Origin of the sequence: Paenibacillus lutrae, from assembly GCF_009757775.1 — a bacterium.
Lineage (GTDB): Bacteria > Bacillota > Bacilli > Paenibacillales > NBRC-103111 > Paenibacillus_F > Paenibacillus_F lutrae.
In genome coordinates, this window is the sequence record NZ_RHLK01000023.1 from 1 (window position 1) to 46,893 (window position 46,893).

General features: G+C 49.2%; 43 protein-coding genes, 1 pseudogene and 1 riboswitch. Of the genes and pseudogenes, 33 read left to right on the forward strand and 11 right to left on the reverse strand.

Going from position 1 to position 46,893, the window contains the following annotated elements:
- The first annotated feature begins 382 nt into the window (after positions 1–382).
- From EDM21_RS23125 to EDM21_RS23140, 4 genes are all read left to right on the forward strand, one after another.
- On the forward strand, positions 383–1,111 hold the full coding sequence (locus EDM21_RS23125) for an amino acid ABC transporter ATP-binding protein (protein WP_157338745.1): 729 nt from the start codon (positions 383–385) through the stop codon (positions 1,109–1,111).
- Between the two features lie 46 nt (positions 1,112–1,157).
- On the forward strand, positions 1,158–2,006 hold the full coding sequence (locus tag EDM21_RS23130) for an ABC transporter substrate-binding protein (RefSeq protein ID WP_157338746.1): 849 nt from the start codon (positions 1,158–1,160) through the stop codon (positions 2,004–2,006).
- A 77-nt stretch (positions 2,007–2,083) separates the two neighbouring features.
- Positions 2,084–2,740, forward strand: coding sequence for an ABC transporter permease subunit (locus EDM21_RS23135; protein ID WP_166542149.1), 657 nt, complete (start codon positions 2,084–2,086; stop codon positions 2,738–2,740).
- Positions 2,741–2,798: 58 nt separating this feature from the next.
- Complete coding sequence (locus tag EDM21_RS23140) at positions 2,799–3,452, forward strand: amino acid ABC transporter permease (protein ID WP_068774733.1); 654 nt, start codon at positions 2,799–2,801, stop codon at positions 3,450–3,452.
- A gap of 117 nt (positions 3,453–3,569) precedes the next feature.
- On the opposite strand, the gene EDM21_RS23145 is transcribed toward EDM21_RS23140, so the two are convergent.
- The gene (locus tag EDM21_RS23145; RefSeq protein WP_157338747.1) at positions 3,570–4,748 is read right to left on the reverse strand and encodes a M20 family metallopeptidase; all 1,179 of its coding nucleotides are present in this window, start codon (positions 4,746–4,748) and stop codon (positions 3,570–3,572) included.
- Between the two features lie 201 nt (positions 4,749–4,949).
- Between EDM21_RS23145 and EDM21_RS23150 the strand changes: the two genes are divergently transcribed.
- Both EDM21_RS23150 and EDM21_RS23155 read left to right on the forward strand, forming a co-directional pair.
- Positions 4,950–5,261 (forward strand): hypothetical protein, encoded by a 312-nt coding sequence (locus tag EDM21_RS23150; RefSeq protein WP_157338748.1) that lies wholly within the window; start codon positions 4,950–4,952, stop codon positions 5,259–5,261.
- A gap of 68 nt (positions 5,262–5,329) precedes the next feature.
- The gene (locus EDM21_RS23155) at positions 5,330–5,983 is read left to right on the forward strand and encodes a GDSL-type esterase/lipase family protein (protein ID WP_157338749.1); all 654 of its coding nucleotides are present in this window, start codon (positions 5,330–5,332) and stop codon (positions 5,981–5,983) included.
- 44 nt (positions 5,984–6,027) lie between these two features.
- Here the strand turns inward: EDM21_RS23155 and trhA are convergent, their stop codons facing one another.
- Entirely contained in the window at positions 6,028–6,663 is a 636-nt protein-coding gene (gene trhA, locus EDM21_RS23160; protein WP_157338750.1) for a PAQR family membrane homeostasis protein TrhA, read from the reverse strand.
- A 368-nt stretch (positions 6,664–7,031) separates the two neighbouring features.
- On the opposite strand from trhA, the gene EDM21_RS23165 reads away from it, so the two are divergent.
- From EDM21_RS23165 to EDM21_RS23185, 5 genes are all read left to right on the forward strand, one after another.
- Positions 7,032–7,841 carry a transporter substrate-binding domain-containing protein gene (locus EDM21_RS23165; RefSeq protein WP_157338751.1) on the forward strand — a complete coding sequence of 270 codons (810 nt, stop codon included), beginning with the start codon at positions 7,032–7,034 and terminating at the stop codon, positions 7,839–7,841.
- Positions 7,842–7,986: 145 nt separating this feature from the next.
- Positions 7,987–8,676, forward strand: a complete 690-nt coding sequence (locus tag EDM21_RS23170; RefSeq protein ID WP_068774739.1) for an amino acid ABC transporter permease — start codon at positions 7,987–7,989, stop codon at positions 8,674–8,676.
- Positions 8,669–9,391 (forward strand): amino acid ABC transporter ATP-binding protein, encoded by a 723-nt coding sequence (locus EDM21_RS23175; RefSeq protein WP_157338752.1) that lies wholly within the window; start codon positions 8,669–8,671, stop codon positions 9,389–9,391. The genes EDM21_RS23170 and EDM21_RS23175 overlap by 8 nt, the downstream gene beginning before the upstream one ends.
- Positions 9,392–9,447: 56 nt before the next feature.
- On the forward strand, positions 9,448–10,296 hold the full coding sequence (locus EDM21_RS23180) for a DegV family protein (RefSeq protein WP_166542150.1): 849 nt from the start codon (positions 9,448–9,450) through the stop codon (positions 10,294–10,296).
- A 15-nt stretch (positions 10,297–10,311) separates the two neighbouring features.
- A complete protein-coding gene (locus EDM21_RS23185) occupies positions 10,312–11,157 on the forward strand; it encodes a DegV family protein (RefSeq protein WP_157338753.1) in 846 nt (281 codons plus the stop codon).
- 165 nt (positions 11,158–11,322) lie between these two features.
- Here EDM21_RS23185 and EDM21_RS23190 read toward each other — a convergent pair whose 3' ends face one another.
- Positions 11,323–13,500 carry a HelD family protein gene (locus EDM21_RS23190; RefSeq protein WP_157338754.1) on the reverse strand — a complete coding sequence of 726 codons (2,178 nt, stop codon included), beginning with the start codon at positions 13,498–13,500 and terminating at the stop codon, positions 11,323–11,325.
- Positions 13,501–13,828: 328 nt separating this feature from the next.
- Here EDM21_RS23190 and EDM21_RS23195 point away from each other — a divergent pair, with 328 nt between their 5' ends.
- The 3 genes from EDM21_RS23195 (at position 13,829) to EDM21_RS23205 (ending at position 19,646) form a co-directional block, all read left to right on the forward strand.
- On the forward strand, positions 13,829–18,349 hold the full coding sequence (locus EDM21_RS23195) for an S-layer homology domain-containing protein (RefSeq protein ID WP_157338755.1): 4,521 nt from the start codon (positions 13,829–13,831) through the stop codon (positions 18,347–18,349).
- A gap of 182 nt (positions 18,350–18,531) precedes the next feature.
- Positions 18,532–19,092 carry an MOSC domain-containing protein gene (locus EDM21_RS23200; RefSeq protein ID WP_157338756.1) on the forward strand — a complete coding sequence of 187 codons (561 nt, stop codon included), beginning with the start codon at positions 18,532–18,534 and terminating at the stop codon, positions 19,090–19,092.
- 50 nt (positions 19,093–19,142) lie between these two features.
- A complete protein-coding gene (locus EDM21_RS23205) occupies positions 19,143–19,646 on the forward strand; it encodes a metallophosphoesterase family protein (protein WP_157338757.1) in 504 nt (167 codons plus the stop codon).
- Positions 19,647–19,731: 85 nt separating this feature from the next.
- On the opposite strand, the gene EDM21_RS23210 is transcribed toward EDM21_RS23205, so the two are convergent.
- Positions 19,732–20,079, reverse strand: coding sequence for a hypothetical protein (locus EDM21_RS23210; RefSeq protein WP_157338758.1), 348 nt, complete (start codon positions 20,077–20,079; stop codon positions 19,732–19,734).
- 410 nt (positions 20,080–20,489) lie between these two features.
- Here EDM21_RS23210 and EDM21_RS23215 point away from each other — a divergent pair, with 410 nt between their 5' ends.
- Positions 20,490–22,970 (forward strand): DNA topoisomerase 3, encoded by a 2,481-nt coding sequence (locus EDM21_RS23215; protein WP_166542151.1) that lies wholly within the window; start codon positions 20,490–20,492, stop codon positions 22,968–22,970.
- Positions 22,971–22,981: 11 nt separating this feature from the next.
- Positions 22,982–23,650: a uracil-DNA glycosylase gene (locus EDM21_RS23220; RefSeq protein ID WP_157338759.1), complete on the forward strand. Its 669-nt coding sequence runs from the start codon at positions 22,982–22,984 to the stop codon at positions 23,648–23,650.
- Between the two features lie 265 nt (positions 23,651–23,915).
- Here the strand turns inward: EDM21_RS23220 and EDM21_RS23225 are convergent, their stop codons facing one another.
- Together EDM21_RS23225 and EDM21_RS23230 are read right to left on the reverse strand one after the other, a co-directional pair.
- The gene (locus EDM21_RS23225) at positions 23,916–25,322 is read right to left on the reverse strand and encodes a hypothetical protein (protein ID WP_166542152.1); all 1,407 of its coding nucleotides are present in this window, start codon (positions 25,320–25,322) and stop codon (positions 23,916–23,918) included.
- 252 nt (positions 25,323–25,574) lie between these two features.
- Positions 25,575–25,826, reverse strand: coding sequence for a hypothetical protein (locus EDM21_RS23230; RefSeq protein ID WP_157338760.1), 252 nt, complete (start codon positions 25,824–25,826; stop codon positions 25,575–25,577).
- A 195-nt stretch (positions 25,827–26,021) separates the two neighbouring features.
- Here EDM21_RS23230 and EDM21_RS23235 point away from each other — a divergent pair, with 195 nt between their 5' ends.
- Together EDM21_RS23235 and EDM21_RS23240 are read left to right on the forward strand one after the other, a co-directional pair.
- Positions 26,022–27,083 carry a DUF3900 domain-containing protein gene (locus EDM21_RS23235; RefSeq protein WP_157338761.1) on the forward strand — a complete coding sequence of 354 codons (1,062 nt, stop codon included), beginning with the start codon at positions 26,022–26,024 and terminating at the stop codon, positions 27,081–27,083.
- Between the two features lie 88 nt (positions 27,084–27,171).
- The gene (locus tag EDM21_RS23240) at positions 27,172–27,549 is read left to right on the forward strand and encodes a PH domain-containing protein (protein ID WP_157338762.1); all 378 of its coding nucleotides are present in this window, start codon (positions 27,172–27,174) and stop codon (positions 27,547–27,549) included.
- Between the two features lie 133 nt (positions 27,550–27,682).
- Here the strand turns inward: EDM21_RS23240 and EDM21_RS25285 are convergent, their stop codons facing one another.
- Complete coding sequence (locus EDM21_RS25285; protein WP_268893105.1) at positions 27,683–27,814, reverse strand: hypothetical protein; 132 nt, start codon at positions 27,812–27,814, stop codon at positions 27,683–27,685.
- A 265-nt stretch (positions 27,815–28,079) separates the two neighbouring features.
- Between EDM21_RS25285 and EDM21_RS23245 the strand changes: the two genes are divergently transcribed.
- The 3 genes from EDM21_RS23245 (at position 28,080) to EDM21_RS23255 (ending at position 31,922) form a co-directional block, all read left to right on the forward strand.
- On the forward strand, positions 28,080–29,795 hold the full coding sequence (locus EDM21_RS23245) for a L,D-transpeptidase (RefSeq protein WP_157338763.1): 1,716 nt from the start codon (positions 28,080–28,082) through the stop codon (positions 29,793–29,795).
- Between the two features lie 384 nt (positions 29,796–30,179).
- Positions 30,180–30,671 (forward strand): translation initiation factor IF-3, encoded by a 492-nt coding sequence (gene infC / locus EDM21_RS23250; RefSeq protein WP_157338779.1) that lies wholly within the window; start codon positions 30,180–30,182, stop codon positions 30,669–30,671.
- Between the two features lie 186 nt (positions 30,672–30,857).
- Positions 30,858–31,922, forward strand: coding sequence for a hypothetical protein (locus tag EDM21_RS23255; protein WP_157338764.1), 1,065 nt, complete (start codon positions 30,858–30,860; stop codon positions 31,920–31,922).
- A gap of 259 nt (positions 31,923–32,181) precedes the next feature.
- Here EDM21_RS23255 and EDM21_RS23260 read toward each other — a convergent pair whose 3' ends face one another.
- Positions 32,182–33,297, reverse strand: coding sequence for an aminopeptidase (locus tag EDM21_RS23260; RefSeq protein ID WP_157338765.1), 1,116 nt, complete (start codon positions 33,295–33,297; stop codon positions 32,182–32,184).
- A 229-nt stretch (positions 33,298–33,526) separates the two neighbouring features.
- Here EDM21_RS23260 and EDM21_RS23265 point away from each other — a divergent pair, with 229 nt between their 5' ends.
- Positions 33,527–34,093 (forward strand): hypothetical protein, encoded by a 567-nt coding sequence (locus tag EDM21_RS23265; RefSeq protein WP_157338766.1) that lies wholly within the window; start codon positions 33,527–33,529, stop codon positions 34,091–34,093.
- 82 nt (positions 34,094–34,175) lie between these two features.
- On the forward strand, positions 34,176–35,378 hold the full coding sequence (locus EDM21_RS23270; protein ID WP_157338767.1) for an MFS transporter: 1,203 nt from the start codon (positions 34,176–34,178) through the stop codon (positions 35,376–35,378).
- A 139-nt stretch (positions 35,379–35,517) separates the two neighbouring features.
- On the opposite strand, the gene udk is transcribed toward EDM21_RS23270, so the two are convergent.
- Together udk and EDM21_RS23280 are read right to left on the reverse strand one after the other, a co-directional pair.
- The gene (udk, locus tag EDM21_RS23275) at positions 35,518–36,147 is read right to left on the reverse strand and encodes a uridine kinase (RefSeq protein WP_068774759.1); all 630 of its coding nucleotides are present in this window, start codon (positions 36,145–36,147) and stop codon (positions 35,518–35,520) included.
- 98 nt (positions 36,148–36,245) lie between these two features.
- A complete protein-coding gene (locus tag EDM21_RS23280) occupies positions 36,246–36,563 on the reverse strand; it encodes a hypothetical protein (protein ID WP_157338768.1) in 318 nt (105 codons plus the stop codon).
- Positions 36,564–36,806: 243 nt separating this feature from the next.
- Here EDM21_RS23280 and EDM21_RS24680 point away from each other — a divergent pair, with 243 nt between their 5' ends.
- The 8 genes from EDM21_RS24680 to EDM21_RS23315 all read left to right on the forward strand — a co-directional run bounded on the left by EDM21_RS24680 (position 36,807) and on the right by EDM21_RS23315 (position 42,719).
- Entirely contained in the window at positions 36,807–36,947 is a 141-nt protein-coding gene (locus EDM21_RS24680) for a hypothetical protein (protein WP_166542153.1), read from the forward strand.
- 219 nt (positions 36,948–37,166) lie between these two features.
- On the forward strand, positions 37,167–38,015 hold the full coding sequence (locus tag EDM21_RS23285; RefSeq protein WP_157338769.1) for a patatin-like phospholipase family protein: 849 nt from the start codon (positions 37,167–37,169) through the stop codon (positions 38,013–38,015).
- 97 nt (positions 38,016–38,112) lie between these two features.
- A riboswitch (TPP riboswitch) is annotated at positions 38,113–38,225 on the forward strand.
- Between the two features lie 71 nt (positions 38,226–38,296).
- Positions 38,297–39,316, forward strand: a complete 1,020-nt coding sequence (locus tag EDM21_RS23290) for an ABC transporter substrate-binding protein (protein ID WP_157338770.1) — start codon at positions 38,297–38,299, stop codon at positions 39,314–39,316.
- 46 nt (positions 39,317–39,362) lie between these two features.
- The gene (locus EDM21_RS23295; protein WP_166542154.1) at positions 39,363–39,656 is read left to right on the forward strand and encodes a thiamine-binding protein; all 294 of its coding nucleotides are present in this window, start codon (positions 39,363–39,365) and stop codon (positions 39,654–39,656) included.
- On the forward strand, positions 39,653–40,414 hold the full coding sequence (locus tag EDM21_RS23300; RefSeq protein ID WP_157338771.1) for an ABC transporter permease: 762 nt from the start codon (positions 39,653–39,655) through the stop codon (positions 40,412–40,414). The genes EDM21_RS23295 and EDM21_RS23300 overlap by 4 nt, the downstream gene beginning before the upstream one ends.
- A 15-nt stretch (positions 40,415–40,429) precedes the next feature.
- A complete protein-coding gene (locus EDM21_RS23305; RefSeq protein ID WP_157338772.1) occupies positions 40,430–41,200 on the forward strand; it encodes an ABC transporter ATP-binding protein in 771 nt (256 codons plus the stop codon).
- 76 nt (positions 41,201–41,276) lie between these two features.
- Positions 41,277–42,125: a TatD family hydrolase gene (locus EDM21_RS23310; protein WP_235918339.1), complete on the forward strand. Its 849-nt coding sequence runs from the start codon at positions 41,277–41,279 to the stop codon at positions 42,123–42,125.
- A 39-nt stretch (positions 42,126–42,164) separates the two neighbouring features.
- Complete coding sequence (locus tag EDM21_RS23315; RefSeq protein ID WP_201280826.1) at positions 42,165–42,719, forward strand: DNA-3-methyladenine glycosylase I; 555 nt, start codon at positions 42,165–42,167, stop codon at positions 42,717–42,719.
- 127 nt (positions 42,720–42,846) lie between these two features.
- Here the strand turns inward: EDM21_RS23315 and EDM21_RS23320 are convergent, their stop codons facing one another.
- Positions 42,847–43,146, reverse strand: a complete 300-nt coding sequence (locus tag EDM21_RS23320) for a hypothetical protein (RefSeq protein ID WP_157338774.1) — start codon at positions 43,144–43,146, stop codon at positions 42,847–42,849.
- Positions 43,147–43,642: 496 nt separating this feature from the next.
- Here EDM21_RS23320 and EDM21_RS23325 point away from each other — a divergent pair.
- Both EDM21_RS23325 and EDM21_RS23330 read left to right on the forward strand, forming a co-directional pair.
- Positions 43,643–44,345, forward strand: a pseudogene (locus EDM21_RS23325) (ABC transporter ATP-binding protein).
- A complete protein-coding gene (locus EDM21_RS23330) occupies positions 44,345–46,672 on the forward strand; it encodes an ABC transporter permease (protein ID WP_157338775.1) in 2,328 nt (775 codons plus the stop codon). Before EDM21_RS23325 ends, EDM21_RS23330 begins: the two are co-directional and overlap by 1 nt.
- The last annotated feature ends 221 nt before the right edge of the window (positions 46,673–46,893 follow it).

Consider the following 46,893-nt stretch of genomic DNA (forward strand, 5'->3'; position numbering starts at 1 on the left):
CTTGAAAGCGACCTTCGTTATTGCTCTTACTCAGCATTTTTTACACCTCGGCTCACCGTTTTACTTACTAATTCGATAAAAAAGCCTGTAGACCCTGCTCCTTGCGGAACTTTGTCTACAGGCTGAGGCCAAACTCCAAAGTTCGGTCTTTTTTTATACCTATGGAATGTACACCTGATATCCACGTAAAGATTTACCATTTTATAAAAGGGGAGATATATGTTAAAATTTATAAAGAAAACGATTACATTGGTTATGGGAGTGATTGTGTTTCAAGTCTGTAAGTACCGTGTAATTATTTAACAAACTAACCATATACATAAAAGCGGTCAGAAGGTTCTTTACTGATTGTAGCCGCATTGTTGCCAAAGAGGGGGATGCCATGATTAATTTTCGGGAAGTTAACAAGTACTACGGCTCTTTTCACGTACTCCAGAATATTAATCTCGAAGTTAAGCAGGGCGAGGTAGTGGTCGTAATCGGGCCTTCCGGATCGGGGAAAAGCACGATGCTGCGCTGCATAAACCGCCTGGAAACGATTCAGAATGGCGAGCTGACGGTTGAAGGTCTGGCTGTGAATGACAAGAAAACCGATATCAATAAGCTCCGCCGGGAAATCGGAATGGTGTTCCAGCACTTTAATCTGTATCCTCACAAAAAAGTAATCGACAACATTACCCTGGCTCCTATCAAAGTCCTCGGGTTGTCCAAGAAAGAAGCGGAAGAACGTGCGATGTTCTTTCTGGAGAAGGTCGGAATTCCAGACAAGGCCCAGACTTATCCGTCTAACCTGTCCGGAGGTCAGCAGCAGCGTGTGGCGATAGCCAGAGGGCTTGCGATGAAGCCAAAGATCATGCTGTTCGACGAGCCTACCTCGGCCTTGGATCCCGAAATGATCGGCGAAGTTCTGGACGTTATGAAAGCCCTTGCACGTGAGGGGATGACTATGGTCGTCGTCACGCATGAGATGGGGTTTGCCAGAGAAGTCGCGGACCGGGTCGTCTTTATGGATCAGGGACAAATTGTGGAAGAAGCACTGCCGGAACAATTTTTCGCAAATCCGAGGGAAGAAAGAGCAAAATTGTTCTTGAGCCGCCTGTTTGCGCATTAATTGGGTAGTGGGCGATTATAAATAGGAGATTGAAAGGGGTCTTGATATGAAAAGTCGGAAATTATTTAAACTGGGGTTCATTATGCTGTCTCTGATGCTGGTTCTTGCTGCATGCGGCAAAGCAAAGGAGCCGGAAGGCGGCGGGAACGCATCGGACGCACCCGGCGGAGAGGCCAAGACCCTGGAAGCTATTAAGAAGCGCGATAAACTGGTGGTCGGTGTCAAATACGATACGAACTTATTCGGTCTGAAAGACCCGGGTACCGGTCAGGTTAACGGCTTCGATATCGATATCGCCAAAGCCATCGCCAAAAAACTGCTGGGCGACGAGAACAAAATCGAGTTGAAAGAAGTGACTTCCAAGACCCGTATTCCGATGCTGAATAAGGGAGATATCGATGCGATTATCGCGACGATGACCATCTCCGAAGAGCGCAAGAAGGAAGTGGATTTCACGGATGTTTACTTCAAGGCAGGCCAGTCTCTGCTGGTGAAGAAAGGAAGCCCGATCAAATCCATCGACGATGTGAAGGGCAAGAAGGGAATCAAAGTATTGGCGGTTAAAGGCTCCACTTCCGCGAAGAACATCCGCGAGAAAGCGCCTGATGCGCAAGTTCTTGAATTCGAGAACTACCAGGAAGCCTTCACCGCACTCAAATCCGGTAAGGGAGAAGCTTTGACGACGGATAACGCTATCCTGTTCGGGATGATGAAGCAGGACGCCAACTATGAAGTCGTTGGAGGCACGTTCACCGATGAGCCTTATGGCATCGCGATTCGCAAAGGCGATGCGGAATTCGTCAAAGCCGTCAACGATACACTGAAAGAAATGAAGGACAGCGGCGAATACGCTAAAATACACGAAAAGTGGATCGGCGAGAAACCAGCGCAGTAATCAAGGCGGGATAAGCGGTCATCCGCTTGTCCCGTTTTATTCCCTAAACAAGGGTCACATAGACGGATAGAATTGAGGTGCTGCCGGTGGACTTGAGCGTAATCGTTGAACATTGGGACAGATACATAGAAGGATTCGGCAATACCGTCTTGGTCAGCTTACTTTCACTCGTGCTCAGTTTTCTGCTCGGGTCGCTGATTGCCGTTCTCCGCATTTCGCCTATTAAGATTCTGCGGATTGTAAGTGCGGCTTATGTGGAATTCGTCAAGAACATTCCGCTGCTGTTAATCATCTTTTTCTTTTATTACGGATCATCCGAATTGGGGCTGTCGCTGGATGGGTTTACAGCAGGTACGATCGGACTCACCATTTATACATCGGCTTTTATCGCCGAAGCGATCCGTGCCGGTATCCTTGCCGTGCCCAAGGGCCAGACAGAAGCCGCGCGTTCATCAGGCCTTACCTATGGGCAGACAATGATCCATATCGTATTGCCGCAGGCGATCAAGATTGTTGTTCCCCCGCTCGGCAACCAGTTTCTGAATCTCATTAAGAATTCTTCCATTCTTGGCGTAATTGCGGGTATGGACCTGATGTATTTCGGCGATCTGATTAACTCCGATACACTCGATACCGTCAACGTATATATCGGGGTAGCGCTCTTCTACCTGGTGCTTACCGTGCCGCTCAGTTTTGGTGTGAGATATCTGGAGATACGGATGGCGCGTACTTAATGGAAGCGGGCCTATGAACAGGAACACGATTCGGTGAATGTAAAAGTGGGGTGTCGGAATGGACTTTGCTGGAGCTTATACAAGCGACCATCTTATTTATTTGCTTAAAGGCTTTCTGGTCACACTTGAAATGGCGGCCATTGCCATTGTCCTCAGTTTTGTGATCGGCAGCTTGATCGGTGTGATCCGGTATTCCAAAATCCCGGTGCTGAGTCAGCTTATGGGTGTGTGGGTCGAATTAATCCGCAATCTGCCGCTGCTGCTAATTATTTTCTTCGTTTATTTCGCGGTTCCCGAGATCACAGGCTGGAACATGAGCATCCTTACCTCGGCTATTATTTCTCTGACGATTTTCGAGTCAGCCATGATTGCGGAAATTATACGAGGGGGGCTCAATTCAATCGATAAAGGTCAAATTGAGGCTTCGCGCTCTTCAGGCTTGTCCTACGTGCAAACCTTGTGGCATATCGTCTTCCCTCAGGCTCTGCGGCGTATGGTTCCACCGATGGTCAGCCAGTTTATTTCCCTGCTCAAAGACACATCGCTTACGGTTATTATCGCGGCTCCGGAGCTGGTGCATAACGCGCAGATCATTAACGGAGCTTCACAGCAATATGTCATTCCAATATTCCTGCTTGTCGCGCTTATGTACTTCACGGTGAACTACTGTATCGCCTTATTCGCGCAGCGGTTTGAGCTTAAGCGTACCTGAGTTAATCGTAGGGATGAACCCTGCCGGATAGGCGGCTGCGGCAACTTATTGTCATTGGCGGCGCGCAAAAAAAACCGCTTCAAACGGAGGATGAAACCTCGTTTGAAGCGGTTTTTATTATGACTTCGCATTCGTAATGGAACGCTGAAATTCCTCTTTGATTTCCAAGAGAAGCTCAGGATGCGTCATGACATCATAAGCGGTAACGGCCAGCATTTTGGCCGTGAAGATCATCGCATCCAGAGCCTGCTGCCGCATAGCCCCGTCCCGGAACTCAGGCGTATGAAGCAGATGCCGTTCATCAATCACCTTCATATAAGGGTGGATGGTGGGACAATGCAGGGATACGTTGCCCAGATCCAGGGAACCGTGGTCCTTGCCGGACTGGATCTGATCTTCGGTGATTCCGAAAGCTTCCAAATTGCGGTTGAAGACGGCCGACAAAGTTTCATTCGTGTTCAGTTCATCGTAGGAATACTCATAGTTAGACGTTTGCAGCGTGCAGCCTGTCTGCAGCGCAGCTCCTTCGGCACACTTGAGCACCTTGGTGACGACTTCATCCGTATACGCCCGCGTCGAGGAGCGCACATAGAATTGTGCGACGGCATAGTCGGGAATGATATTCGCGGCCTTGCCTCCCTCGGTGATCACGCCATGAATGCGCACGTCGCTGCGCAGCTGCTGTCTAAGCGCGTTAATGGAGCTGAACAGCAGGAGTACGGCGTCCAGCGCGTTCACGCCTTCATAGGGAGAAGCGGCGGCGTGCGCGGCTTTGCCGAAGTATTCGAACTGAATCGCATCCAGCGCCAGCGATTCGCCTGAACGCTCATACGTGTAATACGGATGAGCCATTAGAGCAAAGTCCACGTCATCGAACAATCCCGCCTTGGACATCGGGACTTTGGCTCCTTTGGTCTCCTCGGCGGGCGTCCCGTACACGCGGATTACGCCTCCAATCTCATCGAGTACCGATTTGAGGCCGACGGCGGCGCCTATACTCATCATGCAGATGAGATGATGGCCGCAGGCATGGCCAAGCTCCGGCAGGGCGTCATACTCGGCCAGAAATGCCACAGTAGGGCCGGGCTTGCCCGAGTCGTATACGGCGATAAAACTCGTCGGAATATCGAGAACGCCCCGTTCGACTTGAAAACCGTGACTTTCGAGTTCCTTGGTCAGCCGGTCCGCGGCCAAATATTCTTCATGGCCAAGCTCAGGGTTCTGGCCGATATAGGTTGAAATGGACTGGAAGTCGGAAGCGTGTCCATCGATCGTTGTATAAATGAGTTCTTTCATAGTGCAGCTCCTCCGGATTTATGCGATAAAGTCTGTTGGGGTCCAGCATGGGGTAGGGAAAGCATCACATTTATTGTAATACAAACAGGCTTCAGCTACCACTCCAGCACCCTTTCGGTTACAATAAACCGGCAGGGCGGTTTTTATACATGCCTCTTCACGATTCCAATCACATAAGAAACACATATAGGGGGAACGGATATGAACAAATATGGCGCGGAACATTTGCAGGACCACCGTTTTACACTGGAATTGGGGGAAATAGAGCGCAGAGGGCTTTGGATTGACGTGCGCCTTAACCTGCAGGCGGAGCCGGGTCAAGTGCTGCCCGAGGATCTGAGCGATCCCAGCGTGTATGTCATTTGCAATCTGGAAGGAACGATCGTTCAATATATTCTTCTCGATGAAGGCTGCGATAGTGAATTTATGTTTACCCCTGCGGAAAAAGAGCAGATTGCCGCCTTTATTCGGCAACACTGCGGCGCCTCTATTAAATCTTTAAGCGGAGCTTAAAAGCTGAGACCTTTCGGGATGGAATTTAATATACTGGAGTAAACAACGCCAAGACAGGGGGAGTTCCTATGGGTGAAGCGATTCGTTACTGCGCTTTCGGAGATTCGCTCACGGTAGGCACCGGTGATAATACAGGCCGGGGCTTTACCGGACGCTATCGTGATTATGCCGAAGAGGTGCTGAAACGCCCCGTTACGCTGCGCAACGCCGGTACCAAGGGAGCCACTTCCGGCGAGCTGCTCCAGTTTCTCCGCAACGAAGGTGAGCTCAGACGCGGGCTGGGAAGCGCCGGCATCGTCACTCTTACCGCGGGCGGCAATGATCTGATCCGGGCGGCTCAGCCTTACATTGCGGGCCGCGATACGGCCGTTCTCAAGAACAGCCTGCGCGCGTACGGTTCTAATCTGCGGCAGATGGTCCGCTGGATTCAGCATTCGGCCCCTGCGGGCTCGGCGGGTCCGTTAATCATTGTGATTGGCCTGTACAATCCGATCCCGATGCTGCCCGAGGCAGAATTCTGGATTAAGCGCTTTAATTCCGCGACAGCCAAGCTGCAATCGGATTCAGTATGCTACGTCGATATTTATGACGCTTTTAAAGGGTCGGAAAACCGCCTCATCTCATCCGACTTGTTTCACCCGAATACAGAGGGGTATAAGGTCATTGGCGCACAGGTCGCCCGTTCGGTAAAGCTTCCCTCCTACTCGAATAAATGGGATTAAAAAACAGTGAAGCCTAATCGCCTCACTGTTTTTGTTTGGAATCCTTAATGGGGGACAGGCAGTACTTGAAGGACGGCAAAGAAATGACAGACACTGCCTCCGATAACAAAGGAATGCCAGATAGCATGGTGGTATGGAATACGTCTCCACAAATAGAAGACCGTCCCGATCGTGTACACGACACCGCCGGCAACCAGCCACGCAACTCCTCCTATAGAAAGGTTCTCCGCCAGAGGCTTGATGGCCAGTACAATAATCCAGCCCATGCCGATGTAGCAAATGGTAGAGAGCACGATGAATTTTTTGACGAAGAAGATCTTCAAGATAATTCCCAGGATAGCAAGTCCCCAGACGATTCCGAAAATCGTCCATCCGAGCGCTCCGCGGAGAGTGACCAGCATAAACGGGGTGTATGATCCCGCTATTAACAAATAAATCGCCGAGTGATCCATGATTTCAAAAATATCTTTCAAGCGGCCTCCCGGCGCACTATGTACAAGAGTCGAACAGAGATAGAGAACGATCAGGGAAATACCAAAAATACTGAAGCTGACGATGTGCCAGGCGTCTCCGTATCTCGTTGCTTGAATGAGCAGAAGCACAAAGGCGGCTATGCTGAGCAGGGTGCCGATACCATGTGAGACTGCGTTTGCGACTTCCTCGCGCGGTGAATATTCCATTCTAATCCTCCTTGCCTATTGAGGGGTCCTTGACCCGTACAGGTTCTTTGTTTACAAAGTTTGTTTTGAGTTGATATAGTCTTAGACGCTGCTTTGAACCGATACCCTTCAAATAAATAATCCCCACTATGATTTACCCCGTTTGCAGGAATTAAATTCGGGAATGTTAGCTCTAAAACGAAAGAGGAGGAAAACCCCCGAATACAAATCCTGTATATTTATGCACCAAAAGCGTGAAATCATTACCATACAGAGCATGAACGCAAATATCCTTGCATAAAATGTGAGTATTCGGTATACTAATTCATGTTCTTCACATTATTGACCCTACGTTAATTAAAAAAATGATCATAAAAGGAGCTTTTATCATGAAAAAATGGGGACTAACACTCATCGCACTTGTCCTTTCCCTGAGCCTCATTGCTGCTTGCGGCCAAAAGCCTGAAGCACAGCCTGGAGAAAGCGGCGGCGCCGACGCTCAGAAGAAAACAATCACACTCGGAACGAGCGCAGATTATCCGCCATATGAATTTCATAAATCCATTGACGGCAAGGATCAGATTATCGGATTTGACATTATGATTGCGCAAGAAATCGCGAAAGACATGGGCGCGGAGCTGGTTGTCCGCGATATGAAATTCGACGGTCTTCTTCCAGCCCTTCAAACCGGTAATGTGGATATGATTCTATCCGGTATGACACCGACGGAGGAACGTAAAAAGAGTGTGGATTTCTCCAAAACTTACTACACCGCAAAGCAGATGATCGTAGTTCGTGCGGAAGATAAAGAGCAGTACAAGACCATGGAAAGCTTGACCGGCAAAAGAATCGTCGTTCAGAAAGCTTCTATTCAAGAAACCGTAGCTAAAGAACAAATTAAAGATGCCAAGATTAAAACATTAAGCAAAATTACGGATATCGTTCTGGAGCTGAAGAATAAAAATGCCGACGCGGCTATTATTGAACTTCCGGTAGCGACTTCTCATGTGAACAAAGACAAGACGATCGTAATCGCTGAAGCCACTCCTTCTGTGGAAGAAGCAGGTTCCGCGGTGGCCTTTAAGAAAGGCAGCCAGGAGATGGTCGATCAGGCCAATAAAACGATTGACCGCCTCATCGCCGAGAAGAAAATCGAACAATTCGTTACGGAAGCGTCGAATCAGGTCGAAGCCGAATAACACGGTATGAAATGCAGGATCTTGCATGAGATCGGGATAGCGGAGAAACCTCCGCTATTTTCTTTTTTCAAGGGATGGTCACGGGGGTACTAGGAAGGTATAATAATCGTTGTCCATCCGCATCTAAAGGAGGAACAGGCAGCCCATGAATTTTGAATTTTTAGGTGAATATTGGCATTATTTTGTGGATGGCACGAAGGTGACGCTTCTGCTTTCTATTTTTACAGTGGTCCTGGGGGCTATTTTCGGTACCTTACTAAGCTTGATGAGACTCTCCGGCCTCACTCCCGTCCGGTTGCTGGCAACCGCATATATTGAGTTTTTTCGCGGAACTCCGATTATTATTCAAGTGTTCCTTGTTTACTATTCTTTGCCGCAGTTAATAGAAGGATTCCGTTTTCCCCCTTTTCCATTCCTGGAACAATACGGCGGGGAATTTACGGCAGCGGTCATTACACTGGCCCTGAACAGTACGGCTTATGTGGCCGAGATTATGCGTGCGGGTATCCAGTCTGTTGACAAAGGCCAGATGGAGGCGGCACGCTCCCTGGGTATGAAGCCTTGGATGTCTCTGCGCCTCATTATTATCCCGCAGGCGTTCCGTACCGTTCTTCCCGCACTCGGGAATGAGCTGATTGTGATCATCAAAGAGACTTCCATCGTATCGGTTATCGGTCTGGGTGAGCTCATGTTCAACGCGGATACGGTAAAAGGAAGTCTAAGCAAGCCGTTTGAACCTCTTATTATCGCCGCTCTAATTTACCTGGTTATCACCTTTACCCTGTCCAAGCTGGTTGGCAGACTTGAGAGGAGGTTGAAGAGATCCCATGCTTAACATCAAGAATCTACACAAACACTTCGGCAAACTGAATGTCTTGAACGGTATCGACATGGAGGTAGACAAAGGTGAAGTGGTCGTAGTCATCGGCCCGTCCGGTTCTGGCAAAAGCACGTTTCTCCGCTGCTTAAACCTGCTGGAAGTGCCGACCGACGGGGAAATTATGTTCGAAGGCATCTCGATCACGGATAAGAAAACCGACATCAATGCCGTACGCCAAAAAATGGGCATGGTGTTCCAGCAGTTTAATCTGTTCCCGCACCTGTCTGTGCAGGACAATATTACACTGGCGCCGCGCAAACTTAAAAATTATTCGGCCCAGCAGGCAAATGAAACCGCGGCCGATCTCTTGCGTAAAGTAGGTTTGTCCGAGAAGGCCAAATCGTATCCGGATCAGCTGTCCGGCGGACAGAAGCAGCGTATCGCCATAGCGCGTGCTCTGGCGATGTCTCCGGACGTGATGTTGTTCGATGAACCGACATCCGCACTCGATCCCGAAATGGTCGGGGAAGTGCTGGATGTCATGAAGAAACTTGCCAAGGACGGAATGACTATGGTTGTGGTTACGCATGAGATGGGCTTTGCCCGGGAGGTAGGCGACCGAGTTGTCTTTATGGACGGCGGGGTTATCGTTGAACAAGGTCCTCCGGCCGAAGTCTTTACGAATCCTAAGCATGAGCGCACCAGGGAGTTCTTAGGTAAAGTTTTGTAGTGTACATTTGCACGTGAGCGCAAGAAATTGTTGCAAAGAGACCAGGAGGTTGTCTAGTGGCACCCATCAAAATCTTTACTGACAGCACAAACGATTTAAATCAGAAGTATCTCGATGAGAATGAAATCGGCGTGGTCCCTTTATACGTAATTTTTGGTGAGGATTCCTACCGGGATGGTGTCGATATTACGACAGAAGAGCTTTACCGTAAGGTGGAGCAGACAGGCAAGCTGCCGAAGACGGCAGCGCCTTCACCTGCTGATTTCGACCGTGCTTTCCGTCCTTTTATCGAACAAGGTTATGATATCGTGTATATCGGCCTCTCATCTGAAATGTCTTCGACCTACCAGAATGCGAAACTGGCCGCTGAATTACTGGAAGAAGACCGCATTACGATTATTGACTCCCGGAATCTGGCAACAGGCATCGGCATACTCGTCTGCAAAGCTGTAGAAGCTGTCAAACAGGGACAATCACCGGCTGAGATCGAAGCCCTTATCTATTCATGCATTCCGCGTGTGAGTACCGAATTTATTATCGACACGCTTGATTACTTGCATAAGGGCGGCCGCTGTTCCGGGGTGCAAGCTTTTTTCGGCAGTCTGCTCAAGATCCGGCCTGTTGTACAGGTCAAGGAAGGCAAGATGATCCTGACTTCCAAAGTACGCGGCAAAAGGGAAAAAGCGCTGGAGCAATTGATTAACAATACGCTGGATTTCAAACACGCGATGGATCCGGATGTTCTGTTCGTGACGCATTCCATGGCTAGAGAAGAAGCTGAGCTTGTCCGGAAACAGCTGCTGGAACAGACGGGTGTCAAGCGGGTGGAAATCACGGAAACCGGTTGTGTGGTCTCCAGTCATTGCGGTCCTCAAACCGTCGGAATCGTATATATTAAATCTTAGAAATGAGGGTCCTCGTTGACAATCAAGATTATAACAGACGGCACTTCCGATTTGCCTAAAGAGCTGGCACAGGAACTGGACATCACGGTGGTCCCTCTGCTTGTCAGGTTCGGAGAGAAAGAAATGACATCGGATATGAGCAACAGCTTGTTCTATGAGATGATGCGCAGTGAGCCGAAGCTGCCTCAGACAGCGAGTCCTTCCCCCCATACATTTATGGAGGAATACAGCAAGGCTGGGGGAGATATTCTCGTGGTTTGTGTTTCTTCCAACTTGAGCAGCACCTATCACCACGCCACTATGGCCAAAGAGCAAATGCTTGAAGAAGGCTATACAGGAAGAATCGAAGTGCTGGATTCCCGCTCGGCTTCGCTTGGTCAGGGCATTCTGGCTGTTAAGGCTGCCAAGCTCGCGCAAGAAGGCGTACCTTTCGAAGAACTGGTCGTACAGATGCAGCATACGATAAAGAATCATCATACGTACTTCTTCCTGGATACGCTTGAGAATGTCATTAAGGGAGGACGGCTGGACCGTGTCCGCGGAGCGGTGGCATCCGTACTTAATATCAAGCTGCTTATGAAAGCAAGCGAAGAAGGCACGCTGGAGCCGTTCGAGAAAGTCCGTGGAACGCAGAACGCTCTCAAACGGCTGCTTGAAAGAGTAGGCGAGAAGGTGAGCGAGACACGCAGCGATTTCGAGAAAATCATTCTCGGCATAGCACACAGCAATTGTGAGGAACGTGCGCGTGATGTTAAGGATCAGATGCTGAAATTGTTTCCTTTCGGCACTGTCGTTATTTCGGAGATGGGTCCGGTCATCGGTACTTATGCCGGTGAAGGCGGTATTCTGATTACGTGCTGAAGCGGTGTGATTCAAATAAACAGGACATCTCAGGAGCTTCATGCTGCCGGAACTATACAGTCTGAAGCTCCGGAGATGTCCACACATAAGCCCCCGCGCTTATGTGCGAACAAAAGAAGGGAAGTCATGCCGCCGGGCAGGAACTTCCCTTCTTTTGCTGCTCAATCAGGTCTGGAGCGGAGCGGGGGCCTCCAGAGAGACGATCTCGGGGTCGTCGGTGCAGACAAGCGGAGAAGCCTCTCCGCTGTAGAGGACCCACAGTTCATGCAGGGCGCGCGTGCAGCCGACATACAGCAGTTTGGCGTCCTGTACATTGGCGCCATAGTGCTCAGCGTCTGCATCCACCAGCAGGGCCGCATCGAACTCGAGTCCTTTGGTCAAGTACACCGGCACGACCGAGATGCCTCCGGCATACTGCTTCTGATCCGCCGTAATCCGGCTGGCTTCTATGCCGAGTGCTTGGAGCGCGCCATGCAGTATGGCGGCGGCGTCTTCGGTACGCGTGATGACAGCGACCGTGTCGTAGCTTTGCTGCAGAAGGTGAGAGATCGCATCGCGCAGAAACTCTGCCCGATGCTCCTTGCCGGTCTGCAGCACTTTAACCCGCTCGCCGCTTCGGAACACCGGCTCGGCGAGCAGACCCGTTCCCACACCGGTGGTGAGAACATGGTTGGCGAACCGGATGATTTCCATGGTGGAACGGTAGCTCCGTTCCAGCTCGAAATAAGCCGTTTCGCCCTCGCCGAACAGCGAGGTGAACTCCGCCCAGTCCGTCGTTCCCCGGTAGGCATGGATGCCTTGGGACAAGTCGCCCAGAATCGTAAACGAATGCTGGCGGGTATAATTGTCCAGTACGGCGATCTGGAAAGGGGAGGCATCCTGCGCTTCATCAATGACGACATGGTCGAAGCGCTCGGCACTTTCAATGCCGTACAAGGCGGAATGAATGTAGACAAGGGCGGGCAAATCCTCTGTGCGAACCTTTTTACGCTTGAGCAGGGCTAATGTTTCCTTGACTAATGCAGGAGGAATCTGGTTGCGCTGTTCTTCTGTAAACCAGGAGACGTCTGCCTTGGGATCGAACACGTTTTTGTAAAAGGACAGCGCATCCGGCTCCGGCCAAGCTTTCAGGAACGTTTTCAAACGCTGGGCAGATTTCGTCTTGCGTTCTTTTTTCTGCTTGGCATCCCATAGTTTATCGAGCTCCATCCCCAGCCAGCGTTTGATGCGGGCGACAACCCGTTCTCTGCGTTTGGCGGGAGGAAGATGCTTGTATTCATCCGAGTACCACGTACGGATCATCTCGGAAGAAAGCCGTTTGCCGTCCCAGGGAAGAAAGTCTGCTTCGGGCAGACAGGAGCTTTCGTATTTCAGGAAGCAGTCGCCCAGCAGATTCATGAACGCTCTAGAGCCTTTCCAGCGTCCGGATACCTGGTCGTTCAATTCCGGTCTTTTGGGGCCGACAGCGAACCATACCGCACTTTCTTCACCTGGATCAGCAAGCTCGGCTGCAAGGCCCGTCAGTTCAAAAGCCCAGTCCGAGAACGTAGTCTGGCGGATATGCCCGACACCGAGTTCCGGAAGTACGCCGGATATATAATCCAGGAACATCCGGTTAGGCGCGAAAATAATCATGTTCTCCGCCTTGACCTGATCCCGGTACTGATAGAGAAGAAAAGCGAGACGGTGCAGCGCAACCGTCGTTTTGCCGCTTCCGGCAACACCTTGAATAATGAGGGCGGCATTCTTGGCGGAACGGATAATGCGGTCCTGCTCCGCCTGGATCGTAGAAACAATATCACGCAGCTTGTTGTCTTTATTCTCGCCGAGCCGGTACAGCAGGAATTCATCTCCGCCTGCACTCGACAGCAAATCGCTGTCTCTCTCAAACGTATCGACGACTCTTTGTAGAATCTGTTTGCGAATGACCAGGTTCCGCTTGAGATAAACCAGTCCCTCGACCATTCCTTCGGGAGAATCGTAAGAAGCCTTCTCCTCTCCGCCTGTAAACGAATAAAACATGCTGGCAACCGGTGCGCGCCAGTCAATAACAAGCGGTTCACCGCCTTCTTCGTCGTCGACGCCGAATTTACCTATATAAAGAGGGGCTGCTCCGTCTTTATCATCCGGATGAAAATCGAGCCGCCCGAAATATGGCTCGTCAGAAGCCTGGGATAAGGATTTGCGGCTGCTCTCACGGACAGCCTCCAGCGCCTGCTCGGTAAAATCGGGACCCCTGTAGACGGGAATCGCGCGAAGTTCCTCTAAGCGGCGGTCCACTTTTTGTAAAAGCCCGTTTAAACGGTTTTGTTCTTCCTGATAGGCACTTTGATTCTTGTCCAAAATCAGTTACCTCCTTATGGGAATCGAATTTGTAAAGCTTCACTATGTAGAATGGGCAAGCGTCCATTCATTGTACCTCTATTACGTCTTTTTTCAAACAAAGAGATTCGTCCAGACCAATGAAGATGAGAAGTAGGAATCTTCTAGAAGATAATTTTCTTGTTATTTTTGTCTGGATTCAATATTTTATAGCCTAGAAAAACAGAAATCCTTTTGATATTCATAATTTTTCGTATTGACAGCGCCTCCAAATCAACTTAATCTATACATACTATATTTTATCGCTTAGAAAAAAATTTCTAGGCGACAAAACTGGAGGCTGGTCTTTTTGAAGTGGAGAAAGCTCTTATCCGCTGCACTGAGTGCGGCACTTGTCCTTCCTGCGATAGCTATACCTGCTCCAACCGCTCATGCGGCAGATTTTGAGTATACGCCCCTTCTTGTGCAGAATCCCGGTTTCGAGGAGTCAGACGATCTGCCAATGCCCGGCTGGAACGTTACCCCTGCAATGCCTGTGGATAACCTGGAGGTCAAAGTAGCTAAGGATCGTAAATTCTCAGGGAACAACAGTGTCAAGATTGTAGACAACAACGCTAAGTCTGCTCTTGAGGTCAGCAGCTCACTTATTCCTGTGGAGGGGGGACAAGCTTACCGTTTGTCGGCTCAAATCTATGTGGAGAGCAAAAGCGTACGCGCCTATCTCCGTTTTAAGAAAGACGGGAAAGAGCTGTCCAGTGTCAACTTCCTGGCCAATACCTTGAACAGCTGGAAAGAGCTGAACCTGGAAGGAACGGCACCGGATCAAGCGGATACGGCTGAGATTGCTTTTTATATGGGCGGATCGGGAGTAGGTACCTCTGCTTATGTCGATGATATTAAGCTCCAAAAGAAGAAAACGCTTTCCCCGCTTCCTCTTCCATATGATGCGCCTGTTATGATCGGAGATGCGGTCCAGTTCGCACTCTCGCAAGCGGCTGCTTACGGTACCGGACCTGACGGATTATCCGAACAGTATGTTACCACACATGGTACCCCGGTCGGTTTTCATGTGGTAGATACGGCGACAGGGAAACTGAAATTTTCCCAGTCCATCAAAAGCTCGGCGGATACGATCTGGGGAGTTGCCCAAGGTTCAGACGGGAATATGTACTTCAGCACAGGCGGTGTCCTTTACCGCTATCTGGTTCAAGAGAAACGCATTGAAGAGCTGGGCGATAACCCGTCCAATAAGCAGGTGTTCGATCTCAAAGCCAGCAAAGACGGCAAGATTTATGGCTCCACGTATTCCGCAACGAATATGAGCCGCGTTTTTGAATATGACATCCAGAGCAGTAAGTTCCGTGATCTTGGTGTGATGAAGGAAGGACAGCAATATGCACGTGGTATTGGTGTGACCGATGATGCCCTTTATGTAGGGATTGGAACAAGCGCCCACCTGATGCGTTATGACCGCAGGACCGAGCAGATTACGGAGATAACGATTCCAGGCGTCACCGGCACGACCAAGACAATTTCGGAAGTGGATATTAACAATGGCAAGCTGTTCGCCTACAGTGGAGAGGATTTGTATGTGATTGATGAGCAGACTGGAAATTTCATCCGCACCATTACCTTTCAATCCAAGCTGTCTCCTCCGTCCCCTCACAATCCGGATCTGGTCTATTACAAGCTGAAGGGGGATCTGTACAGCTACAATATAGCCAGGGATGAAATAACGAAGATTGAAGGCATCCCGGCACTTCCCGATGATACAGCTGTAAAAAGTCATGCTTGGGTCACGCCTGCAAGCGGTAAATTTGCAGGGAAGCAGGTATTGGCCGGTATGGCGGCATTCGGTGAATCCTTCCTGTATGATCCCGTTGCGGGCGAGTACGAAGTGCATGCCGCGGATCTGCCGACATCGGCGACTTCCGTTAATGCCCTCGAGGAATCCGGCGGGTATCTGTTCATGGGCGGATATCAGCGCGGCATGAGCATCTATGATACGAAGACGGGCAAATTTGTGTATGAGAACAAACAGTTCCACCAGCCGGAGGGTATCGGATTCCTGAATGATAGGGTTTATTTCGGTACTTACAGCGGAGCGCGCATGTATCGCCTGGATATGACGAAGCCTTTGGATTACAAAGAGCTGGAATCAAGCGGAAATCCGGGTCTGGCTCTTGATATCGAAGATTATCAGGACCGGCCGTTTGCGATGACGAGTGGCGATAATAAATTGTTCATCGGAACTTTCCCGGGATATGGCCAGACAGGCGGTGCGATTACGATTCTGGAAGAAAAACAGAATCCGGACGGTTCTTTTGCCGGAGTGAACTCCGAAACTTTCCGTCATGTAGTTCCGGACCAAAGTATTTTTGGGCTGGCGTATTTAAACGGCAAAGTGTATGGGGGAACCTCCCTCAACGGGGGACTGGGGACTACCCCTCCGGTAACGAACGCGGAATTATTCGTATTTGATACAGCGACCAAGAAAGTCACTTCCAGACTTACGCCCCAAATACCAGGCCTGCAGGGCAGAACCCGGTTGATCGGTAATCTCTCGATCGGTCCGGATGGTCTTCTCTGGGGGATTATGGACAATACGAAAGATCCGGCAGGAACCGAAGACGCCGGGTATCAGGCGGCGATTTTTGCTATGAAGCCTGACACGCTGGAAATGGTTAAAAGTAAGATTGTCACAGAATCACCTTATAACACAAGTAAGTTCCGTCCTTATTATTTGCGCTGGGGGCAGGACGGGCTGCTCTATACGACGATCGGCCGTCAATTGTTCGCGATAGATCCTGCCGATATGCGCGCCCAAAAAGTTATTGACGGGACCGTTAATCTCATGACATTGGGACAAGACGGCAGCATCTACTATGTCGTCGGTACTAAGCTCTATAAGCTCCCGGTAAAAGTTGCGTCTGCTTCTGTGGAGTCTGAGTCCGCAGTTCTTGCGGCCGGCGATAAGTCTGCACTTACCGTGAAGCTTACTTATGCTAACGGCAAAGACACATCTATAGAAGGAGCCGGAAACCATTTTGTCTCCAGTAATCCGGATATAGCAACGGTCGAGGGCGGAGTAGTTACGGCTCACCAGCCAGGAACTGCGCAAATCAAAGCAGTTGTAAGTCTCGATGGGAGAATAGTAGAGGCTTCTCCTGTCACAATCACAGTAGTTGAGAATTATTTCACTCAGACGGAGTTTAACACGGACGGTACGGTAAGCGGGAATGTGTATTTCTTAGAGCCGCAGGCTGGAAGAGACGTTACAGTTGAAGCCCATTCTTCTGATGACAAGGTACTTGCTGCCCATTCGGTACAAACCGCTACTTATTCGGTATACGAGGACGGAAAATACCAATACGGTTTTAATTTCCGGCTTAACTCGGACGACAGAAAAATTCGTTTGCAGGTTAATCAGGACAGCAAGCTGTACAGCAAGTCATCTTGGCTTGATCGCAGCTCGGACGCCGGTAACGGTGGAGGGACTGGCCCCGGTGAAGGCGGAGGAACCGGTCCGGGCGGTGGCGGAGGAACCGGTCCGGGCGGTGGCGGAGGAACGGACCCTGGTGCTGGAGGCGGAACGAATCCCGGTACTGGAGGGGGAACTAATCCTGGCGACAGCGGAGGAAGCAGCCCGGGTAATGGCAATGGAACCGGTCCGGGCAGCGGCGGAGGAACGGACTCCGGTACCATGCCGGATGCATCAAAGATTTTGAAGGTAAACGACAATCAAGGTGTCACAGCGAATGATCTTAAGCAAGCGCTCGCTACTCCTGCGCCGGTTACTATCCTGGCGGAAACCGGAGCTTTGGTGCCTGCCGCCGGCTTGCAGGGAGCGGCAGCCAACCTTTTGACGATCCAAACGGATAAAGGAACCTTCGAGCTGGAGCCATCCAAGCTTCCGCTTAAGGAGTGGGCTGGCAAACTCGGAGTTTCTATCGAAGAGCTCCAGCTCCGTTTTAGTCTAACCGAGCCGGCAAAAGCTGTATCGGATGAAGCCGCCCGGGCTGCAAAGGAGAATGACATTGAATTGCAATCGCCTCTTTACGAGTATAGGTTGACACTCGAAAGCAAGGGGGCCCGGCTGGACATCACTGATTTTGCTCCACTTTATATGAAGCGGACGTTGAAGCTTAGCCGGCCGGCTGAGGTCGGCTCCGTTGCAGCGATGTACAATGCCGATAAGGAAGAGTTCCGTTTTGTTCCCGGCCATGTTGACGGTACAGAGGCTTCATTCTGGAGAACGGGGATGAGCGTTTATGCGATTATCAAGTCGGACAAGACATTTGCGGACCTTAACGGCCACTGGGCTGAGAAATCCGTTACGGATGCTGCCCGTAAACTAATCGTTAACGGCGTATTCGCGAATACGTTTGCTCCTGAAGAGAATGTAACACGCGCAGAATTCGCTGCCATGCTGAGCCGGGCGCTTGGTCTGAGCACCGGAACTGATCCCTTTCACGGCTTTACGGATCTGGCGGCAAATGCTTGGTATACCGGTGAAATTTCTTCTGCAGTCCGTGCTGGGCTCGTGGACGGCTATGAGAATGGAACCTTCCGTCCCGAGCACCCTGTGACCCGTGCCGAAGCGGCGGCGATGGCTGTCCGTGCGCTCAGCTTCACAGGGAAGACGGTCCGCCTGAACCCGGGCGAGGCCGAGCAACTGCTTCATACGTTCGCAGACGTTAGTGAAGCCGGATGGGCCCGGAATGAACTGGCGGCAGCTGTAAAAGCAAAGCTGCTGGAAGGCCGCGGTGAGGGCCGCTTGCAGCCTGCGCAAACCATCAAGAGAGCAGAAGCTGCCGTAGTCCTCCAGCGTGTGCTGGAGGGTGCAGGCTTTACAGGCAGCCTGCGTTAATCCGGTTCCTGAAACGACTTTCCGAGAGGAAGTCGTTTCTTTTTATTGACAACTTTAAGCATGGAATTGCCGTGTAGAGCATATGCACTCATTTAAGCCATGTGTCTTCCTATGTTATAATGTCGGAAAATAGAGAAAACTGTCTCCTGGGATACAGTGAATCAAGTCTGGAGTGAACTTTGATGGCCAAAGCCAAGGAATCAGGCGCTGTCCTGAGCGCTGTTCTGATTGCAGATCAAGAGGGGTCTTTCATTACAAGAGAATTAGATTTGGCAGAGCTGCAGTTCGGGGGATTGCCCGGAGACCGGCATTTCGGTGTAACGAGCCGTGCCGATGTTCGGCAGCCTATGTATCCGCGCGGAACTGAGATTATGAACCGGAGGCAGATCAGCATTGTCTCGGAAGAAGAGTGTGAGCAAATCGCTGCGGCCTTGGGTATTGAGAAAGTACTTCCTCAGTGGCTGGGGGCTAATATGGCGGTTCGCGGATTTGAGGAGCTTACACACCTTCCCGCAGGCTCACGGATTTTGTTTTCTTCTGGCGCGGGACTGATCTGTGAAGGTGAGAATGAACCGTGCGTCTTCCCCGGCAAGGTCATCGCCGAACATTCAGGCAATCCCAAACTGGCCGCGAAGTTTGTCAAAGCGGCGTGGAAGCGCCGCGGTATAGTTGCTTCTGTCGAATGTCCGGGACTTGTACAACCGGGTGAGACGATCCGGATTCTTTTCCCGCCCGCAACCTGAATAGAGCAGCAGCCGAATCAAGCTATAGTCTTCTGGAAGGGGAGAGTCCCATGCGAATTGGAATTTTGTCGGATACGCATATGAGACGAGCGGCGGGCAAACTGCCCGAAGCAGTCATACAAGGGTTAAGCGGAGTTGATCTTATTCTCCATGCCGGAGATTGGACAAGTCCCGAGGTCATCGAATGGGTGAAGGAAATCGCTCCGGTCGAATCGGTCCTTGGAAATAATGACGGTCCTGATATTGCGGAATATTTTGGAAGAACGAAGATTGTTTCCGCTGGAGGAAAGCGGATCGGCCTTGTTCATGGTGACCGCGGACCAGGCAAATCGACGGAGCAGCGAGCGCTCCTCACGTTTCGCGACGAGCAGCCGGATATTATCGTATTCGGGCATTCCCATATTCCGCACCACGAATATGTAGACGGAATTCTGCTTTTTAACCCGGGCTCTCCCTGGGATAAAAGATGGCAGCCCCGGTTCTCCTACGGCATAATCGCGATCGAAAGCGAGAAGATTGAAGCGCGGCATGTCTTTTTTGACAGCAGGGATTAAAGAAGATCATGAATGGTGGATCGAGTAAGCTCCGGGCCTGTGGACAGGTTCGGGGCTTTTCGGGCCGTGCTTGAATCATACGGGTTTATTTCCATTTGGTTATGACGAAGCCGAGGACCACAACTGTTAATCCGGCATACGTTTTCCAGGAGGGAATTTCCTTCATGAAGATGTACCCCATCAGCACACAAATAAAGATCTCTATTCCCTTTGAAATACCAAGCGAGAACGTTAAGCTGCCGGTCGTCTTATAACTAAACTTCACTCCGTAGCCGATCATCACGTTAGCTGCAAAAACGAGCGGAATCATTTTAAGCTGGAACCACAGCGTGCTCAGGAGTGCCGGGTCAATATGCTTGCTTTGATAAGAGAAAATGCTGTTAATCGTCAAAAGTCCTCCAAGCAGCAGAGCTATTCCGCCGATCAAATACATAGTGAATCTTCTCCTCTCGGGATCTGATTTAGGGTGTTTCACACTTAATGTTTCCTGCGAGCAACAATTTAAACAGAACCAAACTTATACAGTCATGTGCAAAAAATCGGGCGGAAGAAAAAGGGGATTATGAAAACGCGTTCTCGCTATATCTGTTTTTTTCCTGCTGAACAAAGACGTATCCAATATACAACATTCAGGAGGGTCAAAATCCGCATAACAGAGGGGCTCTGTTGGGCTTGGAGCGCTTCCGGGAGAGGGAGGAGCAGCATCCGTTTCCCTTGCGAAGCTTCTCCGGGGCCGATATACTGAGGAATACATGGCAAGCGTATGCCGCCGAATCGTGGTACAAAATAAGTCAATCTCCTAACAGAAATCCAGACAGATTGATAGATTGGAAGAGATAGCCTGTGAAAACTCTTGTGATAGCCGAAAAGCCGGATATGGGCCGCACGATTGCGGCTGTTATCGAGCCCCGTGCGGTGAACAAGCGGACTTATATCGAAGGAACGGACTATATCATTACGTGGGCCATCGGACATCTGATTGAGCTTGCCGAACCGGACAAATATGATGACAAATACAAAAAATGGCGGTTTGAGCATTTGCCCATTATCCCCGATGAGTTCAAGCTGCTCCCGAACCCCCGTACCAAGGACCAGCTGAAGGTCATTGCCGGGCTGGCAAAAGAGTGCGGCAGCATCGTAAACGCCTGTGATGCGGGGCGTGAAGGCCAGCATATTTTCTCGCTGATCCAGAGGCACCTGAAGCTTAGACACCCCGTCAAACGTCTGTGGATCTCCGACTTGACAGCAGAGACGATCCGGCAGGGATTCGCCCAGCTTAGGGCCGGCTCCGACTTTGATAACCTGACCAGAGCCGCCAAAGCCCGCAGCGAAGCGGACTGGATTATCGGGATGAACGGGTCACGCGCTTTTACGACCAAGCACAACGTGCTTTTATCCGTAGGCCGGGTGCAGACGCCTGTACTTGCGCTGATCTATGACCGGCAGAAGATTATCGAGGAGTTCTCGTCCCTGAAGTTCTATGAGGTAGAGGCGTTTTTTACGCAGGAGCAGACCGAATACCGCGGCGTGTGGCAGGGAGAACGGATTACGGACGGGGCCAAGGCGGAAGCCATAGCAGCGAAGGTGAAAGGTAAGACAGCGAAGATCGCTTCTTATGAAGTGAAGGATACTAAAGAATATCCGTTTAAACTGTATGACTTGACGCTGCTTCAGCGCGAATCGAATGCAAAGCTCGGTTTCTCGGCCAAAAAGACGCTGGATATCGCGCAGGCGCTGTATGAGAAGCACAAAGTCATCTCATACCCGAGAACGAACTCGAACTATGTAACGGAGCAGAACATCCCGGAGATGCACAAGACGCTAACCGCACTTCAAGGGACCTCCTACGATGAATGGGTTAAGCAGGCCAACCGCAATCTGGTTCATAAAAACAACAAAGCGATCTGCAACCCATCCAAGGTGGAGGATCACCATGCGATTCTCCCGACGGGTAAGAAAGCGGCCGGTTTATCGGGCGATGAACAAAAAGTATATGATTTGATTGTTCGGCGGTTTCTGTCTCAATTCTATCCGGCTGCCCAGTACAAAGTGCATACCGTTCTGACGGAAGCCGAGAAGGAAACGTTCAAAACGACAGTCAAAGAGCTGCTGCATCTGGGCTGGAAGGTGCTGTATCCGGATTCCAAAAAAGAGAGCAAGCGGAGCAAAGCCAAGGACGACAAGAGCAAAGAAGAAGAGGAAACGGAAGAAGAGGAAGTGAGCGAGCCCTTTTCATTGGACGCCTCAAAGCCCGCTCACTGCAAAGATTCTTCTGCCAAAGAAAAAGAAACCCAGCCGCCCAAAGCTTTTACCGAAGGCACCCTGCTTAAAGCGATGGAAAGCGCGGGTAAACAAATAGAGGATGAAGAGCTCCGGGATGCGATGAAGGATTCCGGACTCGGAACGCCTGCAACGAGAGCGGCAACTATTGAGCGGCTTAAACATGTCGGCTACGTGACGATGCAGGGCAAGCGGATCACGCTGACGCTCAAAGGAAGAACCGCTGTCGAACTGATCCGCGGGGCGGGCATTGAGCTGCTGACATCTCCCGAGATGACCGGACAGTGGGAGAGAAGACTCAATGAAATCTCACGCGGACAGGCATCGGACGAAACCTTCATGCTTAACGTGAAGAAATTCGCCTCGCTTATTGTGGACAAAGTGCGTGTACAGCACAGGGCTTCCCGCACGGCCTTCGAGAACGAGGAGCCCGCTCAGAAGTCCCCAGGCAGAGGTGCGGGCGGGAAAACCACCCGTGCCGCAAGCAAGTCGGCTCCCGGCAGAGGGAGACCTGAGGCGGCAGGAAGGGGCGCAAGAGCGTCTTCCCGTGTGGACAGTGTAGCTGCCGCCGGCGGCAGGAATGCCGCTTCAGGCGCTACGGCAGCGCGGGAGACAGGCCGCCGCTCTCCACAGACCGCGCAAAACGCTGCCAGCCAGGCAGGAACCTCCGTCAATTACGGAGGGAGACTCGCCGGTGAGCGCGGAAGCACTGCGGTCTCGGACAGTTCTGCCGCCGCAAGCGCAGACGGCGGCCGCCGGGGGCCGGAAGGTCCGCGCGTTGTCGGGGCTTGTCCGAGACAAGGCTGCGGCGGGACGATTTTTATGGGGAAGAAAGGCTATGGCTGCTCGCATTACAAGAAGGGCTGCGGCTTTGTTATATGGAAGGACAGTTTCGGACGGAGCTTGACGGATGTGCAGGTGAAATCGCTGCTGGAGAAAGGCAAAACGGCGAAGCTGAAAATCGTCCTGGAAGGCAGGGGGGAAATTTCGGCCCGGCTTGTTCTGGCTGATCCGGCTACCGGAAGGCTTGCCGCCGAGGAATAGGAGGAATCGCTATGAGTGAGCTGATTAATGACTGGAGGGAATATCTCCAGGCTGAATTCGAGAAGCCTTACTACGGCGACTTGATGCAATTTCTTGCGGAGGAATACAGGGAGCATACGATTTATCCGGAGAGAAAAGATATCTTTAACGCGCTGAATTATACACCGTTTAAGAGTGTTAAAGTCGTTATTCTGGGGCAGGATCCGTATCACGGGCCGGGACAGGCTCATGGTTTGAGCTTTTCCGTTAAACCCGGCATACCCTTGCCTCCTTCCCTGAGGAATATGTTCAAGGAGCTGCGAGAGGACCTCGGCTGTGATTTGCCTGGCAGCGGTTATTTGAAGCCATGGGCGGATCAGGGCGTGCTGCTGCTGAATACGGTCATGACTGTGCGTGCAGGTGAGGCTAACTCCCACAAAGGCAAAGGCTGGGAGACTTTTACGGATAAAGTGATCGAAACGATCAGCCTGAAGACGGACCCTGTATTATTTATTTTATGGGGCAGCCATGCCCAGTCCAAAATAAAGCTTATCGATACAAGCAGACATGGAGTTCTTCGTTCTCCTCATCCGAGTCCGCTTTCCGCGCACCGCGGATTTCTTGGCAGCCGGCCCTACTCCAAGGCGAATGCCTGGCTGGAAGAGAAGGGCTTGTCTCCGGTCGACTGGTGTCTGGAGTAATGGGATAAACGGACTGTGATATGCAGGCTTGTACTATCCGGGCTGAGATGCACGAGCAGAACAGCAGCAACAGAACAGCAACAACAGAGCAGCAACAACAGAGCAGCAACAACATAACAGCAGTAACAGAACAGCGACAACAGAACAGCAACAAAAGAACAACAACAACCAGAACAGCAACAACAGAACTGCAGCAACAGAACTACAACAACAACTTACAAGGCACCTCCTTTGAAAGCGGAGGTGCCTTTAAGCTTTTCACAGGTCAAATCAGGAAGATGGCGACCACAGTCGTAACCGCTAGACCGATTAAGACCGGTTTGAGGTTGCGGCGCGCGAGATCGAACGGATCGACGCCGCAAATAGCAGCGGCCGGGATGAGCGCCCATGGAATGAGCGTGCCGCCCCCCACCCAAATAGCGGCTACCTGGCCGAGCGCGGTAAGAGTCTCTGCCCCGGCTCCAAGGGCCGCCGAGAACAGGCGGGCGACAGAGCCGGCCAGCGAGATTCCCGAGAAACCGGAGCCGTCGAGGCCGGTAATCGCGCCGACCGCAGTCAGTGTGACAGCACTGACTGCCGGCTGCAGCGGCACAAGGTGTGCCAGCGCTAAGCCCAGGTCATTGACAATGCCCTGGGAGCCTGCCGGCAGGACGTTGCCGAACAGCTCCGGCAGCGCGGCGTCTCCGAGATAGAAGAACGCTGCGATGGGAATAACGGGACCGAATACTTTAAATCCGAAATGGAAACCGTCCACCAGATAAGAGGTGGATTTGCCGAACCCGTCCTGCCGGTGAGACAGCAACGCGACCACGAGCAGGATGAGGGCCGCCGTTCCGCCGATCAAAGCGGTTGCTTCTCCGCCCTGAAGCCGGTAAGCGTACATGGCTGTAATATCGGCTAGGAAGAGAAGCGGAATAAGAACTGCGAGTGTTCTCCGTTTCTTCACAGGAAGGAGCGGGGCTCCTTTCATGGAAGAGCCGCTGATTCCGGGAACCGCTGACTTCATGGAGCTGGCTGGCTTAAGAACACCTCGCTTGAGGTCGCTGCGCAGAAACCAGAACGCAAGCGCCGTCGTAACCGTTCCCATCACAATTACGAGGGGGATGGAGGCAGTGATAACGCTGCCGACAGGAAGGCCGGCTGCATCAGCCGTTAATTTGGGAGCCGCCTGTATGACGAAATCGCCGGAAAGTGCTATGCCGTGGCCGAAGAGATTCATGGCAACTGCAACTCCTATCGCAGGCAAACCGACGCGAATGGCAGCGGGGAGGAGGACTGCGCCGATCAATGCGACAGCAGGGGAGGGCCAGAAGAACCACGACACGACCATCATGACGATACCGATGATCCAGTAGGCGGCTCCGGGACTGCGGATGAGCCTGGTTACCGGAGAAATCATGGTATCGCTTACCCCCGATAGGGAAAGCACCTGGCTCATGCCGACAATGATTGAGATGACGAGGATCGTAGGCAGCAGTTCTTTCATGGCATAGATTAAGCTTGTGAAAATCCCCCCGACGGATTGGCTCACCGATCCGGTGGCGGCCAGACCGATGAGCAGAATACCGGCTAGACAAATCGGCGTTGTATCTTTACGGAAAATCATAAATCCGATGATAAGCGCAATAAACAGCACGTAGACACCATGCACACCCATCAGCTCTACACCCACGAGAATCCCTCCGTCATTGGGCTGATATCCTGCATTGCTACAATGTATGCATCCTTGCAGCAAAGGTTCACGCCAGCGGGGGCTAACCATATAAGGCTAAGATGCGGCTGTGCAAAGGCGTAGAAAGGGCCTTTAAAATATAAACAAACCGGTCATGAAAGCCTTGCGGGGCTTCAAACCGGTTTGCTTTTGTTTTTATATAGGGTCAGCTATTTTTCTCTATTGGTGTGGGCAGGAATATAGAAGCGGGGGTTATCTCGGCATTTCGTTGTTGCTTTCGACTTTGGAGCTGAATTCACATTTTTCACGGGAGTATACGGTTGAACCGTTCTGGATGCTGGAGCGGATTTTCACTTGCTCCTTGTTGTATTTTTCAATGTAGCCGCATCCGATTTGGACGTACACGTCATTGCCATCCATTCCCCAAATATACACTTCACTTCGAGTTAATGCAGCAGCAAACAATTCAATATCGGTTTCCAGTAGTCTCGTTCCATAAATCATCTCATCCTACACCCCAACTTCTTAGTCAGTCCTATTAGTAATGGTTCTATGTATATAGACAGTGCCATTAGATGATTTATCACATCTCTGTGTAAAGTTTTTTCGGGCATTCGAGTTTCTTTTGTCAAAAAACACAGGATTCGCTACAATCAATAGAGGTTAGACAACAGGTTAACGAATAAAGGGGACTTTTACATGAATTTTGATGTGCAATACATCTCATTTTTTGTCATAAAGGACGACGGGACAGGCAAAGCCTACCGTCATTTCCAGACGCTGGACGGCTATGCTTATGAAGGCAGTTCGCTGGAACAATTCCTGGGGGGAGAATTCGCCAGACTCGCCAAACGCAAGGTGGAGCGCAATCCGCAATCCGAACAGGTACCGACCAAAATCGGGCGTTTCATTACAGAGCCGGGCTGCGGACTGGAGACGAATCCGAATTATAATATGTTTGCCAGGCTGAGAGCGGCTACGAACCGGGATGATTTCTTCAAGGAAAGCGATGAAGTGGCCAGAGCTTATATTCAGACGAGTTCCGTGCGGACAGGAGCTTTAATTATTGCGAGCGCGAAGCTGCCGCAGTATTTTGACGAGCCGTTTGTCTTTGTCATGAAATGTGATTTCGAGCCCAAAATTGCAAGGATTACGGATGAGTCAAGCCTGCTGCATGAGGTGGAAATGGCTGTGAACGCGAAGAATATGAAGGCGATCCAGTATCCGTATATGCCGGAAGCGGGGATGCTGGAAGAATGGGAGCTTAAGATTCATCAGCCTTCTCATGCCAAATATTTTGAGGATCTGCTTAAATTCGTTGAATACGAGAAATCCATGCCCGAACTGCTTAATCATCAGGTATACAACATGGTTCAGCAGCACATTGAAGAAACGCTCGTAGCCCAGCCGGAGCTCAGGGAGACGGAGGAGCGTGATCTGGAGCTGTGGGCAGCGAGTGACAAACGCGAGCTTCAGGAGAAGTGGACGCCGGAACTTGTGATGGAAGCAGCCAATCATCTGGTCGACCAGCAGCCGGATCTGGGGATGGCATTCAAGCTGGATCACCTGGCCGTCAAGGGCAAGCTCGCGGACTACGGGCGCAAAGTACATTTTGCCAAATTCGGAGATCAATATGTAGTCTTGTTAAGCGGAAGCTCCCTGCACTTCGAAAAAGGTGTATCTCCTATTGAATTGCTTCAACCGGAAGATTTGCATTCTGTACTGGCTAAGCTGGAGCAGCTGGCAGCTGAGGGAGATTAAATCCGGCCCTTTAAAGCAAGGGGGATTCTAGATAGGGGAAGCTGATGATACAATTAGATAAACCCTTTATTTAGGAGATGGATGAACCATGGGCTTGCTGGATGCTTTATTAGGAAATGCAACGGAATTAACGCCGGATAAGCTGCAAAAGGAGCTCGAACCGTTTCTGCTGGCGAATGAACGAGTGGAGCGGGCATATAAAGTTATCCGGGACGGATTTGTGTTTACGAACAAGCGGCTAATTTTAATTGATAAACAGGGAGTGACGGGATCGAAGGTCGAATACCAATCCATTCCTTACAGAAGCATTATCCGTTTCGCCAAAGAAAGCGCGGGTACTTTTGATCTGGACGCCGAGCTTAAAATTTGGCTGACAGGAAGCGCGGAACCGATCGTCAAAAAGTTTAATAAAAGCGCGAACATCAATGAAGTGTATTTCGTTCTAAGTCAGCATATTCTGGGTTAAGTTAGAATCGGCATTCCTTTTATAAATTCTTGAGGTAACAACACTTGAGTTAACAACAAAAGAAGCCGCGCGCCAATGGCGTGCAGGCTTCTTTTGCCTTGTGAAGAAGCGAATCATGCTGGCTGGAATCAGTTTATTCCCCGCAAACGTTCTCTGGCTTTGGCTCCGGGCCTTTGCTATCCGACAATTTGTCGCCGAACTGGTCCAGTCGGCCGGGCTGACTGGCTGGACCGCGATTTTTGGGCTTACTGTTTCTTCCTGACATAGCATCCACCTCCGATATTAGTTTGCTTGAGTGCGGTCAAATTCATACCATAGCCGTTCAGTCGGCCGGATTGATGGATCATCCATTATATGTACATGTGCAGCCGATTTTTATTCGACTGGATTTGATGGACTGCGCTCTTATATTCTTGCAGAAAATGTTTGTGAGTGTAAAATCTTTATATACAAAATGTATAGTTGTTGATACAATATGTATCGAAAGAGTTTTGGAAAAATATCGCAGGTAGGTAGACAGGAGGTCGGGAATGGGAGGATCGGAGAAACGATTTTCGCATCCTTTGGAACCGCAGCTTGTGCGCTTGAATAAAAACTTGCTCATCAGCAAGGGAGATCCGCAGTATTTCGATAAAGTCATCCGCTATGCGGACAAGACCTCTCCGGAAGCCCATTTCAAAATGGGCGAGCGTGCCCGTGAACAGGGTAATACCAGCCGGGCGATGTTTCATTATCAGGAAGTAATGAAAACCTCTCCGTCACCGTATTACTACGAAGCCAACAGAGCGCTTCGCGATCTGGCGCTTCAGGAGCAAGCAGATTTGGAGGAGGCCAGAACGGAACTGGAAGTGGTGACCAGAGGCAAGTTCAACCGGTTCCTGCGGATGTTTTTGTATGCGCTTATTCTTATTAATCTCATTCTGCTGGCAGCTCTGCTGGGCAGTGCGGGGGAGGACAGCTCTGTTGCGGCATCGGCCCCAGCCTCTGCGGCTGCTTCCTCACTTGCCGCAGGCAGTGATTCCGGCAAACCCGCTCAAGAAACAGGAAGCAGCTTCTCCACAGAAGCTGCTTCTGTGCGTGGTGATGCCTCTATGCCGGCGCCCGATAAGGATATACCTTATGTCATGTATTTTCCGGCGGGTGCTGGTGCGGAGTGGATCGAGTCCGAGCTGCTGCGTGAAATGAACCGGCTTGTACAAGAGAATTCTCGCCAGAACCGTGTACTATACGGGTTTCATGCAGATGGTAAGCAATCCGGCAGTGCAGTTACACAAGGGTTGTCAGGCGGACAAGTTATCGGCGAAGAGTTGGGACCGAGGCAAGCTTATCCGCTAAGCAGCCTGGCAAACCCTGAGAATGCATTCGTTGCTGCTGAATATGTACCGCAGCTTCGTTCATCCATTCAGATTTCTTACATAGGTGAAGGAGTTCCGCAGGCGCAGGCACTTACGGTGGCAGGTGCTCAGATTATCCGGACCGCTTTGCAAGCTTATGCTGCAGACCATGGCGGCACTTATCCGGCATCTCTTGATTTGCTATTACGAAGCTACCCGGATAATTATTTAAGCTTTCTGCCAAAAGAAGTCTTGACGGGCTCGAATCGCGTAAGCCCTTATTATGACGGCGGAGGCGGATGGGTGTACACACCTGCCGCTGATGATCCAGGTTCGGCGCTGCGCCCGAACCTGCCGGCTGCCGCTCTGGCGGTCGCCCAGCCCGTCAGAGCAGCGCTATCCGCACCGGCGAACGTTCCGCTGGAGCCGGTGCAGGTGTACGTAAGCAAGCGGGAGCGCCGCTTGCTGCTGCAAGCCGGCAGTGGGACGGTACTAACGTCCCGCGCGGGAATCGGCCGCCCGGAGTCTCCGACGCCAGGCGGCACGTACACGGTGCTGGAGCGGGTACTCGCTCCGGCGGGCAGGGCGCCGGGAGTGTACGGCGCCGCGGCTCTCGGGCTCGGCAGCATCGCGGTGCACGGCACGGCGGACGCTGCCTCCGTGGGCGCCGCCCGCTCACTTGGCTGCGTCCGTGTGGACGACGCCGAGATGCTGGCGCTCTTCGCCCTCGTGCCGAAGGGAGCCGCCGTGCACGTGGTCGCCTCGCTGGACGAGCCCGGCGGGCCGGCCTTGAAGCGGCCGGTCTCCGGGCACGGAGGCGAGCTTGCGGCCGCTGCGGCTGCTCTGGGGCCTGCTCAGCTCCCTCCGGTGAAGGAGCAGGCCCCAGGCAAAGTTTTTCACTGGCTGGGTTAGCGTACACTCACGCATGCCTGACAACACCTGGTCAGCGGCGGGAGGCAAACGCTAGTAAGGAATTGCTGAATGAAAGAGACAGAGACTGTGCAGGAAAAGGAGCAAGTTTACACACCGCTTCCTTTTCTGCACTTTTTATGGAGCAAATTTATGATAAAGCTGATTGGAATGAACAGATTGTTCTCCAAATTGATCTCTGATGGGTGTGGGATACTTTCCAATAATACAAGGTCACTGTGGACTCCTGCTGGCCGTATTTGTAACTATCTTTTGTTTTTAACCGGCAAATCCACTAAAATACAAAGAGTTCCTATTTCTATACTGAAATTCCAAGCACAAACAGCAGATCTTTGTATGTCCAGCACGTATTATTGGAGGTCACCTATGATTACAAATGAAAAAATCAAAGCCGCTGAGGTTCTGCTAACCGGATTAAACGGAGAAGAGCTCGGGATTGTATCACGAGAAGAAGCGCTGCAGGCTGCTAAAGAAGCAAAAGCGGATTTAGTTTGTACCTCGCTAATGTCGAGTCCACCCCCTTGCCAGCTTGTTGCCCGCGGAATGGCTAAACAAACGGCACAGAAGGAAAAGCAAGCTCAGCGTCAGGGCGGGGCACCCCTCAAGGTAAAAGAACTTCGTCTGACTGTAAATATCGAGGACCACGATTACGAAACGAAGCAAAGGCAGGCGGAGAAACTGCTGATTTCGGGTAACGCTGTACAGCTGGTGGTCCGTATTCAAGGGAAAGAAGGACCGAAAGCTAAAGCTTTACTGGAGCGTTTGCTTAAAGATTTGGCAGCTGCAGGCACTAAAGAAACAGGGATTCAGGTGAGCGGCAAACAGGCTGCGGTTAAAATTAATCCGATACGAACATGATTCAATACAATTTCTGTGTGGATGGTTCAAGAAAGTAATCTTAGCCGGGGGGTGACGATTCTGAAGAAACGTATAAGGATATCCTTGGTCATACTATTCATTTTTATAGGGGGCATAATTTATGTTCTGAAGGATTCTGTTCCCCCATCCTCAAACATGACCAAGAATGACAGGGAAGAAATGCCAGTGTATGAAAGTGAAGATATGGTTAAGAAAAACGATATTAAATCTGAAGCAGCCCCGGCTGGTTCCGTACAAAATTACCCGATAAAAAACAATGAATTTGTCTCCACATTTATTACAGCAAGTTATATTAATAATACATTAATTGCTTTTGAATATGATCAAAGTGAGGAGGCACAAAGTTCAATCGGAGTAATGAATAGAGGGGAAGAAACGTTCAATAAAATTTACGATGCCCCTAATAAAAAAATCATTAATTCACTGGTTGGGGTCAAAGATAATCTTTACTGGGTCGAATATAATAGAAGTAACGAAAAGAAAAAGGAATGGGAAATCAAAACCTTACATTTGGATACTAAACAAGTTAAAGTCGTGGATCAAGGATACCTTGATCTTGAACTCCAGCCTCCTGTCTTAAGAATGGAAGATAACATGGTTACATGGATTAAAAAAACAATTGAGGACAAAATCATTACAAGCAGTTTAGTCGTATTTGATCCCATTAAGGGAAAGATGGATACCATTGCTTCAGAACAACTAAACGATCAATCGGATAAACGAGATGGAATATTCATGGTGCTCCAACGCCCTGTAAAAGAAGGAATTCTGGTGCAGCAAACGTCCTTCAATAAAGAATCAGCATCGGCAGACGATAAACAAATTGAGATTGTCTTCTATCCGTATGATCTTAGTCAAAAGTCCAAAATATTAAAAGAAGGAACAGGCGTTGTAGATTTTACGGCGGATGATAAGTGGTTTGTTTGGACAGAAATAGGGAAATTATACGTAGCAGATAAAAATAGCGGAGAAATCAAACATTTCATTGAGGCGCAGGACAAGGATCTTACGTTAGACACCCCTTTTATACGCGGGAACAAACTTTATTATAGATATTCTATGTACCAAATTTTTTCTTTAGATCTTGAGAGTGGTAAAGTACTGGAAATATCAAGTCATCAATTAACTACTTCCAAATTGTTTAATAGCGAGAATTACCTTGGTTTCTCCGTGATGGATCCTCTGAAACATGAAGGTGAAGCTCAATTAAATGTAATTGAATTGAATTAGCTGTAATCGAATAGAAAGGAAGAGCGGGCGTAGATGGAGGATCTAGGATCTAGGATCATCCTCTCTTAGTCCCGCTCTTTTTTTGAAGTAATTACATGTGATGGATTCTGTGATGGATTCTATACTTACCTTACGCTTGTAGTTTCCTTTTGGTCCTCATGAGCAGCAAGGGACAACAACCAGCTGCCTGCAAAGCCCATGGAAACGAAAAAAGAGCCGTCGCAGTAAGGATGCGGGCTCTTGTGAAACAGGGTGAAGTCTATTTCAAATTCTCCGGATTCAGACATTGCAGTTCTGGAAGAACAAAAATGCCGTCTTTACGGATCAGAACATCGTCAAACCAGATTTCGCCGCCGCCGTATTCAGGACGCTGAATCAGCACGATATCCCAGTGAACGGAAGAACGGTTGCTGTTGTCGGCAATTTCATAGGCCTGGCCGGGGGTGAAGTGGATGGAACCGTCGATTTTCTCATCGAATAACGTATCCTTCATCGGATGCTGGATATAAGGATTCACGCCGATGGCAAATTCGCCGATATAACGTGCGCCTTCATCCGTATCGAGAATGTCATTCATACGCGCGGTATTGTTGCTTGTCGCCTCCACAATTTTGCCGTTCTCCAGCTTCAGGACTACATTCTCAAATGAAGTACCCGAGTAAACGGTTGGCGTATTGTAAGAGATAACTCCGTTAACGGAATTGAGAACGGGAGCTGTGTAAACTTCTCCATCGGGAATATTGCGTTTGCCGCAGCATTTGATTGCAGGAATGTCCTTGATTGAGAAAGTCAAATCTGTACCTGGGGATACAAGACGGACCTTGTCTGTACGGTTCATCAGCTCGACCAGGGGTTCCATCGCTTCTTCCATTTTGCTGTAGTCCAGATTGCAGACTTGGAAGTAGAAATCTTCGAAGGCTTCCGTGCTTGTATTGGCAAGCTGAGCCATCGATCCGTTCGGGTAACGCATCACAACCCATTTGGTATGGTTAACACGCTGATTGGTTACAGGTCTGGAATAGACGCTCATATAGAGCTTGAGACGGTCTTCGGGCACATCAGCAGTTTCGGTCACGTTATCTCCGCCTCTGACAGCGACATACGCCTGCATTTCTTTCATGCGGTTAAGCTCCAGCTCGGCTTTCTTCTCCAGTGTCTGGCGCGTAGCTCCGAGCATCATGCTGCGGTTAATGGCCGGATCGCGCAGCTCGATAATCGGATTGCCCCCAACTGCGTATACTTCTTCAATAAAGCATTTCGCAAGCTCGGGATCTTTAATTCCAATGAGTTCGATCAAAATATTTTCGCCCGCTTTCAGTTCAACCGAGTAGCGGATAATATTGCGTGCAAATGTAACCATTCGTGGATCTCTCATGTACAGGAACTCCTTATTAGTTGGGATAAGCACTGCATTCGCGGTCATGCTTCACATCTATTATAGTACATTTGGTACAGATGATGAAGCTTCGTTCCGGTTGTAGAGTGCCTCTTGGAATAATTATTCTACCATTGGTCGAAAAAATCCTTTTTCCTAATTGAATATCATTTATGTGTCCTTCTCTTCACTTCGGGGTAAAATGAAAAAAAGAAAAGGAGGCGGTCTGATGGCTCGCGGCAACAGTATGGTTCCGTTTGGTTATGAGGAAGAGCAGCCAAAACGGCGCGGCACACTTCTTGTGTTTGAGACTTTTGAGGATTGGACAGATCACGAATTGACAATCGTTCTGGAATTAGCCCGGCAGCGCCAATTTAACAAAATTGTTCTGTATCCCCAGCACGAAGATAGTCTCCGCCGGATGAGTATCGCCTGCGCCGTTCCTTATTATAAGCGGGTGAAGAACCTGGAGAAGCTGGTGGAAGAAGCAGGCGGGAAAGGTGCCGGAGAAAGCAGGATTACAATCGATACCTGGGAAGGAAAGCGCAAGAAATACACCCCGGTGGATACTTCGCTCCGCTTTCTGACGGACAAATACACCTCTCCCTATTTTGTCATGATGAATGATCATTATGCAGTTTTGTTTGCCGGTTACAAAGGGTTTGAAGACTGGATCAGGGAAGTCCGTTTGCTTGTATGGAAAAGATTTGGCGTACCTCTTCCGTCCAAATTGCTTTCGTACTCAGACCGGATGGATTTCATGGAAGAAAATGGAGAAGAAGCTGGCGGGAATTAATAAACCATAGGTTGATTCACAATCGCAGCAGCAGATGGTACAATAGTCGAGTTGTTTTCATTACGCATGGGGGGTAGGCATCATGACAGGATCGTCCTCAGAGACGATGACACCGACACGCCGCCTGCTTATTCTGCTGCTGGTTGTCATAATTTCAGGTTTAAGCCAGGGACTATTGCTTCCTCTGCTTGCGATCATGCTGGAATCCAGCGGGGTTTCTCCGGGGTTGAACGGTTTTAATGCCGCTTCCATGTATATTGGCAGTTTCGTGTCGATGTTCGTTGTGGAACGGATATTGCTTGCACTTGGCTTCAAAAGAATTCTCATTGCGTGCATCCTGCTCGAGACGGCGGCATTAGTGCTGCTTCCTGTGTGGGAAAATCTCGCGTTCTGGTTTCTTCTCCGGTTTATCATCGGATTCGGCAATTCCATCCTGCATTATACGACGCAGCTGTGGATCCTGACATCCGCACCGCCCGATCGCAGAGGACGATATATCTCCTACTACGGAATGGCATACGGAATCGGATTCAGTTTAGGTCCCGCAGGGATTAATCTGCTATCGTTTGGGCGGTTTGCCCCTTTCGTTATCGTGGCCTTGTTCTACCTGCTGGTCGCTTTGCTGCTTACGAAGCTTCCTAAGCAGCCACTTCAGACAGGAGGCAAGCAGGCGCCTGCTAAGAAAAGATACGGAACTGCGGTCCGGATAGCCTGGTTTGCACTCATCCCGACTTTTCTATACGGGTATACGGAAGCCGTATTGAACGGAAGTTTCCCGCTGTATGGTTTGCGGATGGGCCTTACCGATACGTCGGTGTCGATGCTTCTGCCGCTTGTCGGCATAGGCGGCCTGATTCTTCAGCTGCCTCTTGGAATACTCAGCGACCGGATCGGCCGCAAGCCAGTGCTGCTGGCCGCTGCAGTTGGCGGGGGCACAGCTTTCATGGCTGTGCCTCTAGCAGGCAATTCCATGCTCGGAATCGGACTTCTTCTATTCGCCGCGGGAGGAATGATCGGGTCCTTCTTCTCGCTGGGCCTGGCTTATGCGGCGGATTTGCTGCCGCGTGATCTGCTGCCGTCCGCGAATGTGATCGGCTCCATTCTGTTCAGCCTGGGCAGTGTAATCGGGCCCAATCTGGGCGGACTGGGCTTGCAGTATATCTCGCTTGGCAGCCTGTTCTACACACTGGGCTCGGTTTTTCTAATCTTCGTGATTAGCGGATTTGCTTTCAAAGGTAAGCGAAGACGGGGGACAGGGGGAGAGATGGAGGGCAGCGCTCTATAGCTGTCTTCAGTTGACACCTACCATTCGACTCACCGGGAGAACAACAAACAAAAAGAAGACCTGAATTCGCAAAAACTGCGTCCAGGTCTTCTTTTTTGTTTATATCGAAATCAGACTAATTCTTGTGAAGGTGCTGAGGTCAGTCTATTTCCGCCAAAAGTGTATCCATGTAGCTCTCCGTCAGTGTGGTCAGAAGCCGGATGCCGATTTCATTTTCCCCACCTTCGGGAATGATGATGTCGGCGTATTTCTTGGATGGCTCGATGAAGGCATCATGCATCGGTTTGACCGTCGTCAAATACTGGTCGAATACGGATTGCAGCGAGCGTCCTCTTTCCTGAGTATCACGCATGATGCGGCGCAGAATTCGGACATCGGGGTCGGTGTCGACAAATACTTTGATGTCCAGAGCCCCGCGCAGATCTTCGTCCGTCAGAACATGTATGCCCTCAATAATGATGATGGGAGTCCCCTGCACAAGCAGAGTCTCTGAGGAACGGGCATGACGGGTGAAATCGTATATCGGAACCTCAATTTCGCGGCCGAGGCGCAGCTCGCCGAGATGCTTGAGCAGCAGTTTGTTCTCAAATGCATGCGGATGATCGTAGTTGATCTTAACTCGCTCTTCCATGGTTAATTCACTGCGGTCCGCATAATAATTATCTTGACAGATTAAGGTGACATTCTTTGTCCCGAGTTCGTGTATGATAGAACGGGCGACCGTAGATTTTCCCGAGCCGGTTCCCCCGGCTATTCCAATGACTAACATAAATGATGATGGCCCTCCCTGATAAGCATTTGTACCTGAATAGTTTATCACAGTATGGGCTTTTTTCAATAAAGAAAAGCTCCTTTCGGAGCCAATGCTTAACGAATTTGCCGCGGTGTATGGAATTTGTCTTCGGACGCTTCCAGATCTTGTGCAGCCTGATGAAGCTGTTGGATTGTTTGTTCCAATTGCTGGCCGTATTTCTGTGAATCATAAGATTGAATCTGGCCCTGGGCTTCTCTGACCTGCCGCTTCGCTGAACCCAGTTTCGCCTGAGCCCGCTGTATGGCGACGGGGTCTGCAAGCGTAATAGCGCCCTGCAGTTCGTGTTCGGCCTCTTGTGCGTTCAGAATTGCGGCATCCGCGGCTTCTACTGCGTGCTCGATATATTGTTGATGCTGCTGACTTTCTACCATATTGAATCAACCTCCTTTGTTCTTTACGATGCGCAATTCGCATCCTCTTCATGCTTCAATCGTCTATTTCCCGCAGCAGAAATATTTCCTGGGTAAGCGCAGAAAATGATAAAGCAAGCGCTTTTTCGACAGAAATTCTGGCGGTTGATCGTACTCAATCATCTGTTATTGTTTGGGCATGTAATGGAGGGGTAGCTTTTGGGACACCCTATTAGCAATGTGGCGGACCGGGGGTGATTCTCAATGCCGTTTAACAAATCCAGCAAAATTGACGACAAGCAGAACAAAAGCCGATTAAAAGAAGAAATCGTGACTTTGAATGCACGTAAAGCATCGGTTTATCCGCCCAATCTCAATGAAATCGATAAAAACGAACAGACTTAGATATTCTTTGCTGAAACAGACGCTATCCTTTAGTGGGTAGTGTCTGTATTTGTTTGTAAAAGTAAATTTGTACGAAAGAAAGAGAGATCCTATGAGGATAGCCAGGTATGCTTAGCTGGATTCACTCCCTGCGTGTCCATCGGATTTTGTTTATAACTAAAATTGTTGTATGCTAATCATATTGGATAATAATTGGGTTCGACAGGAGGGTGAGAAGAGATGAACTCACTTGGTTTAGTGCTTGAAGGAGGAGGCATGCGGGGAGTCTATACCGCTGGTGTTCTGGAATATTTTATGGAGAACGACTGGTACGTTCCTTATGTAATCGGAGTATCGGCAGGCGCGTGCAACGCGGCCTCTTATCTATCCCGGCAGCCTGGACGGAATAAACAAGTAACCATCGGCTTCGTTACGGACAAAAGATATATCAGTTACCGGAATTTAATGCGGGAGCGCAGTATTTTCGGGATGAATTTTATTTTTAATGAAATTCCCCAGAATTTGGTGCCGTTTGATTTTGAAACATTCTACGGCAGAGGTAACGAGCTGGTGATTGGCACAACAGATGCTATCAGCGGGGAGGCGGTATTTTACCGGAAAAATGAAGCGCTGGATATGACGCTGTCCCTTATCCGTGCTTCCTCCTCACTGCCGTTTGTTTCCCAGCCGGTACAACATGATAATCGTACGTTGTTTGATGGGGGAATCTCGGCGCCTATCCCGATTCATCAATCGATAAGAGACGGCAATGAACGCAATATCATTATATTGACGCGTCCGAGAGGCTACCGCAAGAAACCGTTCAAACAGCAGTGGTTTGCTCAGCGGTTCTATCCGGGATACCCCGGGCTGGTCCGTGCTCTTGTTGAGCGCAGTCTCGTGTACAACCGGACTCTGGAAGATATCGAGCGGATGGAAGATGAGGGGAAAGTACTCGTCATCCGCCCTTCTGCCCAGGTTAAAGTGGGTCGCATGGAGAAAGATTCCTCCAAGCTGGAAGCCCTTCACGATCTCGGCTACAAAGATGCCAGCCAGACGGCGGGCAGGCTGCGCGAATGGCTGGCGTAACTGCCTTAGTCTGCGGGCGGCAAGCAGGATGCTTGGTTAAATTGTCTAGACAAACCCGGGTGGTATGCTATAATTAACCCAGCAAATGCGGACAACTGAATAAAAGCAGGGGTGCTGGAATTGGCCGGCTGAGATTGTATCCCATAAGATACTGACCCTTACAACCTGATCTGGATAATGCCAGCGTAGGAAAACGTACGATTTCTCGTAGTCTTTGAGTGCGCTCCCGGTCAGGGGGCGCTTTTTGATGTTTGCTCCGCAAGAATGAGGGGGAGAAGACTATGAAACGGTTATACCGAACAACAGCAATTGCAGCAGCATTCCTGGTCGCACTATCGGGCTGCGGAGCCAAAGAAAGTCAGCCAACTCCGGGAACTACGCCGTCAGCGGCAGCACCTGCCACGAATATTAAGATCGTGTTGGATTGGACACCGAACACGAATCACACGGGCTTGTATGTAGCCCAAGCCAAGGGGTATTTTGCGGAGCAGGGTCTTAATGTGGACATCATTCAACCCGGGGCCGGCGGAGCGGATGCTATGGTTGCTTCCGGAGCGGCCGAGTTCGGCGTCAGCAACCAGGAAGGAATTACTCTGGCAAGAACCGCACAGGTGCCGATTGTTTCCATCGCGGCAGTTATTCAGCATAACACGTCCGGTTTTGCTTCACCGCAAGCCAAGAATATTACGAAGCCCAAAGACTTTGAGGGCAAAGTATATGGAGGATGGGGTTCTCCGAACGAGAATGCCATGATTGAATCTCTTATGAAAAATAATCAGGCGGACCCTTCCAAAGTTAAGATCGTTAACATTGGGGAAGCTGATTTCTTCACAGCGGTAAAACGGGATATTGATTTTGCCTGGATTTATTACGGATGGACGGGCATTGAGTCGGAGCTCCGCAAAGAACCGATCAACATGGTATATCTCACGGAGTATTCCAAGCAGTTGGATTTCTATACACCTGTTCTGGCTACAAGTGAGAAAATTATCGGAGATAAACCTGAACTCGTGAAATCATTCCTCGCAGCTGCATCCAAAGGCTACCAGTTTGCAATCGACCAACCGGAAGAGGCGGCTGCCGTACTCTCGGAAGCCGTTCCGGAACTGGATAAGAATCTCGTGCTTGCCAGCCAGAAGTGGCTGAGTCCCAAGTATAAGGACGATGCGCCGCGGTGGGGGGAACAGAAGAAAGAAGTTTGGGAGAACTATGCCAAATGGATGCAGGACTACAATCTTCTGGAGAAGGCTCTGGATGCGGATAAAGCTTACACAAACCAGTTCCTGCCGTCCGGTTCATAGTATCAAGCAGTAAAATTCATCAATTTCAGCTAGGAGGAATTTCACAGTGGCTAATGCACTAGTCAGCATTCAAATTATTCCTAAAACCAAGAACGGCGAGGACGTCATTCCTTATGTAGACCGCGCTATAGAAGTTATTCAGCAGTCCGGCGTTCCGTATGAAGTTCATCCTCTAGAAACGACGATGGAAGGCGAGCTTGGCGAGCTGCTCGACATTGTCAAAAGAATGAATGAAGCTATGATGGAGATCGGAAGCGTGAGTGTTATTTCTCAAGTCAAAATTTATTACAATCCTGAAGGCGCATCGATGGATCGCTTAACGGAAAAATACCGTTCATGATCCGTTCGATCTGGAACAAAGGATGGCCGCCTTTTCTTACGGCCATCCTTCTGCTGCTTCTATGGCAGTTTGGCGTCATGATAGCAGGCACACCAACATGGAGACTTCCAGCTCCGCTTACGATCATAGAAGAAGGTATTCGCCAGGCTCCTTTGCTGGGCAAGCATATCAGTCACACGGTCACGGTAACGCTGCTCGGCTTCTCGATTGGTTCGGTCCTCGGGCTTATTATCGCTTGTGTACTTCATGTGATACCCGGGATGAAATCAGCTTTTTATCCGCTGCTAGTATTGTCGCAGAACATCCCAACGATTGCGCTTGCCCCTCTGCTTATGATCTGGTTCGGCTTCGGAATCCTGCCTAAGCTTATTGTCATTGCACTCGTTTGTTTCTTTCCGGTAACGGTGGCCACCCTCGGGGGATTATCCAATCCGGATCCAGGCATGCACCGGTATTTGCAAATGATTGGAGCCAGCCGGAGCCAATTGTTCTGGAAGCTCGAACTTCCTTACGCGCTTCCGTCTGTCTTCTCGGGCCTGAAAATCTCGGCGACGTACAGTGTTATGGGCGGCGTAATCGCGGAATGGCTTGGCTCGGATAGAGGGATCGGTGTATTTATGCTCTTATCGAAGTCATCTTTTCGTACCGACCGGGTATTCGTCGCGATAGTCCTGATCGTCGTCCTTAGTCTTCTGCTGTTCGGTGCAATTGCTCTGCTTGAGAAATGGATTGTTCGCTGGAAGACGGCTAAATCATGACAGGGGTGAGCAAGCATGACCAAGCTTCAATTAAAGAACCTTTCTAAGTCTTTCCCGGTACAAGGCAAACGCGAAGTGAGAGTGCTGGACGGGATTGATCTTCATGTGAAAGAAGGCGAGTTCGTTACCATTCTGGGACCATCCGGCAGCGGTAAGACTACCTTGTTCCACTTGATTGGCGGTTTGATCCAGCCGACGTCCGGCGCCATCTGCCTCGATGGCAGAGAAGTAACGGGAATGAAGGGGCTGGTCAGCTACATGCCCCAGCAGGCTTCTCTGTTTCCTTGGAGAAGCGTCGAGGAGAATGTCATTATGACACGCGAAATAGCCGGCTTGCCCAAGCACGAATCACTGCGGTTGGCCAGAGAATGGCTGGGCAAGGTTGGACTTCAAGGCTATGAACGTGAATTCCCGGGCGTACTGTCCGGTGGTATGCAGCAGCGTGTGTCCTTCCTGCGCGCTTTATTAAGTCCGCAAGAACTCATGTGCCTGGATGAACCGTTCGGGGCGCTGGACGCTCTTACCCGTGAGGATATGCAGCGCTGGCTGCTCAATATATGGGAACGGAATAAACGCTCGGTATTGTTTATCACACACAGTCTGGAGGAAGCGCTGCTGCTCTCCGACCGGATTTATGTGCTTTCTAACAAACCGACTCGAATTGTGAGAGAAGTCCAGGTGCCTTTCGAGAGGCCGCGTTCAGAGCATCTTCCGGAAAAGCCCGAATTTATCCGCATGAGAAGAGAATTATATGACTTGCTGAAAACCGTGGATAGTGGAGGCTGATAGATCAGACTCCGCGTTCCGCGGTTTTTTGTACATGGAACAGAGAAAAGAATATTAGGAAGGAGGAGACTGCATTATGAAAGATAGGTTAAGTGGTCAAGACCTCACGACGAATGAAAAGATGCATTTCATTGATTCTCATCTTCACCTTGATCTCTATGAAGAGGTGCAGAGAAAAGTCATGATTCAAGACATTGCAGACAATCCGGCCTTACGCGCTGTTATCGCTGTCTCAATGAATCTTGCTTCCAGTCTCACAACTAAAGAGCTTGCGGAGAACTATCCGAACCTGATTCGGCCAGCTTATGGCTTTCATCCTGAGCAGGAGCTCCCTGACGGAGCAGAGCAGCAGGAACTTCTGGTATGGATGGAGAAACATATTAGGAATGCTGTGGCGGTAGGCGAAGTGGGACTGCCTTACTATAGGAGGAAGGAAGCCGAATCACAAAAGCGTTCATTTGAGCTCCAGCCTTACTATGATTTGCTGGAGAAGTTTGTTCGTTTGGCAGCCAGCCATCATAAGCCTATTATTCTTCATGCCGTATATGAGGACGCCGAACGCGTAATAGACTTGCTGCAGCAGTATCACATACAACGTGCACATTTTCATTGGTTTAAAGGGCCGGTTGAGACGGTTAACCGGATGATAGATTCGGGGTACTCTATATCCGTTACTCCGGATATTGCCTATGAAGAGGACATTCAAAAACTCGTCTCGGTTTATCCGCTGGATTTGATTATGGTAGAAACCGACGGACCTTGGCCTTTTGAAGGTCCGTACAAAGGCAGAATGACTCATCCTGTTATGGTGGCGGATGTTGTAAGGCATGTTGCCGCCATTAAAGGAATGGGCGTCAAAGAAACGGCAGCCCGTATTTATTCAAATACCAGCCGATTTTACAGGATCGGTGAGTATAGGGATTAGCAGAAAAAGTTAAACCGGAGGTACTGAGTGGAGATGGAAATGAACCGCTGCGGATGGGTAAATAAAGACCAGTTGTATATAGATTATCACGATCATGAGTGGGGCATACCGGAGAAAGATGACCGGAAGTTGTTCGAAATGCTCTGCTTAGAAGGAGCACAGGCCGGTTTAAGCTGGTATACGGTCCTGAAGAAGCGAGCGTATTATCAGCAAGTATTCGATGGGTTTGATGCAGCTATAATTGCACAATATAATGAAGAGAAAATCGCTGAATTATTGGATGACCCGGGTATCATTCGTAATCGTCTTAAGGTACGGGGATTCGTTAAGAATGCGCAGGCGTTTTTGAATATTCAAGAGAAATATGGAAGTTTCTCCTTATATATTTGGCAGTTTGTCGGTGGTGAACCCGTAAAGAATCATTGGAAATCCCTTCAGGAAGTTCCTGTATCAACAGCTCAATCAGATGCTATGAGCAAAGCGCTCAAAAAAGAAGGGTTTACGTTTGTCGGTACAACAATCTGTTATGCCTATATGCAGGCTACAGGGATGGTCGACGACCATTTGACATCTTGTTTCAGATATTCGGAATGAAAAGCAGGAAATTGGCAGGGGATAGACGGGGGCAAAGCTCGGATGAATGTAGATAAGAAGGATCGAAAGGGAACCAGGATAGAGTGCCGGGTTCCCTTTCTTTATCACCGGAACAGCGATGAAGTAATCAAGCGTACAACAGGATTTTCTCTTCCAAGCTGGCCTTAATAAATTCAATGCGTTTGCGGATGTAGAAATCGAGCGCTGCTCCTTTCAGCTCACGGGGTGAGACTCGGCTGTCTGTATCGTTATCTATTATTGTGACGGAACCGTCAGCAAAAAATTTGAAAGTCAGGTCATCCCATTGAGCATTCGTCTCACCGAGCAAGCTGTCGATCTGCCATGGACGAAGAGAATCTGTATCATTCAACATTTTCTGAAACCAAAAATCGCGTTCGATGAAGCGGACATTTTTCCACAGACTCATAGCAAGACCCTCCTTGGGCCGCTTATCTTCAGATAAGCGAACGAATGTTTGTTATAAGTATACCAAACGTTTGTTCGGATGTGAAGATCTTTTTCCATATTTTTTCTTAAAAGGGCAATTATTTATAGGCAAGAAAGTCCGTATAATTCTCCGGATCGGAGACCGAATCCCCCTGCAAGTTCCAGCTTGTGTATAAAACAAAACAGCACTTCTTCCCGCACGGGAAAGGAGTGCTGTTTTTGTTTGAGCCCGACTTTGGTCCAGGTGCAGGATGGACTGGAGATGGTTGTTCCCCTTGACTTGCGTTCGTATAATCAACTTTATCGCGCAGATGTTCATATCCATAAATGGGAGGAACATGAATATAAGGGGCATGGCGACAATTCGGACACCGCCACCTCAGTTCGGCAGTCATTAAGCAGTTTCATTAAATCGCCCAGAGAAGAGAATGTGCTGAGACGAAGCTTTAAAAATAGTTTACGAGGAGATGTAAGAAGTGAAAAAGTTAATCGAATTTAAAAAAGTAACGAAAGAATACACAATAGGAGAAGTGCCGATTAAGGCATTGGATGGTGTTGATTTATCTATATCAGAGGGGGAATTCGTCGTTATTTTGGGCGCAAGCGGTGCGGGTAAAAGTACGATTCTGAATATACTCGGCGGTATGGATACGGCTTCTTCAGGAAGTAGTTGTTGGTGATCAAGAAATTACTACATTCAATGAAAAAAAGTTAACAGAGTATCGGGGTGAGAAAGTAGGTTTTGTATTTCAATTCTATAACTTAATTCCGAATTTAAACGCTCTGGAAAATGTTGAATTCGCCACTGAAGTATGTACGAATCATCTGGATGCTCAAGATATTTTACATAAAGTCGGATTACAGGAGCGGCTCCGCAACTTCCCTTCCCAGCTCTCCGGAGGAGAACAACAAAGAGTGGCGATCGCCAGAGCCGTTGCCAAAAATCCTCTGCTTCTGCTCTGTGACGAACCGACAGGTGCTTTGGATTATGTGACCGGCAAGGCCGTCTTAAAGCTTCTTCAGGATTTGAACAGGGAAACGAAAAAATGCGTTGTGTTGGTCACACATAATTCCGCTATTGCTCCTATGGCCGATAAAGTGATTAAGGTGAAGAGCGGGAGGATCGAAAGCGTTACGATCAACGAGAACAAACAAAGTGTTGAAGGGATTGAGTGGTGATGATGAAATTATTTGTGAAATTACTTAGGGATATTAAACAATCGCTCGGACAATTTATGGCCTTGGTTTTGATAATCGCAGTAGGAGCTTTTTTCTATGCGGGGCTGGTAACTTACAGTGATAAGCTTAGCGCTTATACAAAGGCTTACTTTCAAGAACATAATTTAAGCGACTTGAATGTATATTATAAGCAAATTACGAAAGATGATGTGGCGGACTTGAGCGGAATTGAAGGGATTACGAAAATTGAAGAACGTTATACCTTTGATGCCGTACAGGTCTTTGAAGATTACAAAGCTTCCTTAAAAATTCATTCGATCCCGGTGCAAAATGAAATTAATACGCTTTTTAGGATGGAGGGGCGGATCCCGGCAAAAAAGGATGAGATCTTCGTAGATTCCCGCTATGCCAATGAACATCAGTATCGTGTCGGCGACCAGATCCGCATAAGTGCGAATGAGAAGGATTTTACGTTTACAATCAGCGCCTTGGGTGAAAATGTCGAACATGTAAAAAAGAACGAAACGCAAGACCATAAAACCTACGGGGTAGCTTATATAGCCGAAGAAGCTATACCCCTAATCGCAGGGAGTTTATCCTATAATGAACTCATCATTGATGCTGCAGAAGGTACGGATATTGACCAACTGGGTAAAACCGTTGAAGCACAAACCAAGCACCTTACCTATTTGGATCAAGTAAGTAAAGAACGGAGTTTCGCTTACTCCAAAATCAATCAAACGATTCAAAATAATGGGTTGATGAGTAAGGTTGTCCCTTTCGTTCTGTTTTTAATTTCAGCTGTTATCCTGTTTCTTACCATGTCCATGATTATAGATTCGCAAAGAAATCAAGTAGGGATTATGAAGGCTTTGGGTATAAAAGACCGAAATATCATGCTTCATTACATGGGCTACCCTGTGCTTGCCGGTATCGCAGGCTCACTTCTGGGCTCTATCGTTGCTGCGTTTGTATTTATTCCTTTTGTAACTACGTCCAGTGCAAGGTCTTTCTCTCTGCCGGACGTTACATACTCACTTTCTATTTTTTCTTTCCTTCCTCCTATCCTATTCTCCAGCGCCTTTGGACTCCTGTCCTGTTATTTAAGCGGCAGAAAAATACTGAAAGAACGTGCAGCCCAGGCTATGCGTCCTAAACCGCCCAAGACGATGAAAAAGATATGGATTGAGCGAATTCCGGGTTTATGGACGCGCATTTCCTATAGTTATAAACTTATTTTGAGAAATATATTTTTAAATAAACAAAAAGCATTAGTGAGCTCAGTCGGTATTGTAGTAAGCACGGCTTTGTTAATAACTGCTCTGGGTACGCAATCAGCCTTGTTAAAAGTAGCTGGCCAGGTTGAAGATGTTTATTCCTATGATTTGCGAGTCGATTATACGAGGGGAACATCTTTTGACTCGATTAAACGGCCTTCCGGGATTTCAAATCGTTATGATTTAGCAGCCTTTCCAGTTGAATTCTTAAAAGATGGTAACAAAGAAAAAGCCACGTTAGTCGTTACGGAAAAAGAAAACAATCTCATTCATTTCTTTGACGAACATGACAAGAAGTTGTTTTTGGAAAATCATGGTGTGCTGGTTCCCAAATCTTACGCCGACAAATATCAGATTGCAGAAGGGGATACCATCCAGGTAAAGTTCACAGCACCGGAGCTTGATAATAAAACGATAGATATGAACGTTCTACATATATCTACCCAGTATTCAAATCCCGCGTTCTATTCCACACCCGCCTACTTAAAGAGTTTTGACATCAATTACAGTCCCACCTCGCTTTTAGTAGAAGCAGAGAGCCCGCAAGATCTTGCGAACGTTCGTGCCTATTTTGAACAAGATCCTCAAGTAGACACAATTACAGACAAGAATGATCTGAAGAAATCCGCTCAATATATAGTGAATCAAAACAGTTTTGTGTTTATTATGTTCATCATTTGTGCCATCGTACTCTCCTTTGGCGCCATATATACGATTTCTTCCATAAATATTTATGAGAGGAACCGTGAACTTGCAACCCTTAAAGTGTTAGGCTACCAAAAATACAAAATAAACAGACTTATATTTTTTGAAAACATCATACTGACCACGTTTGCAGTAGTTGTAGCTTTACCGATAAGCGGGTATATGTATACAAATGTCGTAAAGGCACTGTCCAGCAGCCATCAACAAATACCGGATCAATTAAATATTTTCATTCTATTGATTTCGGTTCTTCTTGCGTTCTTCCTTACGATTGTATCTAACCTGCTGCTGAGGAGAAAAGTAGCCAACATAAGTATGATCGAATCATTAAAAAGTATCGAATAATAAAGCAGAAGTTTTATTGATCTCTATACGGAAGGGACAAGCAAGAACGATATTTTTATAAGAAGTAAAGCATACCTGATAAATCGGGTGTGCTTTCAGCCTGTAGACAAAGTTCCGCAAGGAGCAGGGTCTACAGGCTTTTTTATCGAATTAGTAAGTAAAACGGTGAGCCGAGGTGTAAAAAATGCTGAGTAAGAGCAATAACGAAGGTCGCTTTCAAG

Coding starts and splice junctions, on each gene's coding strand:
- EDM21_RS23125 (WP_157338745.1), top strand. CDS start 383: ATGATTAATTTTCGGGAAGTTAACAAGTACTACGGCTCTTTTCACGTA.
- EDM21_RS23130 (WP_157338746.1), top strand. CDS start 1,158: ATGAAAAGTCGGAAATTATTTAAACTGGGGTTCATTATGCTGTCTCTG.
- EDM21_RS23140 (WP_068774733.1), top strand. CDS start 2,799: ATGGACTTTGCTGGAGCTTATACAAGCGACCATCTTATTTATTTGCTT.
- EDM21_RS23145 (WP_157338747.1), bottom strand. CDS start 4,748: ATGAAAGAACTCATTTATACAACGATCGATGGACACGCTTCCGACTTC.
- EDM21_RS23150 (WP_157338748.1), top strand. CDS start 4,950: ATGAACAAATATGGCGCGGAACATTTGCAGGACCACCGTTTTACACTG.
- EDM21_RS23155 (WP_157338749.1), top strand. CDS start 5,330: ATGGGTGAAGCGATTCGTTACTGCGCTTTCGGAGATTCGCTCACGGTA.
- trhA (WP_157338750.1), bottom strand. CDS start 6,663: ATGGAATATTCACCGCGCGAGGAAGTCGCAAACGCAGTCTCACATGGT.
- EDM21_RS23165 (WP_157338751.1), top strand. CDS start 7,032: ATGAAAAAATGGGGACTAACACTCATCGCACTTGTCCTTTCCCTGAGC.
- EDM21_RS23170 (WP_068774739.1), top strand. CDS start 7,987: ATGAATTTTGAATTTTTAGGTGAATATTGGCATTATTTTGTGGATGGC.
- EDM21_RS23175 (WP_157338752.1), top strand. CDS start 8,669: ATGCTTAACATCAAGAATCTACACAAACACTTCGGCAAACTGAATGTC.
- EDM21_RS23200 (WP_157338756.1), top strand. CDS start 18,532: ATGGCCAAAGCCAAGGAATCAGGCGCTGTCCTGAGCGCTGTTCTGATT.
- EDM21_RS23205 (WP_157338757.1), top strand. CDS start 19,143: ATGCGAATTGGAATTTTGTCGGATACGCATATGAGACGAGCGGCGGGC.
- EDM21_RS23210 (WP_157338758.1), bottom strand. CDS start 20,079: ATGTATTTGATCGGCGGAATAGCTCTGCTGCTTGGAGGACTTTTGACG.
- EDM21_RS23220 (WP_157338759.1), top strand. CDS start 22,982: ATGAGTGAGCTGATTAATGACTGGAGGGAATATCTCCAGGCTGAATTC.
- EDM21_RS23230 (WP_157338760.1), bottom strand. CDS start 25,826: ATGATTTATGGAACGAGACTACTGGAAACCGATATTGAATTGTTTGCT.
- EDM21_RS23235 (WP_157338761.1), top strand. CDS start 26,022: ATGAATTTTGATGTGCAATACATCTCATTTTTTGTCATAAAGGACGAC.
- EDM21_RS23240 (WP_157338762.1), top strand. CDS start 27,172: ATGGGCTTGCTGGATGCTTTATTAGGAAATGCAACGGAATTAACGCCG.
- EDM21_RS25285 (WP_268893105.1), bottom strand. CDS start 27,814: ATGTCAGGAAGAAACAGTAAGCCCAAAAATCGCGGTCCAGCCAGTCAG.
- EDM21_RS23245 (WP_157338763.1), top strand. CDS start 28,080: ATGGGAGGATCGGAGAAACGATTTTCGCATCCTTTGGAACCGCAGCTT.
- infC (WP_157338779.1), top strand. CDS start 30,180: ATGATTACAAATGAAAAAATCAAAGCCGCTGAGGTTCTGCTAACCGGA.
- EDM21_RS23260 (WP_157338765.1), bottom strand. CDS start 33,297: ATGAGAGATCCACGAATGGTTACATTTGCACGCAATATTATCCGCTAC.
- EDM21_RS23265 (WP_157338766.1), top strand. CDS start 33,527: ATGGCTCGCGGCAACAGTATGGTTCCGTTTGGTTATGAGGAAGAGCAG.
- EDM21_RS23270 (WP_157338767.1), top strand. CDS start 34,176: ATGACAGGATCGTCCTCAGAGACGATGACACCGACACGCCGCCTGCTT.
- udk (WP_068774759.1), bottom strand. CDS start 36,147: ATGTTAGTCATTGGAATAGCCGGGGGAACCGGCTCGGGAAAATCTACG.
- EDM21_RS23280 (WP_157338768.1), bottom strand. CDS start 36,563: ATGGTAGAAAGTCAGCAGCATCAACAATATATCGAGCACGCAGTAGAA.
- EDM21_RS24680 (WP_166542153.1), top strand. CDS start 36,807: ATGCCGTTTAACAAATCCAGCAAAATTGACGACAAGCAGAACAAAAGC.
- EDM21_RS23285 (WP_157338769.1), top strand. CDS start 37,167: ATGAACTCACTTGGTTTAGTGCTTGAAGGAGGAGGCATGCGGGGAGTC.
- EDM21_RS23290 (WP_157338770.1), top strand. CDS start 38,297: ATGAAACGGTTATACCGAACAACAGCAATTGCAGCAGCATTCCTGGTC.
- EDM21_RS23300 (WP_157338771.1), top strand. CDS start 39,653: ATGATCCGTTCGATCTGGAACAAAGGATGGCCGCCTTTTCTTACGGCC.
- EDM21_RS23305 (WP_157338772.1), top strand. CDS start 40,430: ATGACCAAGCTTCAATTAAAGAACCTTTCTAAGTCTTTCCCGGTACAA.
- EDM21_RS23310 (WP_235918339.1), top strand. CDS start 41,277: ATGAAAGATAGGTTAAGTGGTCAAGACCTCACGACGAATGAAAAGATG.
- EDM21_RS23315 (WP_201280826.1), top strand. CDS start 42,165: ATGAACCGCTGCGGATGGGTAAATAAAGACCAGTTGTATATAGATTAT.
- EDM21_RS23320 (WP_157338774.1), bottom strand. CDS start 43,146: ATGAGTCTGTGGAAAAATGTCCGCTTCATCGAACGCGATTTTTGGTTT.
- EDM21_RS23330 (WP_157338775.1), top strand. CDS start 44,345: ATGATGAAATTATTTGTGAAATTACTTAGGGATATTAAACAATCGCTC.